Source organism: Carboxylicivirga mesophila (assembly GCF_018271975.1).
In the GTDB taxonomy this organism is placed as follows: Bacteria; Bacteroidota; Bacteroidia; order Bacteroidales; family Marinilabiliaceae; genus Carboxylicivirga; species Carboxylicivirga mesophila.
Genome location: NZ_JAGUCN010000035.1, coordinates 1 through 49,145, shown reverse-complemented (window position 1 = coordinate 49,145; position 49,145 = coordinate 1). Strand labels below are relative to the sequence as shown.

Here is a 49,145-nt window from a genome sequence, read left to right as displayed (position 1 = left end):
TGTTCACCATAGCTCGCTATGCTTTCACAAATATTCCTTGAAACTAAACATTTATAAGCGATTTGAGCCAGTAATTTTATGTCGAACTCAGGTTAGTACAAAAAATCCCTTGCAATAACACCTATTAAATGGTACTGCAAGGGACCTATTGTTTATTTTAAAAACACAATCGTGGTATTAGAAATAGTCGTCACTAATATGTTTTCTTTGTGATTTCTGCTTTTTATTATTGAATGAATAACTTATACCAAGCTCTACAATCTGGCCTTCATAATCGTAAACATACCCACGTCGGAGCAAAATCTGCTCTCCTTCATAGGCAGCCGTATACCCACCAGCCTGATTGGTTCCCAGAACATCAAGCATTCTGGCTGAAAAAGTCCAGCCCCGTAATTTCTCAGGCGTATAATTAATAGCAGCATTTAAGGCTTCAAACTGCAGGCTTTCTCCCTGTGGTGTCACGGAAGCTGATTTAATGGAATAGTCTACCGTTAACTTTAATGGAGTGGTGATTAGCCATGATGCATTTGACTTAATATTCCAGTTGGTGCTCCTGCTATCGCGACTTTCCCCCAATAATTCATCATCGGCAATTACCTGAAAATCATACAATGCTCCACCAACGAACACTTTTACCTTATTCATTAAATCAATGTTCATTCCCATTTCGGCTCCTAATGCTGTTTGGTTGCCTGCATTGGTATAGCTTCGTAAGAGTACACCACCCGGATTACCCATATCATACGCTACCCTGTTTACCCTATAAATGGCATTATCCACACCACGGTAAAAGCCGGTAAGGGTAATGTTATTTTTGCCAAATCGTCGTGTGTAGTTCAGTTCTGCATTCAAGGTGTATTCGGGCTTCAGCAAGGGATCGCCCATTTCGTATATCTCCTGATGACGACGATACAGAAAAGGCGCCATATCCTTGGCTGGAGGTCGGTTAATTCGACGACTGGCCGCCAGCGACAGGCTATTGGCATCATTTATATCGTATTTGGCATGCAATGTTGGAAACAGGTCAAATTTGCGCTGTTGAAAATCTTTTTGATCAAAATCGCGCCCTTCACCAATTTCACTAAAGTAGCCATACACATATTCGAAATACTCAGTACTCCTCACATTCATTAACTGATCCATATATTCGGCACGCAAACCCAACACATAGTTCAGTTTACCTGTTTTCCCGCTATAATCAACATAAGCCGAATACACATCGCGCTTCAGGTCGATACTATTGTCATAGCTTTCAATACTCGGATCGCCCCAATAGCCATTACCAATTATCGTATCGTAAGCAAACTCACCCTGAAGGCGTATCCATTGGGGCTGAACTCCGGTGTTTAAGGTATTTCCATTATCAAACTTATGCTGATAATCCAACACAAAACGATAGGCATCTAAAGGTGTTTCATCGCTCTGGAACGAATGGAAGTCGGGCGTATCATCGTAATAATACCGTTCGCCATCGTAGGTAAACTCTTTATTATCGATGGTTTGCTCCAGGTTTGAGGTCTCATAAATAAAAGAGGTACTTATTTTCGACTGCTCCCCAATATGCTGGATATAATCCACACTTAAGTTACTAAACCAGCCATCGCGATGAATATCGTTAGGGTTGTAAATATTCTGCAAGGTACCATCATAGGGTTCGCCATCGGGTGCATCAGCAAAATAAGCTTTATAAACATAGTTGGCTGTTCGACCGCTGGTGCGCTTCGAATACTGATAGCTGGCAGCCAGCTCAGCATTATCGCTAAGCTGGTAGTTAATGCCTGCGTTTGCCATCACATTGGTATACCATTTAGGGCGCGAACCTTCACCATCCAACACATAGTAACTACCGGGGTAACCGCTGACAGACTCATCAGGATGCTGATAAATATAAGGATCGATTATACCTCGTCCCTTATTATTGCGCGATTGCATTGTAAGTGCACCGCTAAGCGATAGTTTATCCTTATTATACATCAGGCTCAAACTGGTATTGTACCGGTCGTTATTCAACGCCTGACGACTATACACATCATCCTTATTGGTCCATGGGGTTCCGCCAATCATACCACTGGCCACCACCGAAAGTCCATCAAACGCACCCTTTTGTGTGGTGATGTTAATGATACCCCCTTTACCCTGAGCATCATATCGCGCTCCCGGCACTGTGATAATCTCAACATTCTTAATCTGATCAGCGGGCAATTGACTGAGTATATCACTGGCGCTGGTTTGTGTAGGTTTACCATTAATATATACCAAAAAGTCGCTTGTTCCGCGTACCGACACAACTCCATCGCCATCAACCGAGACGGCAGGGAGCTTATCCAGTATATCCACAGCTGTTCCTCCGCTTGCCGTGGCAAAATCATCAGCTCTATAGGTTTTTCTGTCTATTTTAGATGATACGGTTTGTGCCGTCGCTGTCACCTCAACACCTTCAATACTGACACTAGAAGAACTTAAAGCAACACTTTTCAGATCAGCCACCCGATCATTCTGTGTAATTGAAATTTCATTTATCTCTTTAGCATCATAGCCCAAAAAAGACACTGTTATACTATAATTACCGGCATTTATCTTGTCCAGCTTAAAATGACCATTGCGGTCTGTAACAGTCCCTGTGAGTATTTCACCATTTTCAAGTAAGGCAACATTGGCAAATGGAATATCTTCATTGCTTTGAGCATCAACTACCCGACCTTTGATAACTCCTGTTTGTGCAAGCATTGATAATGACCATAGCAAGCCAAATACAACACTTGTAATAAATTTGTGATTCATTATATTGATGTAGTTAAAATTATTCGGGCGCTAAAATAGCATACTCACTTAAAGTATTATGGTAGTAATTTACTTTTATATGCCATTTTTGTTCATCCCGATAGACTAATCACTTAAGCAGAGTGAGATACAAACCATATTAATTTCAATAAAACTTAACGAAAAACAACATAGTCCGTTATGAAAGCATCCATATTGCCCCATCTTGGGAAGCTCCGCAGCTTAACTGATGCTCTTTAAAACATGACAAAATCCCTATTTGTAGGTATTGGCAGGAATAAAGAATTTTTTCATTTTTGCATCGTGATAAAAGAGTATATAAAATACCAAAAGGTCTTTAATAGACTAGCACTGATACTAATTGTGCTGTTTGCAATTCAAATTGCAAGCAATGCGCTCTTCTATCATACTCACAAGATAGACGGTAAAACATATAGTCATGCACACCCGGGCTGCGACGGTCATTCACATAACTCAGCCGATTTTACGTTTTATCAGCAGCTGCAAACAATGCTATCGGAAGAAAGCCCTGACCTTCTTTCTGATATCCTGCCAGTCTATTTCAACAAGCTTAAGTTTGAAACAGTAATTACTGCCAACAACAAATTCATCAAACACAGCGCTGGCAGGGCGCCACCTGTTGCTTAAGAACTATTCCTCTTAATTTTTATTGACCAACAAAGTCAACCGTTTTTCGTGTCTTTTTCTAAAAGGAGACGCACAACCTAATTATTAACTCACAACAAATCTGCGGATTACAAATTACTTTTAACAATGAAATACACCATTGCGAAAGCCCTGATACTATTATGTTTATTTATACCTGCATCAGTATTCTCTCAAGCTCCACCAGAACCAATGTGCCAACTAAGCGGCACTATTTTATCTGAAGGCGAACCTTTACCATTTGCGACAGTTACACTGGCGAATACAACCCTTGGGGCAGCATCTGATCTTAATGGACAATTTGAATTAGGTTTTATACCCGAAGGCGAGTTTACTGTAAAAGTTCAGGCCATTGGATATAAGCCTGTTGAAAAAAACCTCGTATTTAAACGCGGTGAAAAAGCAGTGCTCGATATCAGTCTTGAAACCGATGTGTTAGGTCTGGAGCAGGTAGTTGTTACAGCTGACAGAAATGAGCAAAAGAGAACAACGGCATCAGTTATTGTTAATACACTCACCCCTCGTTTGTTGGAAAATACCCAATCCGTTTCTATAGCTGAAGGTTTAAACTATATTCCTGGCTTAAGACTCGAAAACAATTGTCAGAACTGTGGATTTACACAAGTTCGCATGAATGGCATGGACGGTGCTCATTCACAGGTCCTGATCAACAACAGGGCGATCTTTAGCAATCTGGCTGGTGTTTATGGTTTGGAACTCATTCCTTCGAGCATGATAGAACGTATTGAAGTAGTTAGAGGAGGTGGTTCGGCATTATATGGCAGCAATGCGGTGGCAGGCACCATCAACCTGATCACACGCGATCCAATGAATAATTCTTATGATATATCAACACAACACAGCTCTATTGGTGTTGGAACAGATGGTAAGGTTGCTTCTGATTACTCACTGAATATGAATACTACCATAGTGAGCGATGATAAGAAAACCGGCTTTGCTTTGTTTGGCTTCTATCGCGATAAGGATCCGTTTGATGCCAATGGTGATGGCTACTCCGAATCATCTAAAATTGAAAACCTGACCTTTGGAGGACGCTTATACCATCGAATTGATTATCGCAATAAATTAACCCTTGATTTTATCAGGGTAAATGAAGAAAGACGTGGCGGAAATGCGTTTGATAAACCACACCACGAAGCAGATGTATCGGAAGCGGTAGATCATAAAATTACCACAACTGCCCTTACCTACGAACGGTTTATTGGAACCGGGAGTCTGCTGTCAGTTTATGGTTCGGCTCAGAATGTAGACAGGGCATCATACTATGGTGCTAACCAAAGCCTGGCCGACTACGGACAAACTGATGGCTTAACCTTCAACGTGGGTACACAGTTTAAATCCGACTTTGGAAAAAACAGTATTGTAACGGGTATAGAGCTGGTGCATGATGATATGCTCGACCAGAAACTGGGTTACCTTGACCTGATATACGATGATAATGGCAATGTTATTGGATCAAATGGCCACGTACCTAACACTGTCATTACTGACCAGAATAAGAATGTATATGGGGTATTTGCCCAATATGACAGATACTTTGGGCCAGTAAAAGCATCAGTGGGTGCCCGATTCGATCGCTATGAAATAACTGATCTGGATCACAAGGAGGGAAATAATTCGGGTAACGTTTTCAGCCCGCGTTTAAATATCTTGTGGGATATTGCTCCTTCGCTACAGTGGCGCGTGAGCTATTCACAAGGATACCGCGCTCCACAGGTATTCGATGAAGATTTACACATCGAAACATCAGGCTCGCGCAAAGTAGTGCATGCTAATGCGCCTGATTTAAAACAAGAAACCAGTCACAGCTATATGACTTCTGTTGACTTTAACCGTAAAATTGGCAACTGGAACCTTGGCTTACTGGCTGAAGGGTTTTATACCCATCTGAATGATGCTTTTGCCCAAAACCCTGAATACGACGAGACAACTGGCGTAACCACCTATATTAGAACCAATGCAGATAACGGTGCCACAGTTAAAGGTGTCAACTTCGAAGCAAATGCATCGCCAGGCAATCGTATTTACCTAAAGGCCGGTTATACTATCCAAAGCAGCGTTTATGGTGATGCACAGGAACTGGGAGAGAAAGATTTCCTAAGAACACCTGATGACTATGGTTTCTTATCGCTTGACTATGATGTTATGCCACGTTTATGCCTTATAGCCAGCGCTACCTATACCGGTAAAATGAAAGTCGCATACTATGGAACCGAATTCAGGCCCGACGACATTATCATCGAAGAAGATGGGATTCAAGGAACTATCAGAACTACACCAACTTTCTTCGACCTTGGTTTCAAAGCAGAATATGATCTTAAAGTAGCTGGCTTGCCATTCAAAGCTTTTGCAGGCGTTAAAAACATTTTAAACTCTTTCCAGGATGATTTTGACTCAGGCATGGATCGCGACCCGGCATACATTTACGGACCAACCAATCCAAGAACTGTATATTTTGGTATTAAACTCAGTAATGTATTCGGACACTAAGCAAATGATAGTATAACGATATGAAGCCCGGCCATAGCCGGGCTTTTTGTTTATAAAGTATTGTTTTTACTAACCAAAAACGTTCAGACCTCCCCCTGATGTGCATCGAATTGATAAATCAGTAAAATGTATACAGCAAGCTGTAAAATGTTTTAGCCTATGAGCCAAATGACCTTTACTTTTGTTAGCATTAAAATGCGCGGTAATGAAAAAAATAGTTAAGACAATGATAATACTAGCAAGTATCCTGGTAATAGCGATGGCATCGGTAGTGCTGTTTATGGCACTCAGTCCCCAGTTCGGTGGCCATCCTACCCAAAAACAACAATTAATATACAATCAATCACCTCAACATCGTGATGGTAAATTTGCCAACATGGGCGACGTAAAAATGGAGATGACTGGCAAAAAGTTCTGGGCCATGATCAAAGAGCAGTTCAACGTACACCCCAATGCCACCCCATCACAAGCCCCGCAGCCCATAGCCATGGATCCGGCAGAATTACTGCAGAACAATGGTGATTTTCGCTTGTTCTGGTTTGGCCATTCATCCTTTTTGATTCAAACCAATGGTAAAAATATATTGATTGACCCCATGCTCGGACAATCAGCTTCACCTGTGCCATTTATTGGTGTTAAACGATTTAATAAGGAGATGCCCATTGAGATTGAGCAGCTACCAGCTATTGACCTGGTGCTCATTTCACACGACCATTATGATCACCTCGATTACCAATCAATTAAACGCCTGAAAGATAAAACAAAAGCGTTTTATACACCCCTGGGTGTTGGAACACATCTAAGGGCGTGGGGTGTGCATAGCGCACACATCACCGAACTGGATTGGTGGCAGCACGCTCAATTGGATGAGTTGAGCTTTACCTGCACGCCCGCTCAACACTTTTCAGGACGCGGCAAATGGTTCAGCGATCAGGCCTCAACGCTATGGTGCTCATGGGTGATTCAAACACCTGAAAAGAAAGTGTTTTTTAGCGGTGACAGTGGTTATGGCCCACACTTTAAAACCATAGGCAAGAAATATGGTCCCTTCGATTTGGCACTGATGGAATGTGGCCAATACAACGAGTTATGGAAGGAAATACATATGATGCCTGAAGAAACCATACTCGCGGCAGAGGATATAAAAGCGCAAATTGTTATGCCCATTCATTGGGGTGCATTTAAACTGTCCATGCACGACTGGCTTGATCCCATAACAAGAGCCAGTGCCAAAGCCAACGAAACAGGATTACCCGTTATCACCCCACGCATTGGCGAAGGCCTGGTGCTGAATGGCGAAATACCCGCTACAACTCAATGGTGGGAAGAAAGGCGAAAAGAACCTATGGTAACAGTCAATAAATAAGAAATAGATTCATAGTAATACCAACAAAAACAGAACATTATTACTTAAATGTTATTCATATGACAGATAAAACATATCTAAATAAGATCGTGTGATGTAAAGTTTTATTGTTGATTATTTGCGTTGTGAGTTATTTTGTGTTAATTCAACATCTATTTTAACCAAATAACTTCAATTTATAATTAACCATTAAACCACACATTGTGAACAATCTATTATCGTACGACAACGGAACGTCCGACGTGCCCTTGTTGGGCATAACTATTTCAGAACAATTAAAACAAACTGTTGATAAATATCCTGATAGTGAAGCCCTGGTGGTTCCTTATCAGAATTACCGCGCCACCTACCGGGAGTTTTGGCAGCAGGTAGAAGAAGTAGCCAAAGGTATTCTGGCCTATGGCGTTAAAAAAGGTGACCGCGTTGGTATCTGGTCGCCCAACCGCTATGAGTGGGTGTTGGTGCAGTTTGCTACAGCGCGCATCGGGGTAATATTAGTTAATGTCAACCCGGCCTATAAAGCGTCAGAACTGAAATATGCACTGAAGCAATCAGAAATTAGCCTGCTCATCATGTCTAAAGGCTTTCGACAGACCAATTATGTGGAGATACTGGATGAAGTACGGGCCTCATGCATTCGCCTGAAGCACATCATTGTAATGGAGCATGACTGGAACTCACTGCTTGAAGCAGGCAAAAAAGTAAGCACTGACGATTTGCTGGCACGCGAAGCCAGCCTGCAGTTTGACGACCCCATCAATATACAGTACACTTCTGGCACAACCGGCTTTCCCAAAGGCGCCACCCTGTCGCATCATAACATCCTGAACAACGGCTTTTTCATTGGCGAACGCCTCAAATACACCGAAAAAGACAGGGTGTGTATTCCGGTACCTTTGTACCATTGTTTTGGCATGGTATTGGCCAACCTGGCCTGTATCACCCACGGGGCCTGCATGATATTAACCGGCGAGGCCTTTGTGCCCGACACGGTACTACAAACGGTTCAGAACGAAAAGTGTACGTCGCTCTATGGGGTACCGCTTATGTTTATTGCCGAACTGAACGATCCCAACTTCGACAAGTATGACTATTCGAGCCTGCGCACCGGCATAATGGCAGGTGCTTCCTGCCCCGAATCCACCATGCGGGCCGTGAGAGAGAAGATGAACATGCGCGAAGTAGGCATCTGCTATGGCATGACAGAAACCTCGCCTGTGAGCACCCAAACATTTGTGGATGATAATGAGTACCGCAGATGTGCCACCGTGGGCAAGGTACATCCCCATCTCGAAATCAAGATCATCGATCCGGAAACGGGCCGGATTGTCCCCCGTGGTGAGCAGGGTGAGTTTTGCACCCGCGGCTATTCGGTGATGCTTAAATACTGGAATAACCCTGAAGCCACCGCATCGGTGATTGATGAAGGGCGCTGGATGCATACCGGTGATTTGGCCGAGATGGACGAACACGGCTATGTAAAGATTGTGGGCCGCATCAAGGACCTGATCATCCGCGGCGGTGAAAACATATCGCCTTTCGAGATAGAGGAGTTTCTGCACAAACACGATGACATTAAAGATGTGCAGGTGATTGGTGTACCATCGGCCAGATACGGTGAAGAAGTGATGGCCTGGGTCATCCCTCAGGAAGGTGCAAACATTACGGGTGAAACGCTTCACAGCTATTGCAAGGGGCAGATTGCCACCTTTAAAATCCCTAAATACTGGAAGTTTGTGAGTGAATTTCCAACTACAGTAACCGGTAAGGTGCGTAAGGTAGAAATGCGCGAAATATCGGCCAACGAACTTGGTTTGGAGCAACGCAAGTAAGCGGTTTGATAGCATGTTGCGAACTTGCTAAGCAAGGGAACAGCTAGCAAATGTTATCATTAAAAGCAACAGGAAGGGCTGTCCTGAAGAGAACTAAAAACTACCACAACTCCTAATAATATGTGGTATAGATGGAATCATACGCAAATACTATGTACTCTTTGGGCCAGCCTTTTTAAATCAAACTTGTTTAGCAAGTGTATAACAGACACCTCCCCTGCTACATTAAGGTCATTAAAAGCCATTAGCATTCAGCATTGAACTAATGTGAAATCACTTTACAAAGCATCCGCTTCCACCAACTGCTCAAACATCTCATTAACGGTTTCTTCCAAAGTTCGATACTGAATACCCAATTCGCGAATACTCTTGCGGTTATCAGCCTTCCAGCCATAGCCCACATTGCGCGAGATGTACTTACGCGTCAAGGCTTTGTTAAGCATGGGGCCTACCAGCCAAATCAACCATTTGGGCATTTCCTTTTTTGGTATAGGATAGGCATTACCATACTTTGGCAATAGCGTATTAGACAACCCCAAGAACGTAGTATTATGGCCTGACACAATATGTCGTCCGCTGGCGGTTGATACAAAACCAGCCTGAAAGTGGGCTTCCGCAACATCACGCACATCCACCACACCCCAGCCAATATATGGCACCCCGGCTTTCAGCGTACCATCAGCTATTTGTTTGATAATGGCATAACTCTCGGATGTTACATTCTGCGGATTAACAGCCGGCCCCATCACCAATGATGGGTTAATCACCACCAGGTCCCAGCGGCTTTGCTCACTGTTAATTTTCCAGGCCTCTTTCTCAGCCAATGTTTTAGAATAAGGATAAGCACCGTGTGTGAGCGACGAACTGGTATTCCAGTCTTCCTCTGTAAAGATGCCATTGGCGGTATTCTTAATATCGATATTGTCACCGTAGATGGCCGCCACACTGCTGGTTAGCACCACCCGTTTAACCGATTCGGTTCGATTGGCCTGCTCCAGCACATTGCGTGTTCCCAGAAGCGCCGGTTCAACGAGTTCCTTTTGCGGATCATTAACGCTTAAGGTAAATGGCGACGCCGTATGAAACACCAGTTCACACCCTTCCATGGCCTCAGCGTAGGAACCTTCATCCAGTAAATCGCTTTTGAAATATTTAATGGTACCAGATGATTGATTAGCCAGTTCATCCAACACCTTCATTTTCTCTCTATTATCAGGGTTACGGACTGCAGCATGCACAGTCAATCCTTCGTCCAGGAGTTTTTTAACCAGCCAACCGGCTACATAACCTGTTGCTCCGGTTACCATTACAGGTTTTGTTTTGTCAATCTGTATCATAGCTTGGTGCTTATATTTACTACAATATACATAAAGCAGTGAACCAAGGCTATTGTTCAAGGCGAAAGAATGAAACTAATAAAAAACATATGGATGGTTGAGCTATTCAAGCTATTCGGAAATAATTCCAAAGGAATTAAACAACAACAGGCTCTACCTTAAATGAATCATCTCTATTATTCTACTTGCAAATCGTAATTTCACCACGAAGCCCCAAAGAGCACAAAGAAAAAAACTTACTCAACATCTGGAAAATGCATAGCAAGTAGCACATACTCATAAAAAAATCCGGTACTACAGAGTAATACCGGATCAATACCATTATATATAAATAACAGCTTGAGCTGTCTTTAGTTTTTCATTTCGAGTTCATTCAGGTGTGCCATCTTTTTCATTTCCAGGAAGCTCTTAATATCTCCAAGGTGTTCTTTTACGCGTTTATTGCCAAACTCATACACTTTATCTACCAAACCATCCAGGAAATCCCTGTCGTGCGAAACCAGAATCAGTGTACCGTCAAAGGCCTTCAGGGCATCTTTCAACACATCTTTGGTTTTCATATCCAAATGGTTGGTCGGCTCATCCAGTATCAACAGGTTAACAGGTTCCAATAAAAGCTTTATCATGGCCAGACGGGTACGTTCACCCCCCGACAGAACACGTACTTTCTTATCGATATCTTCGCCACCAAACATAAATGCGCCCAGCATATCTTTAATTTTGGTACGGATGTCGCCCACGGCAATATCGTCTATCGTTTGAAATACGGTTAGCTCATCCTCCAGCATCGAGGCCTGATTTTGCGCGAAATAGCCAATTTGCGTATTATGTCCCAGCTGCAACTGACCATCGTACTTTATCTCGTCCATAATGGCCTTCACCAGTGTAGATTTACCTTCACCGTTGCGCCCCACAAAGGCAATCTTCTCACCTCTCTCGAGGGTTATTGAAGCATCGGCAAACACCAGATGATCATCATAATACTTAGTAACTTCGGTGGCTATCAGTGGGTAGCTACCTGAGCGTGGTGCAGGCGGAAACTTCAAACGCAAAGACGAGCGGTCTTCTTCATCCACCTCTACCCTGTCAAGTTTCTCCAACATCTTCACACGACTCTGTACCTGCAGCGTTTTAGAGTAGGTCCCCTTAAAGCGCTCGATAAAAGCCTCATTTTCGGCAATCATCTTTTGCTGCTCCTCATAGGCTTTCAACTGTTGCTCACGTCTCTCCTGACGCAGCACCAGGTATTTGGAGTAGTTCACCTTATAGTCATAGATACGTCCCATAGTCACCTCTATGGTACGTGTGGTGATATTATCAACAAATGCGCGGTCGTGCGATATCACAATTACCGCCTTTCCACAGCCAATCAAAAACTCTTCGAGCCATTGGATGGATTCAATATCAAGGTGGTTGGTAGGCTCATCCAACAGAATCAAATCCGGTTTCTGAAGCAAAATCTTGGCCAGTTCGATACGCATGCGCCAGCCACCACTGAACTCACTGGTTGGCTTGTGCAAATCATCGCGCAAAAAGCCGAGACCCAGCAGCACCTTCTCGACTTCTGCGTCAAAATTGGTTTCCTCAATGGAGTAATACTTTTCGCTCAGTGTAGACACCTTCTCAATCAGCTCATAATAGCTCTCCGACTCATAGTCGGTACGTGTTTCCAGCTCCTTATTAATTGCTGCCATCTCCTGCTCCATGGCAAAGATGTGGGCAAACGCCTGTGAGGCCTCCTCAAAAACGGTACGGTTATCCTCGGTCATCAAATGCTGAGGCAAATAGGCCACCACCTTATCGCTCGGAACCGCCACATGTCCTTTATTGGCTTCGCGCTCGCCGGCCAGTATTTTCAGCAAGGTTGATTTACCTGCCCCATTCTTCCCCATCAGCGCAATGCGGTCCTTTTCGTTAATAACGAATGAGATATTTTTAAAGAGTGTGGTAGCTCCAAATTCTACCGTTAAGCCATCTACCGAAATCATAATTCTATTTTTTGCGCCGCAAAGATAAAATTATCCACCTAAGCATGAAGCACCTTCATGGCGTTTTAAGGTTTTTTTGATTTAAAAGCCGCCAGAGTATAGCTACTAACTACTAGCAATTCACATGGCGCTTAACTCCTCTTCTGCCATCCGTCATTCGTCTTCGGTCCCCAATCTTCTGCCTCCTGCCTAACTACTGACCACTAACTAATAACCTGAGTTCGACGTAAAATTTTGAACTCAGAACACTTACAAATAGTGAGTTTCAAGTGTAAATCGACGAAAGAATAGCGGGCTATTTTGAGTCGATTACACGAAGAAAATTGCTGTTTGTAAGTGGGATTAACATGCTTTGAATAAATAACTGATTTACTGCTTAAAATTTTATCGCAATTGTTCACTATCCCTCTAAAATTATTCATTGTAAATCAGCTTTTTATTTCAATCTGAGTTTTAAAATTTAAATCGAACTCAGGTTAATACCAACTTACATTCTTTTCGATTGCCAACCACAGATTCGTCTGTAGCCTCGCACAGAAAAGTCTGTGGCCTCGCACGGAAAAATCTGTGGGATTTACCTCCATTGGTGAAAAATGTCACCAGCATTGGTGGAAAATGTCACCAACATTGGTGAGAAACGCCACCAATCTTAGGGGAAGATTCATTGTCTTACGCTTTAGAACTGCAAACTACAATCAGATAGCTGTTTTCATAGCATCACGTTCAGAAGACTACTATTCAACCCTATCAGGGCTGAACATCTGTTAATGCTTCATCCGTGCGTTACACACACGGTTATTTACATTTCGTCCTTTCAGGACGCGAATAAAAGCCACTAAGGGCTAGATAATAGCGATTCACATGCCGCTTAACTTCTCTTCTGTCATCCGTCGTCGGTCCCCAGTCTTCTGCCTTCTGCCTCAGTACTAACTACTGACCACTGACTACTATCTGCTGCCTAACAATCCCTCTGTGCTTTACTGTTAATAACTTCCTGGCCGTGGACACCACTAACATTGCCAATACCGCCTTTCTGAATGAAATATTATTGTATTTTTGTTTGTCAACCTTACGAAACAACAAGAAGATGCCGAATATCGGGGATAAAATACACGAATTAAGAGATTTACTTCATCACCATAATCATCAGTACTATGTATTGAATGAGCCACAAATATCAGATTTTGAGTTCGACCAGCTGATGCAACAACTGATTAAACTGGAAAAAGAACATCCGGAGCTGGCCGATCCTAACAGTCCGACCCAGCGCGTAGGAAGTGATATTAACAAGGAATTTGAGCAGGTAAAACATGCCTATCCAATGTTATCGCTGGGTAACACCTACAACGAAGGGGAGATTAGTGATTTTTACACACGTATCAATAAGCAACTGATTGATGAACCATTTGAGATTGTATGTGAACTCAAGTACGACGGAACGGCTATTGGACTCACCTACGAGAATGGTCGTTTGCTGCGGGCTGTAACACGTGGCGACGGTGTTCAGGGTGATAATGTTACCAACAATGTGAAAACCATCAGAAGCATCCCGCTCAATTTAAAGGGCGATTATCCGGATAGCTTTGAGATAAGAGGCGAAATATTTCTGCCTCACAAGGGATTTAATGCCCTCAATGAAGCCCGTATGGAGGTAGGAGAAGCTCCTTTTGCCAACCCGCGCAATGCCGCAGCAGGTTCGCTGAAAATGCAAAACAGTGCCCAGGTAGCCAAACGTCCGCTCGACTGCTTTCTGTATTATATGCTGGGCGATGTTTTACCCAGTAACCTGCACTCCGAGAACCTGGAAAAAGCGCGTTCATGGGGTTTTAAGATACCGCCGCATATGAAAGTGTGCAAAACCATCGACGAGGTATTCGCCTTTATCAAGCATTGGGATGAAGCCCGCAAGGATTTACCTTACGACATTGATGGTATTGTACTAAAAGTAAACAGTCTGGAACAGCAACGCCGACTTGGTTTCACAGCCAAATCGCCACGCTGGGCCATCTCCTATAAGTTTAAAGCCGAGCAGGGCTACACAAAATTAAAGTCGGTGACATTTCAGGTGGGACGCACAGGAGCAGTAACGCCGGTAGCTAATCTGGAACCCGTATTTTTAGCAGGCACTACGGTTCAACGTGCCTCGCTGCACAATGCAGATATCATCAACTCACTGGATTTGCACGGGGGTGATATGGTGTATGTGGAGAAAGGTGGAGAAATCATCCCAAAAATTGTTGGTGTTGACGAAACAGTAAGAGAAAACAATGCTCCAAAGGTGGAGTTTATCAAGAATTGTCCCGAATGTGAAACCCCGCTTGTAAGGGTGAAAGGTGAGGCAGCACATTATTGCCCCAATGTTACCAGCTGTGCGCCGCAGGTAAAGGGACGCATTGAGCACTTCATTGCCCGCAAAGCCATGAATATTGACGGGCTGGGCATCGAAACCATTGACCTGCTATATAAAAATGGATTGGTGAAAAACGTAGCCGATCTGTATGCACTACACCCCATGCAACTGACTGGATTGGAACGTATGGGCGATAAATCGGCCAACAACATCATTGCCGGGCTCGAAGAATCGAAGCAAGTTAATTTTGCTCGCGTGCTATTTGCATTAGGTATTCGCTATGTGGGCGAAACGGTGGCTAAAAAACTGGCTTCCGCCTTTAAAAACATCGATGCCCTGATGAATGCTACTTTGGAACAGTTAACCGAAGTTGATGAGATAGGCGAACGCATTGCACAAAGCGTACTTGAATATTTTGACAATGAACTTAATCGCGAACTTATCGATAAGCTTAAGCAAATAGGTTTGCAGTTTCAGCTTTCCGATGAAGAGCAGGCTCAGCATTCCAATGCACTCGAAGGCATGTCCTTTGTAGTAAGTGGCAGCTTTAGCAGCTTCTCGCGCGATGAACTGAAAAGTCTGATTGAGAAAAACGGTGGCAAAAATCTGAGTGGCGTGTCATCAAAAACCAATTACCTGGTGGCCGGTGATAAGATTGGCCCAAGTAAACTGGCCAAAGCCGAGAAGCTGAATGTCACCATCATCTCTGAAGATGAATTTAAACAACTGATAAACCAGTAACCAATCATCAAATAACATTGAAACGACCCGATAAATGAGCAACTTCATTGATACAATACGACAAAAGGTAGCTTTATACAAGTTGGACAAACAGCTGCAAAAAGCACCCCGAATTAAAAAACTTCACAACCTTAAAACAGCTCAAACAGCTGGTATCCTTTACGATGCCACCAACGAGGCTAATCACCAGTTAGTAAAAGAACTAATTAAGGAATTGAAAGAAGAAAACATCAGCTCACAGGCACTGGGATTTATTGACAAAAAGAAGCGAGACGACAACTACATTGGTGATAGCACCTACAGCTTTGCCTGTCGAAAAGACTTCAGCTTTTTCTACGCCATTAAAAAGGAAGCTATTCAATCTTTTATTGATACACCGTTTAATCTGCTCATTATCCTGGTTAATGAACAGCCATTTGCCATTGATTACCTGGGCCAGCTGTCAAAAGCTGAATTTAAAGTAGGAAAAGCCGGACTGGATAATGACTTATACGACCTGATGATTGAGCTTGCTCCAACAGCTGGCATGTCTGAGCTAAAAAAACAAATCACCTTTTACCTCAAACTTCTTAACAACAACTAAAATAGCCCCCATGATATCAGCACAACAACTAAAAGGTACTGGCGTAGCTCTTGTAACACCCTTTAACGAGCATAAACAGGTTGATCACGAAGCATTGACCAAACTGGTGAATTTTGTGAATGAAGGTGGTGTTAACTTCCTGGTTGCACTGGGTACAACAGCCGAAACGGCCACACTAAATGACAAAGAGAGGCTGGAGGTAGTAAAAACCATCAAAAAAGCAAATAACAGCCGGGTGCCAATAGTAATGGGAATGGGTGGTAATAATACCAGTCAATTGACTGACACCATCAACAAAACTGATTTTGATGGTATAGACGCCATTTTATCAGTCACTCCCTTCTACAATAAGCCTACGCAGAAAGGACTGTATCAGCACTATAAAACCATTGCAGAGGCATCGCCCGTACCGATTATTTTGTATAACGTGCCTTCGCGCACAGGATGCAACCTGGATGCTTCAACATGCCTCCAGCTGGCCAATGACTTTGACAATATCATTGCTGTGAAAGAGGCTTCGGGTGATTTATTGCAGGTAATGGACATCATCAAACACAAACCTGATGATTTTGTGGTATTATCTGGCGACGATGCATTAACATTACCTATCCTTGGCCTTGGTGGCGACGGGGTAATATCGGTTGTTGCCAATGGGTATCCAAAAGCATTCAGTCAAATGGTGCAGGCTGCTCATAACGACAACTACATTAAAGCACGCAGACTACACTATGGCCTCACGGATATTATAAAGAATCTCTTTATTGAGAGTAATCCTGCAGGCATCAAAGCCATTTTAGAAATGCGTGAAATCATTGACAACCAATTACGTCTGCCACTTGTTCCTTTAACAGAACAGACATATGATACGCTTAAAGCTCAATTTAAAGCCTTTCAGGCTGAATTTTGGAATGCTTTTTGATATTTTCAATCACGGATTATAAATTAGACTATCCAATAAAATCTAAACTTATTACTTATGAAACGAAATTTGTTATTCGTACTGGCAATAGGACTAGCCGTAAGCTTACTCACCGGATGTGCCCACACTGTAGAACGCGTTGATACCAAAGAAGCCATTGATTTAAGTGGCCGTTGGAACGATACTGATTCTCGTCTGGTAGCCGAAGAAATGGTTAACCAGGTGCTGGGTGGAGCGTGGATTGATAACCATCAGGGCGATAATAATGGTCAAAAGCCGGTAGTGGTTGTTGGTTTAATCTACAATAAATCACACGAACATATTAGTGCCGAGACTTTTGTAAAAGATGTAGAACGCGCTTTTATTAACAGTGGCCGTGTTCGCCTGGTACAAGCCGGCGATAAACGCGAAGAACTTCGCCGCGAGAGAGCCGCACAGCAAGAGTTTGCCAGCATGGCAACAGCTAAGGCTTGGGGTAAAGAGTTAGGCGCCGACTTTATGCTTAATGGAGACATTAACTCAATTGTTGATACCTACAAGAAAGAACGTGTTAATTTCTACAAGGTTAATATGGAGCTTTCCAACCTTGAAACCAATGAAATAGTATGGATTGGTGACAAAGAAATTAAGAAGTACATTAACAATTAATTGTTACAAAAACCTAAAGTTAATGCCTGTTGCCAGCCAACGGGCATTAATCTACACTTTTCCTCCAACAGCCCTTCATAGCATGAAAAGCAAAATCCTCACCTCATTACTCCTCATTACCATCCTTAGCGGATGCGCCACCTACTACGAACAAAATATTAAGTTACAAACCTTAATCACCTCCGGACAATTTGAAGCTGCTGATAAAGAATTGGCCAAAGATACCAAGGGAGCTGAAGGTAAGAACCGATATCTCTATTTTTGCAATCGCGGTGTAGTGAGCTTTATGAACGGGCAATACGAAACCAGCATCAACTATTTTAATCAGGCCGACTATTATGCCGAGGACTATAGTAAATCATTTGGAAACGAGGCACTGGCTTTAATAACCAATCCCATGGTGAAGCCCTATCGACCAGAGGATTTTGAGGCTGTACTGGTACACTTTTACAAGGCGCTTAACTTTATCTACCTGAAGAATTATGAAGGTGCCTTAATTGAATGCCGCCGCGTTAATATTGTTCTGCAAAACCTGAATGACAAGTATAAAAAGCATAAAAACAAATATGCACGCGATGCCTTTGCTCATTGTCTGATGGGCCTGGTATATGAGGCTGCAGGCAATACCAACGACGCTTTTATTGCCTATCGTAATGCTCTGGAGATTTACGAAGAGGATTACAAAGCACTCTTTGGCCTGGATGTTCCTGAACAGCTTAAGTACGACCTTATGCGTACCGCTCATGAATTGGGTTTTGGAACAGAACTGGACTTTTATGAAAATAAGTTTGGCTACAAATACGAGCCTGAAGATCCGGATAAGGGCTACCTGGTCTTTTTCTGGTTAAATGGCTTTGGCCCGGTTAAGGATGAATGGAGCATTAACTTTACCAACACAGGTTATAACGACGGTTGGATTACCCTGGCTAACGATGAATATGGGCTGAGTTTTCCCATTTATATTGGCAATAAGTCACGTAACGATCAGGCGGCCTTCAAAAACCTGTCTTTTCTTAGAGTTGCTTTTCCCAAATATCGCGAACGTAAACCAGTATTTAGTACTGCCAGCATTAGCGCCAACCAGGAAAGCTATCCCTTGGAATTAGGCGAGAATATCAATGCAGTGGCGTTTCAATGCCTGCAAGACCGGATGATGCGTGAATTAGCCTCTGGTATTGCCCGCTTAGCCACTAAAAAAGCGCTGGAGGAAGTGGCCCGCAATGAAAATGAAAACCTGGGAACCATCGTTAGCATTGTCAATGCTATGACCGAAAAAGCGGATACCCGCAACTGGCAATCATTACCTTACAGCATTTCCTATTGTCGTATTCCGCTTGATGAGGGTATGCAACAAGTCGAGTTAAATACATCGGGACGCATGCAACATAGTGTGCCATTTACTTTTGATATAAAAAAGAATCAGACAACCTTTTTTGCCTTCCACAACCTGGAAAGTCAACAGCGCTGATGGTTTAAATATACAAAGCTAAAACAGCCAAAATAAGACCAACAGCAGTTAAAACAAGGCCTCGCTTAAACTTGCTGCTTTTGGGTTTATACATCCAAAGCGATGAAATGGCCAGAAACAGCAGTAGCACACCATAGGTCAGTCCCATCCAGTGTGCCCCAAACCGGCTCTTGGTTTTATGAAAACCATTGATTTGCCACACCCAATCCGGATAGGTGTTAATCGTGTAATCTGCCAATCCTGTGGACTTACAATAAGTTCCATAGTTAAAATATATGGTGTCGGTACTTTCTTCTGTCACACTCAGGCGACGTAATTCCAAAGCAGCACCAAGCTCATCTGCTGGTGTATGAGGCGCTATTTGCTCAACATACCTTTTATTGACTGTAAATAAATTGGTATCCCGATACAACAGGATAATACCACTGACACAATACACCAGGGTTAAACCAATCATTAAAAAACCAATATCGCGGTGCAGTACGCGCATTATTTTTGTTACCGAATTCTTCTTATTCTCTGTTGCCATATTTTATAATTGGGCTGCAAGTTTACTTTTTACTCTTCTATTTCTGGTACTCTTTAACGTTGCATTAACAAGTCTTTACGTTATATTGGCCAGGTAAGCGTTAAGATTATCCAGCACCTTGTCCGACAACCGGCCTTTTGCCTCACGTGTCCAGCCCGATGTTTTGTCGGAATAAATAATATTATTGTAGCGGGTTAATGTATTCATGTGTGGACCGAAGCCACAATGATCAAAAATGGCATAGTTCCCATTTCTTAGCAGCCACTTCTCAAACACCTCCTTCTCAAATGGCAGTCCAAGTGAAGTATTCACAATAATTTTGCGATTCCCCAGCCATTGAAAGTGCTCCTCACTCAAAACTTTTGCATTCCGGGGTAAGTGAAAAGAGATAATATCATTGTTCTGCAAAAGCTCTTCCAATGGTTGATAATCTATTTTTAACTGCTCAACATCTGGCTTTCTGCTGCGGCTGTAGTAACTCACCTTAGCACCAAAAAACTGCAAATGCCGGGCTGTTAACAGGCCTGTAGTACCCATACCTACTATTCCTACCCTACGGCCACCAAGTTCGAGTGGTTCAGACCGCCACTGATGCTTACCCAATCCTTTCAGCAGGCCAATTAATTCGGCTATGATAAACTCAGCAACACCTTCATCCCCATAGTCGCGTATACCAGTTACTTCAATTCCATTTGCTCTGGCATAACGTACATCAACATTGGCAGAGTCTTCATCAATAAGGCTGCAGCACATACCAATATATTTCAGCTTATGGCACTGAGCCAGCACTTTTGCACTAACAGGCGTATTCCATGATACAAAAAGCGCTTCAGCATCCCGCGCACGCTCTATGGTGGTAGCTTCGTCCGCTGGTACATCATTATATATGGCTACGGGATTTTCCGATAATTCTTGCAAGCGCTGCAATGCAAAGCCCTGCAAACCTGTATAATCAAGAACAACAATTTGTTTAAAAAACATTCTAAAAACAGTTATTGAGAGAACTAATCAGCACGTGGTATGGCCAATTATTTATAAAATTTCATATTGATTTAACATTCAATTTACGACATTGAGGTCTTCTATTGTTATTTTGTGCGCCATTTAGCAATCGCTTAACCCATAGTATACATGGACGGACTCATAGTTATTTCCATCTCTTTCTTTTTCGCGATGAGTCTTTCCATGTTTATGGGCCTATTAAACAGCCTCCCACGCATCTATTCCACCGCTTAAATTAATCAGGTTATCATAGCCCTCGCGCTTCAGATACTCAATCACATGCAGGCTGCGCATGCCCAGGTGACAAAATATTACTACGGGCATATCCCTGACTATTTCATGCTTTCGCTCCGGAATTTGCTGCATGGGTATATTTAGTGCACCAGCAATTTGCCCTTCCAACAGCTCTTCAGGTTCACGCACATCAATGAGTTGCAAGGCTCCTCCCCCCTCTATCAGCTGCTTTAGTTCACTTGCACTTATTTCATCCTTTCGCTCAACATCTCCGCCATCGCCACAAAAGATTTCGTAATCAATCAATTCTGTTAATGTGGGATGTTCACCACAACATGGGCAATCAGGGTCTTTCATGAATTTAATTTCATTAAAAGACATGGCCAGTGCATCATAGTTTAATAAGCGACCTGTTAGTGCTTGTCCAATACCAGTAATCAGCTTGATGACTTCGGTAGCCTGCAGAGTGCCAATTACGCCTGGCAGAACACCCATAACACCGGCATCGGCACACGATGGTACACTGCCCGCCTCAGGTGGTTCAGGAAACAAGCACCGGTAGCACGGACCATCCTTCGTACCAAACACACTTACCTGCCCTTCAAACTGACGAATGGAGCCAAACACATTGATTTTACCACTCAATACACAGGCATCATTAACCAGGTAACGGGTAGCAAAGTTATCGGTTCCATCAGTAACAATATCGAACTGCTTTATAATGTCGAAGGCATTTCCTTTATTCAAAGCACAATTGAACAACGACACCTTAACATGCGGATTAATCTCCTTAAGGGCCTTCTCTGCCGACCATGTTTTTGCTTCACCTACATGGCTGGTTTTATGAATAATCTGACGCTGAAGGTTGGACACATCCACCACATCAAAATCGATTAATCCGATATGACCGACTCCCGAAGCTGCCAGATACATGGCTATTGGAGAGCCCAACCCACCAGTGCCAACCACCAGTACAGAAGCCTGTTTCAGCTTAATTTGCCCCTCTGCTCCTATTTCAGTTAATACGATGTGCCGTTTGTAGCGCTCTAACTCTTGTTTTGTTAATGACATGTTAATTTCACTCAATTTGGCAGTGAAGATAATTACTTTAGCCGATACAGTAAGTATTTTGATGAAATCGTTACCAGCATTGGGATACAAAGCTACCGAATAAGTAAAATTCTTACTTTTTGAACTGGTAGTCTTAAAACATTCAATACCAATGAATGGCAAAAGAACATGAAGGCAATAAATCTTTTTTTTGACCTTATTGTTCTTCTTAGGCGCTGGAATTATAATTGATTAGCGTCAGATTACAGTAAACTTTGGAAACAACTATAAATAATAACAGTAAACGTGAAGATTTTAACCCTCTTATTAGGATTAACAATGACACTCTCGGCATGGGCAAATTCGCCCGAGAAAGATGGAATTGTAAAAGGAAAGGTTTTCGATGGTAAATCGAAAGTACCGGTTGAATATGCTACTGTGGCCATCTACAATGCTGATGACGACAGTGTAGTAACCGGCACCATCAGCGAACAGGATGGTAGTTTTAAGATTAAAGGCCTGAAAGAAGGTAATTTTTACATCATTGTATCATTTTTGGGCTATGAAAATAAGCGCTACGACGACATTACTGTGGATGGTGGCCGCGACATGATAGACCTGGGTACTATCACCCTTGGCTCATCCAGCCAGTCACTTGATGAAGTAGAGGTAGTTGCACAGCGCCAATCAGTAGAATTCCAAATCGACAAGAAGGTTGTATCGGTAGGCGAACAAATGACATCAGCGTCCTTATCAGCTGTTGAAGTTCTGGAAAATGTTCCTTCTATCAAGGTTGATATCGAAGGAAATGTATCGCTGCGAGGCAGTACAGGTATTACCGTGTTAATTGATGGCAAACCAACAGTACTGGATGCCAGTGATGTTTTACGTCAAACTCCGGCATCTACCATTCAAAACATTGAAATCATCACCAATCCTTCAGCCAAGTACCAACCCGATGGTACCGGCGGTATCATCAACATCATTACTAAAAGAAACCGCACACCTGGTGTGCAAGGCCTTGTAAATGTTAAAGGTGGTAACTTTGATATGTATGGCGCTGACTTCCTGCTAAACTGGCGTAAAGAAAAAGTGAACTTCACTTTAGGTGCCGATTACAATAACCGCCCGCGAACCGGCACAATGTATACCCGCAGAGAAACAGAAAATGAAAATGGTACCACCATCATTGAAGCCGATGGCGACAGTGAAAGAAAGTTTTACGGCGGCGGTATGCGTGGAGGATTCGACTGGGATATATCCAAGCGCGATAACTTCAGTATTGAAGCCCGGGTTGGTAAATTTAACATGCAAAGCACATCAGATTTAAATTACTTTGAGCAAATACCCAATATTGATAATCAGGTTTACCGCAGTATCAATGAATCAAAAAGGTCTGGTATGTACTATTCAATTACCGCCAACTACCTGCATCGGTTTGCACAAAAGGGCCATGAACTGTCTGCCCAGTTAAATTCACGCGGTTATGATGGTGATGAGTACTCAGAGAACTTCCGCTCGCAAAGCAACAGTATAGTTGATGGTACGCGCACCACTGAGGTTGGCCCGAGCAACCGTTGGGAATTAAGACTGGACTATAGCAAACCAATTGGTGAAGATGACCTGTTCGAAGCAGGTTTTCAGGGGCGAATGAGCTTAGGTGATGATGTTACAAAAGTATATAACTGGGATGTGGCACAAGGTGGCTTTGTACCGAATGATACCCTTCAAAATTATACCGAACTGGATCGTAATATTTACGGACTCTATTCAGTATATAAGGGAAAGCTTAATGACTTTGGCTACCAATTGGGACTGCGTGCTGAATACACTGACCGAAAAACAGAATTTGAATATCAGATGAAGGAATTGGCCGACGCCACAGAAGCAATTCCTGTAAGTGAAACCTATGTGATTGATCGCTGGGACTTTTTCCCAACCATACACCTATCGTACCAACTGCCTGCCGACAATCAGATAATGGCCAGCTATTCGCGTCGTATTGATCGTCCGCGTGGCTGGTACCTGGAGCCATTTATCACATGGACCGATCAGTACAATGTACGCCGTGGTAATCCTGATTTGGCACCCGAATACATTGATGCCTTTGAACTGGGATATCTGAAGGAATGGAAGAAGATTTCGTTGTCGCTTGAAGGTTACTACCGCATTACAAACGATAAGATACAAGGCATACAGATGCCTTATGATGAAAATGGTGAAATATGGCTACGCACCTATGATAATATCGGTAAAGACTACTCATTAGGTGTTGAAACAATGCTAAACATCACCCTGGCTAAGTGGTGGGAAATGAATGTCATGGGTAATTTATATGATTATCGTATTGAAAACTATTATGATGCCAGTCAAAACCGTTCATCTTTTAACTGGAGCTCAAGAGTTAACAATTCATTTGCTCTTAAGAAAAATATAAAACTACAGATTGACGGTACTTACGATAGCCCAACAGTAACAGCTCAGGGAGAAAACAAATCGAACTACTACATGAATGCTGCGGTTCGTATGGATTTTATGGATCGTAAACTTTCGGCTGTTGTACAGGCGCGAAATGTACTGGGCACTTCTCGACGCATATCTATTATTGACAACCCCAACTCATACAGCTACCAGGAAATGATTCCTGATTACCCGATGTTATCCGTTACATTGAGTTATCGTCTGAACAATTTTGTACAGAAACGTGGACGTAACGGCAATAACGGAGGCGGAGGAATGGAAGATGAATTCTAGATTTTTTTAGTTTCAATAATTACATCAAAGGAAGGTCTGGCACCTTCCTTTTTCTTGAGATCATTTCTAAATCAGTCGGGCATTATTCTTACATTCTAATTAGAATATTAACTTTGAGTTATAAATACTCATAGCTGCGCCTTCATCCGGATACATGCCTGCAAATAATCAAATAACCAACTTTTTAAACGATAAAGGCGCTTCATTTATTCGCTTCATTAACCTTCAATCACTTAATGGTCAACAAACGCAAGGTTACTCTTCTGCTATCATCTTTGGTATCGCTTTAAGCGCTGCGTATATCAAAAAAGTAGCTAAAAACACTAGCTATGTGGCACAAATAAAAAAAACTAAAACTCTAAAACAGGATGAGTTCCACAATACTGAGATTTATACCGATAAGTTGGCAGATGAATTAAGTATTCTATTGCAAGAGGCAGGGTATAGTAGTTTTTCACAATCAGAAGCAAACCTGGAAAAAGCTGGCCTTTATAATTCAACCACACAAACCACGCCACTTCCCCATAAAACATTGGCAGTTATGTCCGGCTTGGGTTGGATAGGTAAGAATAACCTGTTGATTACGCTAGATTATGGTGGTGCCATAAGCATGTGTTCAGTGCTTACCAACGCGCCACTTAACACTGATATTTTTGATTTAGAGCCTTCTCAATGTGGCAAATGCACCATTTGCCAAGAAATCTGCTGCACAAGAGCCTTAAAAGGCCGGACTTGGAGTACTGCAACAAAACGTGACCAATTGATTCATATCAACCATTGCACCACCTGCTTACAATGCATGGTGCAATGTCCTTATACGAATGCATATAGCATGAGCCGTATAACCCATTAAGTTCTAATCAATACTAAAACATTTGACATTAAGCTAATTGATGCTGGATATTTATATTATTTGATTGTAATTTTAATCAATAATATGATATGGCGATTAATATTAGCATAATATACAACCACCTACTTTGGGCTGATTCCCTAAATGCTTTACTCCGCCGGGAGGATTTATTTCATCTTAGCCATGTACTGAAAGTTGATCATATAGCATCGCTTAATCACCGGTTTAAAGATATTGTGCTACTCGAGGCCACCTACCCTAATGCTGAGCTGGTAAACCAGGTTATCAACCTAAAAAAGAACAAACTTCAGGTCATTGTCATTGGCTATCATCTGGATAATGAGTTTATTGATTTACTGCTGGTTAAAGGGTTGGATGGCTTTGTGCTTAAAACCTGTGGTAAAGCCAACCTGTATGAAGCCATTAAAAACGTGCATCAGGGCAAAAAGTACTTTTGTGCACCAATAGCCGAATCATTATCCAAACGCCTATATAACCAATCTGACAAAAACACCTTAACCACGCGGGAAAAAGAAGTTTTAGTTGGCCTGGTATGCTTCAAGAGCACTTCAAATATAGCACGCCAGATGCACATTAGTGATGCAACAGTTCGAACGCACCGCAAAAATATCATGCGTAAATTTGGTTCGAAAAATTACCTTGGGCTGCTAAGGTATGCCTGCCGCGAAGGATTGCTGCAAACTCCGGATGAGCAGTTCTGCGTTGGTTGCCAAAACAAAAGATGTACCTCTCCACACTTTGGGTAGACATATATTGTCAGATGTGTAAAAAGGTTTGTATTTCAGGTAGTCAATTTCATTTCTATAAGTATTGAATCCACCTACAACTGACAATAACTTTACTACTCCTAACTACTCATATGATTTCGCATAATCATTGACGTTGGCAGTTAACTAATGCAGTGCTTTGCTTAGTTACGGCCATACACAAAGCAACAGACTTAACATTAAATTTTATGCTATGAAATCAATCAAAAAAATTTCCTTTGGAATTATGTTACTGGCAATTAGCCTGATTGGATGTGAAAGATGGGGAGGACGTGTTGACAACTTGGATTCAGACCGCCCTACTGATGTTGGCCCCGAGTATGGTAAACGTGGCAATGGTGGTAGCACCGATTTAGGCACACTATACGGCGACTTGCTTTATATTCTGCGCGATGCCGATGGACTACCGGTTTATACCGATGACGGTTTTGTTCAACCTCTGGCCTTTGTAGATGGAGTGCCGCTAACAGATGATGGCACACTGGAAGGTGTACAATATGTTTGCGCGGTAAACGATGAGGGCGAAGTGGAACTGAATTTTTACATGGATGGTGATGAAAAGAAAGCCTACGATGGCGTAGGTCCCATGGAAGTAGAGTTTGGCAGAACCAGCATATTCCGGTCACCACAAAGAGTTATGGATCAAGCTATCAGGGAGGCTCTGAGAGGTTTATCTGAAGCTGACCCTACTACCATCAGACTTGATTTCTGCGGACGTCTGTATGGCTTACGCCCCGATGGCACAGAAAAAACAGTTGACTCACCACGTGAAAATATGGCTCTGTACCAGAACATGATGGAAAACGAAGGTTTCAGTGGCATTTGTGATATATGTGCTGAACTCAACCTGAATCATCTGCATGATTTCTTTTACAATTGGCAGGAACCATGGATGCACGTTGCCGCCGGTTGTTTAGCTGCAGCCAATGATAAAACAGGCACCGTTAGTGTTGATAAAGTGAGGTACATCCATAGCTTTAAAAACCTGATTGGTCTAAATGCAATAGAAGATGATTTAAACAATCTTTATTTCGATTTCTCAATTTTCACCAGCTATGATCGCAACATGTGGAGAGATATTGAACTGGGATTCCTTGTATGGAATGGCGCGTACAATACTGAACCAATAGAAGTTCTAAGCGTTTGGGACATTTTCGAATCCTCAATTCCTGGATTTGGTTATGGCACACAGCCCAGCTTCACCTATCACTCGGAACATAACTGGTTTAAAACAACTAATATTGGTGGCTTTGCCCAATTTGCTGATGACTGCAATCAAATATTAGAGTACGTTCATGGCGACAGTAATATTATCTGGGTTAAAGAGCAAAATGAAGAATAAACACGTCTAAAACCTGCAATTTGGCCAATCAATATCACCTTGGTTGGCCTTTTTTTACTCAATAACCTCTTAGCTGATGCGGCCCGTTACTTTCCTATTATCCTTCTTCATCGTAACCTCCTTTTTGCATGCCCAGGAGAGTATTGTCTATCACCCTAAAACACAACAAATACGCTTAAGAGAATTTGCCACGCAGAGGCAATGGGCCCATAAGCATCAAAGACAAATGGCTGAACAATTTGCAAAACGCTACTCCCTGCCTCTGACAATAGTGATTGATAATGGAGGCATCCAATCATTGGAGATGGTTAAAAACAAGCGTCCTGTGTATGTGGCCACCCACAATACAAATGCCGCAGCAACCATATCGGCCGACTTGCTATGGAGCTATCCTTACCTGCCAATGCAGCTAGATGGCTCACATACTCAATTGGGCTTGTGGGATGGCGGAGCCGTTTATCAACAACATCAGGAATTCAGCAACACTAACAGGATATGGCAGCGCGATACACCTCCCTTTCTGTTGGCACATTCGACCCACATTGCTGGTACCATAGGCGCTGAAGGTGTAAATCCATTAAGCAGAGGACTGGCTAACCAGGTTACTTTTTTTGCCTATGACTTTAGCAATGACATTGCAGAAATGGCGCTGGCAGCATCCGAAAACCTGAGACTCTCCAATCATTCATATGGAACGGTATGCGGGTGGAAATACAATAGCGACTCAGAGTGCTGGTTTTGGTATGGCGACATTAGCTTGAATAGCTCAGTAGATGTGGCTTTTGGCCTGTATAACTCAACAGCCTGGCACATTGATCATATTGCTCACCTGGCGCCCTATTATTTAATGGTAAAATCAGCAGGCAACGATCGTAATGAGGGCCCAACTGTACAGCCTGTTACACACTATTACTGGAACGATGGCTGGCAAGAGAGTGCAGCAATCAGAGATATAGATGGCGGCCCCGATGGTTATGATTGCCTGACACCCAAGGCAGTGGCTAAAAACAACCTGGTGATTGGTTCTGTGATGGATTTACCCGAAGGATATGCATCGGCTGATGCAGTCACACTCTCCGCCTTTAGTTCTTGTGGTCCAAGTAATGATGGACGTATTAAACCCGATTTAGTCTGTAACGGTGAATCAGTCTTTTCACCAGTGAATGATGCCACTGACGCCTACGAGACCTACTCAGGCACTTCAATGGCAGCTGCCTCAGCTACCGGTGCCATTGCCTTACTTTCTGATCTGCAACAACAATTACAACCTGGTGTGCCATTACTATCATCCACGATAAAAGCCATACTTATAAACACTGCTGATGAGTGCGGCCCCTCTCCAGGGCCTGATTACCAGTATGGCTGGGGTTTACTCAACGCTTTTAAAGCTGCCACTTGCCTGCACAACAACTATATATCGGGTGGTGCCATCATTCACGAAGGTAGTATTGCTAACCAGCAAACCATTAGTTACCATATACATATTGACGATAACCAGAATGAGTTAAAGGTCACCCTTTGCTGGACCGATCCACCAGGTCAAATTGAAGAAACATTACCAGTTCTTTGTTTAATTAATGATCTTGATCTACACATCGAAAAACCAACAGAACCAAACATGTACCTACCATGGGTGCTTAATCCTGATGTACCAGGTCAGGCTGCAAGCAAAGGTATAAACCGGCTTGATAATGTTGAACAGGTACATATCCAAAATCCTGTGCCGGGTGACTACCTAATAACAGTAAGTGGCAATGCCATTATTGAAGGAGACCAACAAGCGTTTAGCCTCGTTATAAATGAATGTACTGCCAATGAAGACTTATTGCCACCTGTTAATTTAAAGTATAGAATTGGTGATGCCAGAGCACAATTATTCTGGTCACCTCCCACCAGTTTACCTCAAAGTTATGAGGTATATATTGATGATGAGTCCATCATCCAAAGTAACGACACAACCGTTATTCTGAATAATTTACTAAATGATTGCACCTACACATGCTATGTTAAGGCCAAATACCAGGATGACTCATACAGTCTTCCGTCCAACACGGTATCATTCACCCCCCAACAAGCAGTTTCAACACCTTACTATACCAATTTCGAAGATGGATTAAATAAATGGCAAATTAAGCAGGAACTGGATGGTTGGCGATTAGGTAACAAGGATTCTCTCACATCCTATTACCTCAATCTGGAGGAGAACACCAGCCAGTTTATATGGATAGACTCAGGGATCAACAAATGGCATTCGCATGTGACCGATGTTGCTGCGTCTCCCCCCATTAACCTGGAAGATCATACCAATATAACCGTTAACTTTAAATACGTATTTGTTACAGGCATTTATGATGTTATTGATGAGCTGCATATAGTATACCGACAAGTTGGCGATGATGAATGGATAAAAGCCGGGCAGCCTGAAGCATCGTCCAAATGGATGCAGGCCAGTTTCACCCTACCCGATGAAGCGGCCGGACCAAATACCCAGATAGGTTTTTATTACAACGACTTCTATCAGCACGGAATGGGCGCCGCCATTGATGAAATCTATATTAGCAGTTTTGTTCCCACACTGATACACAAACAGGTTACTAAAGCCAACATCTCCTTAAACGGCAATACATTAAGCGTTTCAATCGATAATTCCCAAGACAACCCCTGTAGCTGGCAACTTCTTGATATGACAGGCAGATGCTTGCACCAGGGTATTTTTCATCTGTCAGAAGGTGTAGCAAGTACGATTCTTCCACCTTTAGATACCGGCATATATATTGTCCGGCTGAGTAGCAAGCATACTAATATTACGTGCAAAGTATTTAACGCCAGCTTAGCCAGGTAGTCCAGGCCATATATTACTTCTGAAAATATAAATCATCAACATTGTAAAAAATGCCTGATGACCCGAGTACTTTCAAATAGTCTAAAATTTTGAACATAGAATTGAACTTTTTTTCGTGTCTGCTGTCTTTTTAGTACGATTACTTGCAAGGTTCGAAAAAAACTGGTTTACTTTGCAAGTTTTTTGCATGAAAGGCCAAATATTTAAAGCAATATGTAACTATTTGGCATGCTTGCTGTAGAATAACGGCAAGCCATAAAAATGAAATTATTACAATACTAAATTTTATAAAATGGAAATAGGAAGAAATAAATTTGTTACCCTTTCCTACGAATTGCGTACCAACGGTGCAGAAGGAGAAGTGATTGAAAAGACAGAAGCCGAAGCTCCTCTAGGTTTTGTATTTGGTGCCGGTAAAATGCTGGAAATGTTCGAAAACAAGTTGGAAGGCTTAGCTAAAGGATCTGCTTTTGATTTTGAGTTAAAAGCCGCTGAAGCTTATGGCGAAGTGAACCCCAATGCTATTGTTGAGATTCCAAAGAACATTTTCGAAGTAGAAGGACAAATTGATGAGAATCTTCTAACAATTGGTAACCACGTACCTATGCAGGATGCACACGGTAACCGCCTTAATGGTTTGGTACTTGAAGTAGGTGACGAAAAAGTTAAAATGGACTTTAACCACCCACTGGCTGGTGATAACCTGTTCTTTAAAGGCGAAGTACTTGAGGTACGTGAAGCTACTGAGGATGAACTGGTAGAATCATGCGGTACAGGTTGCGGTTCAGGTGGCTGCGGCGGTGGTTGCTCTTGTGGTTAATAATCAATTACAAGCTATATACGAGGGAGGTGTTAAACACTTCCCTTTTTTATTTACCCCCCCTTCATCAAAGTTTGAAACTTTGGAAAAATTATTTCTATTCGATTGCAGGCTAATATAGACAGAGAGTTAATATTAAACTTATTCATAGTAGAATCCAGCCCCTAGATGCTATTCTGGCACATTTGCCCCCTCACAATGATATTCATTAATTGTCTTGGGCAATAGCTTATAAACAACTATTTTTACGCTTCATTTTCTAATAATCTATAAATATAAACCGATATATGTCTGCAAATTCATTTGGCACCCTATTTAAGCTCACTTCTTTTGGTGAGTCGCACGGAAAAGCAGTTGGTGGTATCATTGAAGGTGTACTGCCCAACACGCTTATTGATGAGGACTTTATTCAGAGCGAATTAGATCGTCGTCGCCCGGGCCAGTCAGCCATTACCACACCTCGCAACGAAGAAGATAAAGTGGAATTTTTATCAGGCATCTTTGAGGGCAAGGCAACCGGTACCCCTATTGCCTTTGTCATCTGGAACAAAGACCAGCGCTCCAAAGACTATGGTAACATTGCCGATGTGTATCGCCCTTCGCATGCCGACTATACCTACCAGAGCAAATATGGGATACGCGATTACCGTGGAGGCGGTCGCTCCTCTGCACGCGAAACCATTGCCCGTGTAGTGGCAGGTGCCATTGCCAAATTGATGCTACAACAACAGGGTATCACCATTCAGGCATTTACATCAAAGGTAGGACCCATACAATTGGATAAGTCCTATGAGGAGCTTGATTTAGCCAATACAGAGAATAACATTGTACGATGCCCCGATACCACCATAGCCGATAAGATGATTAACTATATCGATGAGGTCAGAAAAAGCAAAGATTCGGTGGGCGGCATCATCAGCTGCGTTATTAAGAATGCACCCGTTGGACTGGGCGACCCGGTTTTTAATAAACTCCACGCTACTCTGGGCCAGGCCATGTTGTCCATCAATGCCGTGAAAGGTTTCGAATACGGGTTAGGCTTTGGAGCGACTGATTTAAAAGGCTCGGAGCACAATGATGAATTTTATATGGAAGGCGACCGGGTAAGAACTAAAACCAATCGCTCTGGCGGTATCCAGGGGGGTATCAGCAATGGTGAAGACATCTATTTCAATGTAGCCTTTAAGCCCATTGCCACCATTCTTATGGAGCAGCACACGGTGAACCGTAATGGAGAAGAAATAACATCAACCACCAAAGGGCGCCACGATCCTTGTGTGTTGCCGCGCGCAGTGCCAATTGTGGAGGCCATGGCTGCCATCACTATAGCTGATCATATTTTGGTGAATAAGATGTACAGATAATAAAACACTATAAGAGTCAGATGCCAATCCTTGCGGGTTGGCATTTTTCATATGCTGATTCGCATCGTTTTTTTAAATATATCAAGTGATAATCTATTAATTGTGCAAATCAGTAGTTGAACCCACTCCGTGGCTCTGTTTGTAATGTATTAATATACCATGGGTTGCACCCATGGTTATTAAAAATAAATCCCTTCGGGATATAAAAATGTCCGTAGGACATTAACAATAATAGCCCCGTGCGAAGCGCGGGATTATGAATATGGTGAGAAAACACAACCCTGATATGAATTGACTGTTTATGTTAAGTATATTTTAACTATTGATTCACATTAATTGCCGATACACGGTGTATCCGGCAAAATTTAAAAATAGCGTCGATACACGGTGTATCCATCATTTTAGGACTTGACGAAGCAAATACAAAGTGTATTTTGCATTTTTAGACTTGGTGGAGCAAATACAGCGTGTATTTCGACATTTTAGGACTCAGCGGACCCGATACACGGTGTATCGGCTTGTCTGAAGAGTAAAACAACCAAATACACGGTGTATCGGCCAGTTTTAATACCTGGGGAGCAAAGTACACGGTGTATCGGGTCGCCCAACAAAAGAACTGGTAAATACACGGTGTATCCGTTTTTTACACTTTCCCGGTATAAGTACACGAAATATTGGCTTCCAGATTAACCAGCAGAGGAGAAAATTAGGTCTCCTATGAACCTGACTGGTTAGAATGATAATAAAGAGGTAGCTGAATGTACAAACATAATGCCCGGACAACAATGATTTGGTATATTTGAGGCTAATCATATAATTCACCTCATATCCTTTCAAAATAATGAAAAAACTACACCTGTTTCTTTTTATCATTGGCCTTTCAGCCATCTGCTCTTGCCAGCAAACAACCAATAAAGCCACCAATCATGTTTTATGGTATCAACAAGCTGCCGAAAACTGGAACCAGGCCTTACCCATAGGCAATGGGCGCCTGGGCGCCATGGTATTTGGTAAAACTGATACCGAACGCATACAACTGAATGAAGATTCGATGTGGCCGGCTGATTTAGGCTGGGATGAACCCGCAGGCCAGGCAGAAGACCTTCAGGCCATTCGTCAACTACTATTTGAGGGCAAGCATCAGGAAGCAGATGCCATGTTTGTCGATAAGTTCTCACGAAAATCAGTTGTTCGCTCGCACCAGACGATGGGTGATTTATGGCTTGATTTCAAACATGACAACATCAGTGATTACCGGCGTGAGCTGGACATAAATACGGCCATTGCAACCACCACTTACAAAGCAAACGGCTACCAATTTAGTCAAAAAGCGTATGTCTCGGCGCCTCACCAGGTGATGGTGATTGAACTAGAGAGTGAAGCGCCCAATGGCATTAATGGAACGATACGACTGAGCAGACCCGATGATAAAGGTCACACAACAGCAAAAAGCTATACCGAGGGCAACAAGCGCTTATTGATGGAAGGTGAAGTTACACAGCATGGTGGTGCTTTTGACTCCCAGCCAGCCCCCATCAACCATGGCGTGAAATTCCAAACGCTTTTGCATATCGAAAACCACGATGGTCAACTTACTACCACCGGGAATTCCATAACATTGCAAGGCGTTAAAAACGCTGTTATTTACCTGGTAGCTAACTCGTCATTCTATCATGATGATTATGCGGCACAAAACAACAAACAGCTGCAACAAGCACTCAGTCTGTCGCCTCAGCAGCTGGAGCAAACGCATATTGCTGATTTTCAGCAGCTCTACCAACGCGTTGACTTGCAACTTAGCGGCGAAATGCTGGACAGTATACCCACTGATGCACGCATCAAACGTGTTAAAGACGGCCAAAGCGATGCCGGTTTGGAGGCCATGCTTTTTAATTATGGTCGCTACCTGTTGATCAGTTCATCGCGCCCGGGCACCAACCCGGCCAACCTGCAAGGCCTGTGGAACGAACATATAGAAGCCCCCTGGAATAGCGATTACCACCTAAATATTAACCTGCAGATGAACTATTGGCCTGCCAATGTCACCAACCTTGATGAACTCAATCAGCCCTTGTTTAACTATGTAGATAAGCTGGTGGAGAATGGTCAGTTAACAGCCCAAAAGAACTTTGGTTGTCAGGGAGCTTTTCTGCCACATGCCACCGACTTATGGGCGCCTACCTGGCTACGTGCTCCTACAGCCTATTGGGGATGTTCAATGGGTGCAGGTGGCTGGATGATGCAACATTACTGGCAGCATTATTTATTTACAAAGGATACCATTTTTTTAAAAAACACCGCCTTCCCAGCCATAGAACAAGTGGCCAGGTTTTATAGCGACTGGCTGATTGAAGACTCGAGAGATGGCTACCTGGTGTCGGCTCCGTCCACTTCGCCCGAAAATCGTTTCTATGATCAAAACGGGCAGCCTGTGGCCACTTGCCTAGGTTCGGCTATGGATCAGCAGGTAATAGCCGAGGTTTTTGATAACTATCTGCAGGCTTGTGCCACTCTGAATATCAACAATGCCTTTACAGAAAAGATAGCGCAACAACGAGAACAGCTACGTCCTGGCTTTGCTTTAGATGACCGAGGCCTGATTATGGAGTGGGATCGTGCCTATAAAGAAGTAGAACCAGGGCACCGCCACATGTCGCATCTTTATGGATTTCATCCTGGCACAGCCGTTACTGCCAGCGAGACACCTGAACTATTGCAGGCAGTCAGGCGCACGCTGGAGCATCGCCTGGCAAACGGTGGCGCCGGCACCGGCTGGAGCCGAGCATGGTTAATTAACTGTAGTGCCCGACTATTAGATGGCGATATGGCCCATCAGCATATACTGGAGCTATTTAAAAGATCATTGTTCATCAACCTGTTTGATGCGCATCCCCCTTTCCAGATTGATGGTAATTTTGGTTATACAGCCGGTGTGGCAGAGATGCTTATTCAATCACATGAAAACAATCTCATACGGTTACTTCCAGCATTACCGAAAGTTTGGGAAAGTGGCTCGGTTAGCGGTTTAAAAGCAAGAGGAGGTGTTACTGTCAATATCGTGTGGACCAATGGTGAAGTAATATCAGCTGAACTCATCTCTGAAAACGAATGTGACACTGATATCATGGTAAATGGTGAAACACATACGATTCACCTGCAACCCAATCAACCATACCAATACAGAAAATAAAAAGTTAAGGCAGGGATTTAGAAGTTCCTGCCTTTTATTTTAATACGGAATCAGCTTCTTATACTTTTTTTGGCGAATATAATTAGAAATAATGCTGCGGGTATCCCCATTATCATGGCAGAAAGTGATGTGCTCTTTAAACTGTTCGGGCGACTCTATACATGCATCCTCTCCAATAAAGCCCCAGCCAAGGTAACGACCATTTTCCACAACTACTACCGCCATCTCCGAATCGTTTCGTCCTTTGTCGAGAATTACAAGATTAGAATGCCCATAGGATAGTTTCTGAAGCAACGCCTGTACACGTCTATTATAATTCAAATCCGACTCCTCCCCTACGCAGGCACCTTTACAGGTCTTAAGCTGATATTGAAAACAACCATGCTTTCCATCATAAAGGCCACATAACTGCTGACACAGTTCGTACTCCTCAATCCATTGAAACAGGCGTTCGCGGCCTTCCTGTATCGTATCAAAGGTGGCACTGGGAATATCAACCCCGCTATTGGGTTTAAGTGTCAACCGCAGGTAACCATTACGATCGGTATAATGATACAAGCCTATTTTGCTTTTGGAGCGTCGCTGAGCCCGGTTATAACGTGGTTTCTCCAGCTTAATTTCCTCTGACTCCTTCAGGAGGGCAACTAATTCGCTGCCGGTGATAAAACAGCTTATATCGGCCGCATTTTGCTTCATTTCTATCCCTTTCTTCGATCGAGGATTGCCCAAGTGTGTGATAATGCGACTTCGGATGTTTTTGCTCTTACCAATATAGATAAGTTCACCTTGCTCGTTGTGCATGTAATACACTCCGGTTTGAGCGGGCAAGGCCTTTATTTGCTCAACGCTCATCTGATGATGTAAACCATCAGCTGAGAAGGTCTTATACGGATCTTCCGGATTGATTAGTCCATTATTCTTATCCAGTAGTATTTCGAACAGCTTAACGGTTGCCAGTGCATCGCCCGCTGCACGATGTCGGGCTTCATTGCCAATGCCTAACTCTGGGCATATCTTCCCTAAGCTATACGAAGCATGGCCGGGTAACAACTGACGAGCCAGTTTAACCGTGCAAATAGTTGGCATCTCAAAACTGTAGCCCAGATGACGAAACTCTTCTTTAATAAAATTATAGTCAAAGGCAGCATTATGCGCCACAAATACAGCGCCTTTGCATATCTCCACTATATCTTTGGCTATTTGATAAAATGGTGGTGCCGATTCAACCATTTCATTGGTAATACCTGTTAATGAGGTGATAAACGGTGGAATATAAGATTCGGGATTTACCAGGCTCACAAACTCATCCACCACTTGTTGACCATCATAACGGTAAATAGCAATTTCCGTTATTTTGCCATTCTTCATATTCCCCCCGGTTGTTTCAATATCTACTATGACGTACATGCACTAACTATCGCTCTTAAACTACACTTATTTCAAATTACCTTTGTTGCTTTTGTTAAAGTATTGGTAAAAGTACACATTTTAATTTTTTATTAATCAACCCATTCCATCTCAATTGCGCTAAAACCCTTGTATTTTCTTGGATGTAGAGCTTTTAAAAGCTATATTTGTTGTACGATCATTGACAAAGACATTCCGCATCAGTCGTATTTAGATTGTTAAACTCAACACTAAAAAAACACCGAGTGACGCTATGTTTTTAAAGAGCGGGCCTCGACCTTGTGGTTACTACTTGTAGTACGGAGGATTATCGATAATTACATGCACTCAAATCCTGTTTTCAGGAGTTTAAATAATCCCGGGTGATGCGGTCCTTATAAAAAGGCGATAACTGTTTTACAGCTATCGCCTTTTCTATTTCGTATTGTCCCGGAGCCTTGCCAGAAGTTATCTTTCATCAATATCTTTAAAGTTCTTTCAGCAGAATATTTCGCTTACTCTTCTCCAGTAATTCATCAAATTCCGAGAGGATATCATCAAGGTTATGCAAGTGGCTGGTTTCCTCGAAGTGCAAATCACGACTACCCTTCGCCTCGACCATCTTAATTACTTTTGTAACGGTTAGTTTATTTATATCCAATGCCGGCTGATAGTAGGTTTCCTTCTCATCATCATTAATCACTTCTGAAAACACCTTACTTATCACCAATTCATATACTACTTCATTAATCAGGCGTATCGGAAGTTTTAATTCATTAGACAAATCCATGTTATTGGGCGGCGTTTTGCCCCTTTCAAATCGCTTTATAACGTATGATGCAACCATTAATATAATATGCCGTTTATAGGCATAACTCACCCGCCTGGTATCTGCGTCAAACTCATAACTGTCGGCATTTTGAAAAGCAAATGACAGCTCGGCACCTAATAAAACAATGAGCCAGCTTGATTGCAGCCAAATCAGAAAAAATGGTAGCGCAGCAAAGCTACCATAGATGGCATTATAGCTGGTTACCGAACTTTGGAAATGTACATAGCCATATTGCAACAGTTGGAATAATGAGCCCGAAATAATTCCACCAAAAAGCGCTGCTCTAAATTTCACCCTTGTATTAGGCATAATATACATGAGTAAGGTGAAAACAATCCATACGAGTAGGTAGGACGATACATAAATAAGACTGGATAAACCACTATTCTCGAACCCTAAATCTCTTAAATGTTTGCTGACAATAACAACCATACCACTGCTCGACAACATGAAAATAATGGCTATCAGCATCAGCGAAATATAATCGCTAAACTTACGAATAAACGAGCGGGCGTGCTTAACTTCCCATATATCATTAAATGAGTGCTCAATATTGCCAAACACTTTCATAACCGACCAGAAAAGTACGACCAAGCCAATACCGGCTACTTCGCCCCCCGGAGTGCGTTCAAGGTAGTTTAACGCAAAGTTGGACACAAATGCCAATACTTCTTCCTGTCCTTCTAGCTTCGCTGTTAATATATCCTGTAATTTATTGTCTAAACCAAATCCCTTGGCAATACCGAAGGCTAGTGCGGCCACCGGCACAACTGACAGTAGCGAATAAAAGGTTAATGCCGATGCTTTTAGCTGGCATTTATCATTAATAAAACCTTTAATCGAAATGTTTAATATCCGAATGGCACGTATCAGGAAAAACTGACGTTTAGTGGTATCATCAGCTGTTATTCTCCAAATTTCTTCGTTAATGAAGTGAATTATGCGGGCTAAACGTTCTTTCATAAGGCAGTGTTTTAAGGAAAGAAAAAAATAGCAAGCCTGTAAGCCGGGTCCTGTCTCTCCCGAAGGAGCGTCTATCATTTATCTACAATAGCAGTCACCTGCTATTTCCAGCGACCTACCCCTCACAACTTCTTACGAAACAAAACGAGCAGCCTTGCTCCAAAATGGAATTGTGATATACATGGTCTTGCAATCCGTCAGACGTACAGCCAGCCTAGTTACCTAACCTGCTGGTGAGCTCTTACCTCACCTTTTCACCCTTACCCGAAGGCGGTTATTTTCTGCTACGTTACTATACCCTCACGAGCATCTTCCTGTTCAGAAGCACGGTGCTCTGCATTGCCCAGACTTTCCTCTCCAGCCTTATGACTGCAGCGATAGACCGGCTTGCTATCGCTTACAAAACTACAATAAATTATTCAATCTTAAATGGCATGTACTTATCCAGTTCAACCAAGTGAGCATCTTTATAGCCTAAGGCCTTTATGCGATTTAATTCCTGCTCGGCCACATCGCCCTTGAAAGTACCTGTAGTATAACGAAATATCTTATCTTTCATCCTGAATTCCATTACATCATCAATATTTTTAAAATGACTCAGGTATACAGGAAAACGAAATGCACTTAATTGCACGGTATACGTCTTATTGGGGTCAATTTTTTGTCCTGACTTTAGAGTGCCCAATGGTGAACCGCTTCCAATGGCATATTCGCGTGTATTGACTACAAAAGCCTGATCATACCCAAGCGCTTTTACATCAGGTATGGCGGCTTTGGCAGCATCATAGCTATCGTACTGTCCTACACAGAAACGTAAAAAACCGTCACTGCAAGGGTATTCGCGCGCCACATCCACATTCTTAAAAAATGAAGGCATTTGCGGAGCCTTTGCCAAAGCAATAATCTGAATAGCAAAGTAAGGTGCCTGTGCTTCCGACATCCTAATAATCTTCTTATTTGTACGAAGGGCATCCAGTTTATCAGCTTTACTAATGCCTACTGATGCAAGCATAAAAACAGCTACTATAAGGTATTTAAGTTTCATTTTTGACACACTATTACCGTTACACATTACTTCTGTTATTTCAGCATACGCCATACAACAACTTCAATTCGGCGATTTATGAGATGCTCACTATCCGAACAGTAAACACCGCGCTTACATTTATTCTTCAAATAACGCTCACCATAGCCTCTAGGTATCATCTGTTCATCATTAATACCTTTGCTAATCAATATTTGTTCAGCTTTTTCTGCAATACTCTGAGATATATTCAGGTTATTATAGCGATTGCCTTTTGCTTCGGTATGACCATTTAACTTCACAACAATATTAGGATTTAATGATAAATATGTTGCTAGTTCGTCTAAGACTGCTAAACCTTCTTTTGTTATCTCGTTGCCTTCGTAAGGAATTATCATCATTCCTATATCGTCCAGCACATCATCCTTGAAAATGGGTGTCAGGCTTAAACCATTATTATTGATGTCCTCCACTTCCATAATATTAACGATCATCCGTTTTGAGTTAAATTCATCGCCTTTTGAAAATTTAATTTCAAATTCCTGATCCTCCTTCTTATATTCATCAGGAATAATAATGGCCACTCGTCCATCATCTCCACTTACACCAGAAGCTATCAGGGTGCCATCATTGGCATCTCGTATTTCAACAGTAACACCTGGTATAACAACACCATTGAACGTTGAAGTAATTTTGGTTTGCAGGCTGGCAGGAAACATCGACAAGTCAACTGCAGGCACAACAACCGGTGTTGTTTCAACCGGTGCTTCCTCCTGCATATCAACCACAGGAACTTCATCAAGACCAAAGATTGGAGGTGCATCATCATCCTCTTCCTCCTCCATTGGTGGCGCTATTGTAAACACCGCGTCGGTACTACCGCTTCCTAAACGATTGGATGAAAGGAAACCGCGGGTTGGATCTGTAGGATCAAGTACATAACCAAAATCATCTTTACCACTGTTAATTGGTTGACGCAGGTTGACTGGTTCACCAAAACCATCACCTTGCTTTTCAGCTTTAAAAACATCTAATCCACCAAAACCCAGGTGACCATTGGATGCAAAGTAGAGGTTACCGTCCTTATCGATGTAAGGCCACTCTTCATCGCCAAAGGTATTAATTACACTTTTCAGATTTTCTCCTTTACCAACAGTACCAGAGGGCTTAATTTCGGCCCGATACAGGTCTTTACCTCCAAACCCACCACTTTGGGTGGATGAATAATAGATATACTTATTATCGGGAGATATAGCCGGATAGGCAGTGTTGTAATCATCGGAGTTAATGCTAAGCTCACGCTCATCTACCCAATCTTCCCCATCAAACACCGATGTAAATATCTTTAAACGACTGTCGCCACCTTTAATTCGAACTGGTTTGGTATAAAATATGCGGCTATAATCGCTTGTAAAAGCAGTTGCACCCACATGATAATCCGATTCAAGGTTTTTAGAGAACGAATGACTTCCTTCCTGTATTTCACCCTCCACTAACTTGGAAAATGCCAGGTTTAAGAAGCCTTTACCAGAACGGTCAACTTCCTTGCTTCTTCCCTGCTTCTCGGCAGAATACACCACTCCATCTTCATAGTATTGAATACCAAATGATTGATCACCAACTAAAAGACTTGCCGGGTTAACCACCACATCACGATTAAATGAACCATTTTCCATCGCCCATTTACAAGCTTTAATGAGGTCATCCATATCTATCGGATTAGCCCCTTGACTTTTGGCCTTCTCGTACCATTCAATGGCTAACTCAAAACCACCTTCCTGATGCCAACAAGATGCAAAATTAACTATGTCCTGACCGGTTAAGTTATCCTGTACCTCGTCATAGCGATTGAGTGCTTCAGTTACATTCTTCTGATTAAAATAGCAACGCGCTATTTCAATCTTAACCTGCGTGTTAAACTGTGCACCTTTTTCACCAGCAAGTGTATAGTACTCTAATGCTCTGTAATATTCCTCGTTAGCTAAAAACTCCTGTGCCTTCTTCAATTCTGAGCGCTGTGCGAATGCAGAAGCCACGAACAGAAGCATCAAAAGAAGAAGTGATATTCGAGAATTAGGTTTCATTGGTCAATTATTTAATCCAAAATTCTTTTCCTTAACTATTCACGGTACAACTAATCCTAGAAGTACCTAATTGAACGCATTCCTGCTCTTTTGTTAAAAGAGAAATCAAATTGTAATCCTATTTCGTGTGAACCATATTGTCCATACTTACCTAACTTAGATAATGAATAATCAAATGAGTAACGAACCGTCCATTGTCGGTTAATGATAAACTCACTCAGCAGAACCATTTCAGAGATACTTCTATAGCCTGCTCCTAACCAAATACGTTCATTTAACAAGACATTACAGCTAAGGTCAAACGTTAAAGGTGCACCAACAACCGTTCTAATTAAGGCTGTAGGCTTCACTTTTACATCGCCCCAGTCAAATATGTACCCACCATACCAATACGAGTGAATATCTTTAAAACTTACTGTATTCTTGAATTTGCCATCGTTTTCATTTGCTTCATCAAAATCAGGTCTAAAAAACCTTGGTATAGAGAATCCTGCAAAGTAATTCTCAGCGTAATAATAGGCTCCAATTCCAAAATTAAATCCAATTAATGATTGCTTGCCATCAAATACCGGATCACCATAATCCTGGGTAATTGCCTTTGTACCATCATATACATTTGATGTTACACCTAGTTGTAAGCCTAGGGCAAGAAAATCCCTTCGGCCCATCTGTAACTTGTATGAACCAGCAGCCATAAAATTGAAATTATTAGAGAATCCAAGTCTATCATTCTCTAACACAACACCAACTCCAAGATTAGTGTCTTCAATGGGGCCATGAACATTGATAGCCTGATTCATAGGTGCATCACTCATGCCTAGCCATTGATTACGGCTAACAATTAAACCACTAATGACATCTCTGGTACCATTATAAGCTGGATTTAAAATACCTTGGTTGCTTATATAATGATTGTACTGAGCCTGATCCTGACCACTAACTATCACCGGTAAGGCAATCAGTAGTAATATAGGCAGTAGATATTTCATGTGTTTAAATTTTATCATTAGTCCTAATTATTCACCCTGTCTAAGCAAGGTAGGAACAAATAAACTCTTTATCGTCTTAGTTCAATAAAACCAGTGTATTCTTTAGACACAGTTTTTGAACTTCCAGTGTCTTCGTCAACAACACTTATATCAACTTTAAATATGTAAAAGTACGTTCCACTTGGTAAATCTTCACCTAATGATACCATGCCAGCATTTGATTTACCGTCCCAGAAGTTATCTGTATACTTTTTACCTTTAGAGCGATAAACGAGCGTCCCCCAGCGGTTAAACACCTCTAATTTTGATTCTGTAGGTTCTGATTTAAACTGACTAATTACAAATTCATCATTGAAACCATCTCCATTAGGCGAAAATGCATTAGGTATCAGTAGTTCATCCTCTGCCTGATTGATGTTTCCTGCAAAGAAATAAATCCTTCCTCTATCGTAACGGTTTGAACCAAGGTAATCAGTATTATAAACCACATAATCAATGGAATCTCGTCCATAGAAACTTGGTAATTTAGTAAATACGACTGTACCATCCACATACATTTCAACAAGGTTCATGTCATTACCATTTCTATCTAAAGTATGCTTTGGAAGAGAAGCTTCTGAATCCCAAGGCACGAGCTCATCTAAATCAATCTCTTCATCACAACCTAATAACTTAAAGTAGATATTCTTGGATGGACCAACATTAATATCAATAGACGAAAGGCTTATATCATTAAACCAAACGTTGGTATCAGCAACATTTTGCCCATAGGTTACCGGTAAAATATCATCAATTGCTTCCAATGGCTTTTCAAAGATATTAACGCTACCTGCCATTAATCGTGAACATCCGTTTTCTTCTGCAAGAATAGTATACATACCACCTACAGGAAGCGCATTAGGGTATTGGAATGGATTACCTGTTCCACTATCAAGCACATAATCGGGCGAATAAGGTAGATTATTGCGTAGTAAGGTATATCTTACTCCTACAGTAGATAATTCCAGTCCAATTAGATCCAGATTAATAGAACCTGTTCCGATTTCGCCATCTTCAATGGTTTCATAACCACCGGCAGATGTACCGACCTGCATCCTAAATTGTTGAATTTCAGAATAGGCATTCACTGTAAAATCAAGGCTATTAATATCACAACCACTGTCGAATGATTTTGCGGTTACATAATAAGTACCAGCTAGCACTGATTCCTTAAATTCAAGAACACCAGCATCACCAGATAAGAAACTAATTCTGCTACCCGTTGCCTTATCAACGATGTAGTAATCAATACCCGCCTCAACTGCAGTAAGCGATACTTTAACACCTTCAGCATCCCAACAATAGTTCATATCTATGGTTGGTTCTACAACCGGTTGTAAAGGTGCATCTTTAACAGCTATACGAACTATGTCTAACACAAGATCACATGTAGGCGTACCTAACGCAATAACCTCATATAGATTATCTCCAATTTCATCGCAAAGTATTGGAATTGTTAATGGATTACCATCTCCTGTAGCAGTTGCAACAACATTACTTAATTCATCAACTACATTGTAAACGCGTGTAGCTTCACTTCCGTCCAACTCAATATCAATGGTTGTACCCTGGCATATATTAACAAACTCGGTTGTTACAACATTAAATGGTAACGGACTAGAATTAGAAGTTATTACAACAGCATTTCCACTATTCATTTGTGTAACACAGCCGTCACCACCGTATGATGCAATAATTGTATAGGTACCTTCAGGCATTAAACCAAGACTTAATTGGCCACCTGAGGCATCTCCAACAACTTCGGCCTGAAGTTCCATTGCAAGGTTAAACACCTGGTATGTTACTCCATCTTGCTGACCTTCGAGTGTAATATCGATTCCACCTTCAGCTTCACAGTATGACAACTCAGTATTAACTATATCATAATTTACGATATCAGCATCAATACCAATGGTTACTTCACCATTCATATTGGATGTACATAACGTTGTCCTGTTATACGCCACAACAGAATATACACCAGCAGTACTAAACGGACCAAATGTCAATTCGGCTCCAGAGCCACTAACTCTTGTACCTTGTTGGATGCCGCCCATTTGTACAATATATTCAACGCCAACTTCAGAATTTTCCAGTCTAATATATGCACCTGCTTCTGTAGAACAGTATTTACCGGAACCCGAAATCTGATAAGCTATTGGGAGTGGGTGTACAATTAAGGTTTCGCGATTAAGCATTTCTATTTCACAACCTGCTCCATCGTCGCCCATTACATAATATTCGCCTGGATTATTGACAAGATCAAATGTAATAGGTGCATTGCTACCTGCCACTGTTTGCTGGGCAGTTCCAGTTGAACTACCAGGAGCATCCGCTAAATAAAGAGTATAGTTTACACCATTATCCCCATATGCTACACCAAACTGCTGACCCGGATCACCATTACAAATATCTCCACTTCCAGTGACAGCATATTGAGTCATTGCGCCAGGCACATCAATATATATCGTATTAATTAATGTTTGTTCACAACCATTTTTATCGGCATATACCACATATGTGGCAGCAATATCGAGAACAGGTGTTGGAAACTCTACATCATTACCATCACCTGTAACAATATTTCCTGTTCTAACACCGGATTTAACTAACTCATAAACTACACCTGTTTCTGAAGCTTCTACAATAACTACTGCACCATTATTACAATCCAGGCCTGTTCCTGGCTTGATACTTAACACCTTTGTTAAGTCAGCATAAACCTTCTCGGTAATTGCAATACGCGGAGCCATTTCACTTGTACAAGAAGTCACTCCATCTTTGCGCATAGCGACGATGTAATAGGTATCAGTACCAGTAATTTCAAAGTCCAGAACTCCACCATTACCATCAACCCAAGGGCCAGTAACTGAGTCGCCTTCTCTCTCCCATCTGTACTGAACATCTGACTCAGAACCATCTAGGTGCAAGAAGGTAGTTCCTCCTGTACAGTAATCACCATCAGTTGTAACATTGTAAACTGTCGGCAAGTTATCTTCAATAAGAATCAGCTCATTATTCATTGGTGCAGAACAAACTACACCGATCGTACGTGCTTCTACACGATAAGTTCCTGCAACACCATAATCACCTAAAGTTAACGGCGCTGTATCATCATCTATTGTACCCGTAACAATTCCAACAGAAATATCGTTATGGAATAATTCATAATCAACACCATTTTGCTGGCCTGATATTGTGATAGTTACCATATCTCCAGAACAAAAATGTGCATTATTTGTAGCCTCTAAATCATATGATTTTGGTAGTGCCACTTCGATAACATTAACCGCACCATTCATTGAAAACTTACAGCCTGTTGCGGTATTAACAACCACGCTATAGCTTCCTTCTATTGTGTATGGTCCAAATGTATGTGCAGAACCATCACCAATCCAGGTGTCGCCAATTTCAATACCGTCTCTGATAACACGATACTCAACTCCTACTTCAGATCCTTCTAATATAACATTAGCACCTGCAGCTCCTACACAGAAATTACCATCTCCACTAACTTCAAAACTTGTATAAGTCCCATCAGGATCAATGTTAAATGTATTACTCATCAAACTACTACATCCTGTAGTTGAATTAGTCGCCATAATGGTATACTCTCCAAAAATTGTTTGGAAACCAAATGTAATTTCATTGCCGGTATTACCAACAACAGGGGTACCAATGTTTCCACCATCTAGCATTAACTGATAGCTGACACCAGTTTCTGAATTTTCGAGTTTTACTTCATGACCTGCACCTCCGCCACAACCAGTCACGGTACCAGTTGGCAGAATGCTAAATACACTTGGTAAATTATTTCTGGTAATTGTGACACGATTATTCATCTCGATCTCTGAACCTGGAACAGACGGATAAAAACCTTCTACTCTGAACTCTTCAGTTGTAAGAGCTGCAGGTACAGTTACATCATCCCACCTAACTGTATTCGTACCGTCAAACAATATTATTGGATTAATAACCTGATCATCAGATGTTCTTATAAGTCGATATGACACACCAGCCTGAGGTGTTGCCAGATAAAGACTTACACCAGACTCATCTTCACAATATTCTGTAGCAGATGATAATAGATCATAAGGAGTAATTCCATCAACAACACTCATTGTTATACTAGCTGTTGCCATACAATCATTAGCATTGTAAACGACAACCGAAATTACATCACCATCAACTAAATCATTGACTGGTCCATAGGTATCACTTGCATTAGGCCCCTGAACAGAGACAGCATTTCTGAAGAACTCATACTGCACTCCACCGGTAGCAGTAAATGTGACATCAGTTCCTGTAATAATATTAGGACCAGTATCAGCAGAAATACCTGCTGTTGGAAGCGAGTTAACAGTATGAACAAGTTCTGCTGACATTTGAGAACAAGTTGTAGTTGTGTTAGTCACGTTGACGCTTACACGATCACCATCAACAAGAGTATTTGTCACGTAAGTATTTGCAGCAGACGCAGCTCCAACACTTGTTCCATTAATAAAGAATTCGTACAAATCGCCACCAGAACCGGTGAAAGTAACCTCATCACCTTCACAAATTGTATTATCAGCATCCGAACTGGAAATAACAGCTGTCGGTAACGGATTTACTGTAATTGTTATTCCAACATGAGTATCTTCACAACCAGTTGCATCAATAGCACGAACGGTAACTAACTGACCATCTGTTAATCCTGAAGCAATATAAGTATCACTTGGGTCAGGACCTTGTACCGTATTACCATCTACCAAGAATTCGTAGGTATCACCTCCTGTAGCTGTAAAGAGGACATCTTCACCACTACAAATATTTGTTTTGTCAGCAGATAATCCAGCAGTTACAATGTTAACTGTGATAATCTCAAATGCAGGCGTTAAAGATTCACAGCCATCACCATTAACATAATTAAGCGTCACAGAATAAGGTAAAACACCATCCCAAACAACTTCCACAGATTCATCGTCCAAATCTCCAGTTGGGGTTCCTCCACTGATTATCCAGGTATAATTACCTTTTCCTAAACCAGTTACATTGGCTGTATATGTTTTAGTATCATTCGCACAAACCACTTTATCTCCATCAATAGAAGGAGTTGGTCGGGCATTCACCTGAATGGTTATATCACTTGATGTTCCGAAACAAGCACTTACAGAAAGATCGGTATAAGCAGTAACGTTAATTTTATCACCATCATTGAAACCATTATAATTAAATGTATTTCCAGCACCGTCTTGTATCGGATTACCATTAATCGCAAATACATAACGAGCAAAACCAGTAGGTGTTGCCTCGAAATCAAGCACTTCACCATCGCAAATAATTGATGAACTACCATTATTCGTAATGCTTAATGTTGGAACAGGATTACTAACAACATTGATAGTAATTGAACTTGATGCATCTGAACAGCCTGTGTCAGTATCATTAACTACAACATAAAACTGATCACCATCCACTGGTGCATCCACTCCAGTCGCTACATAAGTTGCGCTGGCACCATCAGCTTGTACAATTTCATCTAACCCTCCACGAATTCTACGAAATTCATAGGAGTAATTTCCAGATCCAAGATTACCACTTGCATTAAAGGTAATTGGAGTACCTGCACAAACAGTAGTTACACCAGGAGAAGGAGCACTAACACTGATAGTTCCATCAACGGTATTAACATCAACACTAGTTGTTGCTGTTCCTGTACATCCATTACTGTCTTCTACGGTTAGTGTAAATACATGCGTACCAGTTCCATAAGGTGTAGAACTGATGGTTACGTCTCGTGTATTACCAATAACCGTACCTCCGGCATTGGTCCATGTATAAGCCGCCATGCCTGCCGGATTTCCTAATAATGAGATGTCATCACCTAA

General features: G+C 42.0%; 29 protein-coding genes and 1 other RNA gene. 17 read left to right on the top strand and 13 right to left on the bottom strand.

Translation table 11 applies throughout. The features are described 5' to 3' along the window. Positions 1 to 177: 177 nt before the first annotated feature. Positions 178 to 2,781 (bottom strand): TonB-dependent receptor, encoded by a 2,604-nt coding sequence (locus KEM09_RS20575; protein ID WP_212231511.1) that lies wholly within the window; start codon positions 2,779 to 2,781, stop codon positions 178 to 180. A 243-nt stretch (positions 2,782 to 3,024) separates the two neighbouring features. Between KEM09_RS20575 and KEM09_RS20570 the strand changes: the two genes are divergently transcribed. The 4 genes from KEM09_RS20570 to KEM09_RS20555 all read left to right on the top strand — a co-directional run bounded on the left by KEM09_RS20570 (position 3,025) and on the right by KEM09_RS20555 (position 9,156). After that, positions 3,025 to 3,429 (top strand): hypothetical protein, encoded by a 405-nt coding sequence (locus KEM09_RS20570; RefSeq protein WP_212231509.1) that lies wholly within the window; start codon positions 3,025 to 3,027, stop codon positions 3,427 to 3,429. A 126-nt stretch (positions 3,430 to 3,555) separates the two neighbouring features. After that, positions 3,556 to 5,958 carry a TonB-dependent receptor gene (locus KEM09_RS20565; RefSeq protein WP_212231507.1) on the top strand — a complete coding sequence of 801 codons (2,403 nt, stop codon included), beginning with the start codon at positions 3,556 to 3,558 and terminating at the stop codon, positions 5,956 to 5,958. A 205-nt stretch (positions 5,959 to 6,163) separates the two neighbouring features. After that, positions 6,164 to 7,324 carry an MBL fold metallo-hydrolase gene (locus KEM09_RS20560; protein ID WP_212231505.1) on the top strand — a complete coding sequence of 387 codons (1,161 nt, stop codon included), beginning with the start codon at positions 6,164 to 6,166 and terminating at the stop codon, positions 7,322 to 7,324. Positions 7,325 to 7,527: 203 nt separating this feature from the next. After that, entirely contained in the window at positions 7,528 to 9,156 is a 1,629-nt protein-coding gene (locus KEM09_RS20555; protein ID WP_342344015.1) for an AMP-binding protein, read from the top strand. Positions 9,157 to 9,434: 278 nt separating this feature from the next. Here the strand turns inward: KEM09_RS20555 and KEM09_RS20550 are convergent, their stop codons facing one another. Next, positions 9,435 to 10,493: an NAD-dependent epimerase/dehydratase family protein gene (locus KEM09_RS20550; RefSeq protein ID WP_212231498.1), complete on the bottom strand. Its 1,059-nt coding sequence runs from the start codon at positions 10,491 to 10,493 to the stop codon at positions 9,435 to 9,437. Between the two features lie 350 nt (positions 10,494 to 10,843). Beyond that, entirely contained in the window at positions 10,844 to 12,481 is a 1,638-nt protein-coding gene (locus KEM09_RS20545; protein ID WP_212231496.1) for an ABC-F family ATP-binding cassette domain-containing protein, read from the bottom strand. A 1,000-nt stretch (positions 12,482 to 13,481) separates the two neighbouring features. Here KEM09_RS20545 and ligA point away from each other — a divergent pair. The 5 genes from ligA to KEM09_RS20520 all read left to right on the top strand — a co-directional run bounded on the left by ligA (position 13,482) and on the right by KEM09_RS20520 (position 19,190). Then, the gene (gene ligA / locus KEM09_RS20540; protein ID WP_342344014.1) at positions 13,482 to 15,572 is read left to right on the top strand and encodes an NAD-dependent DNA ligase LigA; all 2,091 of its coding nucleotides are present in this window, start codon (positions 13,482 to 13,484) and stop codon (positions 15,570 to 15,572) included. 34 nt (positions 15,573 to 15,606) lie between these two features. Continuing rightward, positions 15,607 to 16,155: a DUF6913 domain-containing protein gene (locus KEM09_RS20535; protein WP_212231494.1), complete on the top strand. Its 549-nt coding sequence runs from the start codon at positions 15,607 to 15,609 to the stop codon at positions 16,153 to 16,155. Between the two features lie 10 nt (positions 16,156 to 16,165). Beyond that, complete coding sequence (gene dapA, locus KEM09_RS20530; RefSeq protein WP_212231492.1) at positions 16,166 to 17,074, top strand: 4-hydroxy-tetrahydrodipicolinate synthase; 909 nt, start codon at positions 16,166 to 16,168, stop codon at positions 17,072 to 17,074. A gap of 57 nt (positions 17,075 to 17,131) precedes the next feature. Further along, entirely contained in the window at positions 17,132 to 17,722 is a 591-nt protein-coding gene (locus KEM09_RS20525; RefSeq protein WP_212192857.1) for a penicillin-binding protein activator LpoB, read from the top strand. An 82-nt stretch (positions 17,723 to 17,804) separates the two neighbouring features. Then, positions 17,805 to 19,190 carry a COG3014 family protein gene (locus tag KEM09_RS20520; protein ID WP_212231485.1) on the top strand — a complete coding sequence of 462 codons (1,386 nt, stop codon included), beginning with the start codon at positions 17,805 to 17,807 and terminating at the stop codon, positions 19,188 to 19,190. Between the two features lie 4 nt (positions 19,191 to 19,194). On the opposite strand, the gene KEM09_RS20515 is transcribed toward KEM09_RS20520, so the two are convergent. The 3 genes from KEM09_RS20515 to moeB all read right to left on the bottom strand — a co-directional run bounded on the left by KEM09_RS20515 (position 19,195) and on the right by moeB (position 22,026). Further along, positions 19,195 to 19,719 carry a hypothetical protein gene (locus KEM09_RS20515; protein ID WP_212231482.1) on the bottom strand — a complete coding sequence of 175 codons (525 nt, stop codon included), beginning with the start codon at positions 19,717 to 19,719 and terminating at the stop codon, positions 19,195 to 19,197. A 75-nt stretch (positions 19,720 to 19,794) separates the two neighbouring features. Next, entirely contained in the window at positions 19,795 to 20,700 is a 906-nt protein-coding gene (locus KEM09_RS20510) for an NAD(P)-dependent oxidoreductase (protein ID WP_212231480.1), read from the bottom strand. Between the two features lie 219 nt (positions 20,701 to 20,919). Next, entirely contained in the window at positions 20,920 to 22,026 is a 1,107-nt protein-coding gene (gene moeB / locus KEM09_RS20505) for a molybdopterin-synthase adenylyltransferase MoeB (protein WP_212231479.1), read from the bottom strand. 285 nt (positions 22,027 to 22,311) lie between these two features. On the opposite strand from moeB, the gene KEM09_RS20500 reads away from it, so the two are divergent. From KEM09_RS20500 to KEM09_RS20465, 8 genes are all read left to right on the top strand, one after another. Then, on the top strand, positions 22,312 to 24,759 hold the full coding sequence (locus KEM09_RS20500; protein ID WP_212231477.1) for a TonB-dependent receptor: 2,448 nt from the start codon (positions 22,312 to 22,314) through the stop codon (positions 24,757 to 24,759). Positions 24,760 to 24,913: 154 nt separating this feature from the next. Next, a complete protein-coding gene (locus tag KEM09_RS20495) occupies positions 24,914 to 25,612 on the top strand; it encodes an epoxyqueuosine reductase (RefSeq protein WP_212231475.1) in 699 nt (232 codons plus the stop codon). Between the two features lie 89 nt (positions 25,613 to 25,701). After that, positions 25,702 to 26,379, top strand: a complete 678-nt coding sequence (locus KEM09_RS20490) for a LuxR C-terminal-related transcriptional regulator (protein WP_212231474.1) — start codon at positions 25,702 to 25,704, stop codon at positions 26,377 to 26,379. Between the two features lie 214 nt (positions 26,380 to 26,593). Then, positions 26,594 to 27,742: a hypothetical protein gene (locus KEM09_RS20485; protein WP_212231472.1), complete on the top strand. Its 1,149-nt coding sequence runs from the start codon at positions 26,594 to 26,596 to the stop codon at positions 27,740 to 27,742. A gap of 226 nt (positions 27,743 to 27,968) precedes the next feature. Next, positions 27,969 to 30,584, top strand: coding sequence for a S8 family peptidase (locus KEM09_RS20480; RefSeq protein WP_212231470.1), 2,616 nt, complete (start codon positions 27,969 to 27,971; stop codon positions 30,582 to 30,584). 292 nt (positions 30,585 to 30,876) lie between these two features. Further along, complete coding sequence (locus KEM09_RS20475) at positions 30,877 to 31,404, top strand: FKBP-type peptidyl-prolyl cis-trans isomerase (RefSeq protein WP_212192868.1); 528 nt, start codon at positions 30,877 to 30,879, stop codon at positions 31,402 to 31,404. Between the two features lie 287 nt (positions 31,405 to 31,691). Then, positions 31,692 to 32,768: a chorismate synthase gene (aroC, locus tag KEM09_RS20470; protein ID WP_212231468.1), complete on the top strand. Its 1,077-nt coding sequence runs from the start codon at positions 31,692 to 31,694 to the stop codon at positions 32,766 to 32,768. A gap of 841 nt (positions 32,769 to 33,609) precedes the next feature. Then, the gene (locus KEM09_RS20465) at positions 33,610 to 35,958 is read left to right on the top strand and encodes a glycoside hydrolase family 95 protein (RefSeq protein ID WP_212231466.1); all 2,349 of its coding nucleotides are present in this window, start codon (positions 33,610 to 33,612) and stop codon (positions 35,956 to 35,958) included. A 39-nt stretch (positions 35,959 to 35,997) separates the two neighbouring features. Here the strand turns inward: KEM09_RS20465 and KEM09_RS20460 are convergent, their stop codons facing one another. From KEM09_RS20460 to KEM09_RS20430, 7 genes are all read right to left on the bottom strand, one after another. After that, positions 35,998 to 37,365: an exonuclease domain-containing protein gene (locus KEM09_RS20460; RefSeq protein ID WP_212231464.1), complete on the bottom strand. Its 1,368-nt coding sequence runs from the start codon at positions 37,363 to 37,365 to the stop codon at positions 35,998 to 36,000. Between the two features lie 466 nt (positions 37,366 to 37,831). Continuing rightward, positions 37,832 to 39,139 (bottom strand): YihY/virulence factor BrkB family protein, encoded by a 1,308-nt coding sequence (locus KEM09_RS20455; protein WP_212231443.1) that lies wholly within the window; start codon positions 39,137 to 39,139, stop codon positions 37,832 to 37,834. Positions 39,140 to 39,162: 23 nt separating this feature from the next. Beyond that, positions 39,163 to 39,533: RNase P RNA component class A (gene rnpB / locus KEM09_RS20450), an RNA gene on the bottom strand. A gap of 21 nt (positions 39,534 to 39,554) precedes the next feature. After that, positions 39,555 to 40,184, bottom strand: coding sequence for an SPOR domain-containing protein (locus tag KEM09_RS20445; protein WP_212231441.1), 630 nt, complete (start codon positions 40,182 to 40,184; stop codon positions 39,555 to 39,557). A 35-nt stretch (positions 40,185 to 40,219) separates the two neighbouring features. Beyond that, entirely contained in the window at positions 40,220 to 42,247 is a 2,028-nt protein-coding gene (locus KEM09_RS20440; RefSeq protein WP_212231439.1) for an OmpA family protein, read from the bottom strand. Between the two features lie 56 nt (positions 42,248 to 42,303). Beyond that, positions 42,304 to 43,236 (bottom strand): PorP/SprF family type IX secretion system membrane protein, encoded by a 933-nt coding sequence (locus KEM09_RS20435; RefSeq protein WP_212192875.1) that lies wholly within the window; start codon positions 43,234 to 43,236, stop codon positions 42,304 to 42,306. Between the two features lie 68 nt (positions 43,237 to 43,304). Further along, positions 43,305 to 49,106, bottom strand: coding sequence for a T9SS type B sorting domain-containing protein (locus tag KEM09_RS20430; protein ID WP_212231437.1), 5,802 nt, complete (start codon positions 49,104 to 49,106; stop codon positions 43,305 to 43,307). Between the last annotated feature and the right edge of the window lie 39 nt (positions 49,107 to 49,145).

Bases quoted from the DNA above. Each gene is read 5' to 3' on its own strand.
- KEM09_RS20545 (WP_212231496.1), bottom strand. From the start codon at position 12,481: ATGATTTCGGTAGATGGCTTAACGGTAGAATTTGGAGCTACCACACTC.
- KEM09_RS20455 (WP_212231443.1), bottom strand. From the start codon at position 39,139: ATGAAAGAACGTTTAGCCCGCATAATTCACTTCATTAACGAAGAAATT.
- moeB (WP_212231479.1), bottom strand. From the start codon at position 22,026: ATGTCATTAACAAAACAAGAGTTAGAGCGCTACAAACGGCACATCGTA.
- KEM09_RS20485 (WP_212231472.1), top strand. From the start codon at position 26,594: ATGAAATCAATCAAAAAAATTTCCTTTGGAATTATGTTACTGGCAATT.
- KEM09_RS20535 (WP_212231494.1), top strand. From the start codon at position 15,607: ATGAGCAACTTCATTGATACAATACGACAAAAGGTAGCTTTATACAAG.
- KEM09_RS20495 (WP_212231475.1), top strand. From the start codon at position 24,914: ATGCCTGCAAATAATCAAATAACCAACTTTTTAAACGATAAAGGCGCT.
- KEM09_RS20565 (WP_212231507.1), top strand. From the start codon at position 3,556: ATGAAATACACCATTGCGAAAGCCCTGATACTATTATGTTTATTTATA.
- KEM09_RS20465 (WP_212231466.1), top strand. From the start codon at position 33,610: ATGAAAAAACTACACCTGTTTCTTTTTATCATTGGCCTTTCAGCCATC.
- KEM09_RS20570 (WP_212231509.1), top strand. From the start codon at position 3,025: ATGACAAAATCCCTATTTGTAGGTATTGGCAGGAATAAAGAATTTTTT.
- KEM09_RS20515 (WP_212231482.1), bottom strand. From the start codon at position 19,719: ATGGCAACAGAGAATAAGAAGAATTCGGTAACAAAAATAATGCGCGTA.
- KEM09_RS20510 (WP_212231480.1), bottom strand. From the start codon at position 20,700: ATGTTTTTTAAACAAATTGTTGTTCTTGATTATACAGGTTTGCAGGGC.
- KEM09_RS20430 (WP_212231437.1), bottom strand. From the start codon at position 49,106: ATGGCGGCTTATACATGGACCAATGCCGGAGGTACGGTTATTGGTAAT.
- KEM09_RS20435 (WP_212192875.1), bottom strand. From the start codon at position 43,236: ATGAAATATCTACTGCCTATATTACTACTGATTGCCTTACCGGTGATA.
- aroC (WP_212231468.1), top strand. From the start codon at position 31,692: ATGTCTGCAAATTCATTTGGCACCCTATTTAAGCTCACTTCTTTTGGT.
- KEM09_RS20440 (WP_212231439.1), bottom strand. From the start codon at position 42,247: ATGAAACCTAATTCTCGAATATCACTTCTTCTTTTGATGCTTCTGTTC.
- KEM09_RS20490 (WP_212231474.1), top strand. From the start codon at position 25,702: ATGGCGATTAATATTAGCATAATATACAACCACCTACTTTGGGCTGAT.
- KEM09_RS20445 (WP_212231441.1), bottom strand. From the start codon at position 40,184: ATGAAACTTAAATACCTTATAGTAGCTGTTTTTATGCTTGCATCAGTA.
- KEM09_RS20475 (WP_212192868.1), top strand. From the start codon at position 30,877: ATGGAAATAGGAAGAAATAAATTTGTTACCCTTTCCTACGAATTGCGT.
- dapA (WP_212231492.1), top strand. From the start codon at position 16,166: ATGATATCAGCACAACAACTAAAAGGTACTGGCGTAGCTCTTGTAACA.
- KEM09_RS20550 (WP_212231498.1), bottom strand. From the start codon at position 10,493: ATGATACAGATTGACAAAACAAAACCTGTAATGGTAACCGGAGCAACA.
- KEM09_RS20575 (WP_212231511.1), bottom strand. From the start codon at position 2,781: ATGAATCACAAATTTATTACAAGTGTTGTATTTGGCTTGCTATGGTCA.
- KEM09_RS20460 (WP_212231464.1), bottom strand. From the start codon at position 37,365: ATGTACGTCATAGTAGATATTGAAACAACCGGGGGGAATATGAAGAAT.
- KEM09_RS20525 (WP_212192857.1), top strand. From the start codon at position 17,132: ATGAAACGAAATTTGTTATTCGTACTGGCAATAGGACTAGCCGTAAGC.
- KEM09_RS20480 (WP_212231470.1), top strand. From the start codon at position 27,969: ATGGCTGAACAATTTGCAAAACGCTACTCCCTGCCTCTGACAATAGTG.
- KEM09_RS20520 (WP_212231485.1), top strand. From the start codon at position 17,805: ATGAAAAGCAAAATCCTCACCTCATTACTCCTCATTACCATCCTTAGC.
- KEM09_RS20560 (WP_212231505.1), top strand. From the start codon at position 6,164: ATGAAAAAAATAGTTAAGACAATGATAATACTAGCAAGTATCCTGGTA.